The sequence below is a fragment of the Mesorhizobium sp. M5C.F.Cr.IN.023.01.1.1 genome, from assembly GCF_003997585.1.
Taxonomy (GTDB): domain Bacteria; phylum Pseudomonadota; class Alphaproteobacteria; order Rhizobiales; family Rhizobiaceae; genus Mesorhizobium; species Mesorhizobium wenxiniae.
In genome coordinates this window covers 1-43,896 of the sequence record NZ_RZSU01000054.1, presented here as the reverse complement: position 1 = coordinate 43,896, position 43,896 = coordinate 1, and the positions used below count along the sequence as shown (strand labels likewise).

General features: G+C 61.7%; 41 protein-coding genes, 1 tRNA gene and 2 pseudogenes. 12 read left to right on the top strand and 32 right to left on the bottom strand.

Going from position 1 to position 43,896, the window contains the following annotated elements:
• Together EOA78_RS37150 and EOA78_RS21055 are read left to right on the top strand one after the other, a co-directional pair.
• Positions 1-143 (top strand): annotated as a pseudogene (locus tag EOA78_RS37150) (ATP-dependent DNA ligase); the annotation flags it as partial.
• A 101-nt stretch (positions 144-244) separates the two neighbouring features.
• On the top strand, positions 245-1,414 hold the full coding sequence (locus EOA78_RS21055) for a hypothetical protein (protein ID WP_127316802.1): 1,170 nt from the start codon (positions 245-247) through the stop codon (positions 1,412-1,414).
• A 636-nt stretch (positions 1,415-2,050) separates the two neighbouring features.
• On the opposite strand, the gene EOA78_RS21050 is transcribed toward EOA78_RS21055, so the two are convergent.
• Positions 2,051-2,127 (bottom strand) — tRNA-Met (locus tag EOA78_RS21050).
• A 344-nt stretch (positions 2,128-2,471) separates the two neighbouring features.
• Between EOA78_RS21050 and EOA78_RS21045 the strand changes: the two genes are divergently transcribed.
• Positions 2,472-3,437 carry a Gfo/Idh/MocA family oxidoreductase gene (locus tag EOA78_RS21045; protein WP_127316801.1) on the top strand — a complete coding sequence of 322 codons (966 nt, stop codon included), beginning with the start codon at positions 2,472-2,474 and terminating at the stop codon, positions 3,435-3,437.
• 57 nt (positions 3,438-3,494) lie between these two features.
• Here EOA78_RS21045 and mnmA read toward each other — a convergent pair whose 3' ends face one another.
• The gene (gene mnmA / locus EOA78_RS21040) at positions 3,495-4,685 is read right to left on the bottom strand and encodes a tRNA 2-thiouridine(34) synthase MnmA (RefSeq protein ID WP_127316800.1); all 1,191 of its coding nucleotides are present in this window, start codon (positions 4,683-4,685) and stop codon (positions 3,495-3,497) included.
• 272 nt (positions 4,686-4,957) lie between these two features.
• On the opposite strand from mnmA, the gene EOA78_RS21035 reads away from it, so the two are divergent.
• The gene (locus tag EOA78_RS21035) at positions 4,958-5,233 is read left to right on the top strand and encodes a DUF1153 domain-containing protein (RefSeq protein ID WP_006203587.1); all 276 of its coding nucleotides are present in this window, start codon (positions 4,958-4,960) and stop codon (positions 5,231-5,233) included.
• Between the two features lie 464 nt (positions 5,234-5,697).
• Here EOA78_RS21035 and EOA78_RS21030 read toward each other — a convergent pair whose 3' ends face one another.
• The gene (locus tag EOA78_RS21030) at positions 5,698-6,075 is read right to left on the bottom strand and encodes a flagellar export protein FliJ (RefSeq protein ID WP_029349790.1); all 378 of its coding nucleotides are present in this window, start codon (positions 6,073-6,075) and stop codon (positions 5,698-5,700) included.
• A gap of 450 nt (positions 6,076-6,525) precedes the next feature.
• Here EOA78_RS21030 and ctrA point away from each other — a divergent pair, with 450 nt between their 5' ends.
• On the top strand, positions 6,526-7,221 hold the full coding sequence (gene ctrA / locus EOA78_RS21025; RefSeq protein WP_006203583.1) for a cell cycle two-component system response regulator CtrA: 696 nt from the start codon (positions 6,526-6,528) through the stop codon (positions 7,219-7,221).
• 116 nt (positions 7,222-7,337) lie between these two features.
• On the opposite strand, the gene EOA78_RS21020 is transcribed toward ctrA, so the two are convergent.
• Positions 7,338-7,706, bottom strand: a complete 369-nt coding sequence (locus EOA78_RS21020; RefSeq protein ID WP_127316799.1) for a response regulator — start codon at positions 7,704-7,706, stop codon at positions 7,338-7,340.
• Between the two features lie 244 nt (positions 7,707-7,950).
• Positions 7,951-8,580 carry a histidine phosphotransferase family protein gene (locus tag EOA78_RS21015; RefSeq protein WP_127316798.1) on the bottom strand — a complete coding sequence of 210 codons (630 nt, stop codon included), beginning with the start codon at positions 8,578-8,580 and terminating at the stop codon, positions 7,951-7,953.
• A gap of 400 nt (positions 8,581-8,980) precedes the next feature.
• On the opposite strand from EOA78_RS21015, the gene EOA78_RS21010 reads away from it, so the two are divergent.
• Both EOA78_RS21010 and EOA78_RS21005 read left to right on the top strand, forming a co-directional pair.
• Complete coding sequence (locus EOA78_RS21010) at positions 8,981-9,520, top strand: EipA family protein (protein WP_051694969.1); 540 nt, start codon at positions 8,981-8,983, stop codon at positions 9,518-9,520.
• A gap of 139 nt (positions 9,521-9,659) precedes the next feature.
• Positions 9,660-10,829, top strand: coding sequence for a hypothetical protein (locus EOA78_RS21005; RefSeq protein WP_127316796.1), 1,170 nt, complete (start codon positions 9,660-9,662; stop codon positions 10,827-10,829).
• Between the two features lie 29 nt (positions 10,830-10,858).
• On the opposite strand, the pseudogene EOA78_RS21000 reads toward EOA78_RS21005, so the two are convergent.
• The 6 genes and pseudogenes from EOA78_RS21000 to EOA78_RS20975 all read right to left on the bottom strand — a co-directional run bounded on the left by EOA78_RS21000 (position 10,859) and on the right by EOA78_RS20975 (position 15,885).
• Positions 10,859-11,661: pseudogene (locus EOA78_RS21000) on the bottom strand (RNA methyltransferase).
• Between the two features lie 241 nt (positions 11,662-11,902).
• Complete coding sequence (locus EOA78_RS20995; RefSeq protein ID WP_065011891.1) at positions 11,903-12,241, bottom strand: metalloregulator ArsR/SmtB family transcription factor; 339 nt, start codon at positions 12,239-12,241, stop codon at positions 11,903-11,905.
• A 173-nt stretch (positions 12,242-12,414) separates the two neighbouring features.
• Positions 12,415-13,176: a HugZ family protein gene (locus EOA78_RS20990; RefSeq protein ID WP_127316795.1), complete on the bottom strand. Its 762-nt coding sequence runs from the start codon at positions 13,174-13,176 to the stop codon at positions 12,415-12,417.
• A gap of 39 nt (positions 13,177-13,215) precedes the next feature.
• Entirely contained in the window at positions 13,216-14,388 is a 1,173-nt protein-coding gene (locus EOA78_RS20985; RefSeq protein ID WP_127316794.1) for a CaiB/BaiF CoA-transferase family protein, read from the bottom strand.
• Between the two features lie 6 nt (positions 14,389-14,394).
• Positions 14,395-15,156 (bottom strand): 3-hydroxyacyl-CoA dehydrogenase, encoded by a 762-nt coding sequence (locus EOA78_RS20980; protein WP_127316793.1) that lies wholly within the window; start codon positions 15,154-15,156, stop codon positions 14,395-14,397.
• Positions 15,157-15,348: 192 nt separating this feature from the next.
• On the bottom strand, positions 15,349-15,885 hold the full coding sequence (locus tag EOA78_RS20975) for an N-acetyltransferase (RefSeq protein WP_127316792.1): 537 nt from the start codon (positions 15,883-15,885) through the stop codon (positions 15,349-15,351).
• A gap of 282 nt (positions 15,886-16,167) precedes the next feature.
• Between EOA78_RS20975 and EOA78_RS20970 the strand changes: the two genes are divergently transcribed.
• Complete coding sequence (locus tag EOA78_RS20970) at positions 16,168-17,157, top strand: glutathione S-transferase family protein (protein WP_127316791.1); 990 nt, start codon at positions 16,168-16,170, stop codon at positions 17,155-17,157.
• Position 17,158: 1 nt separating this feature from the next.
• On the opposite strand, the gene EOA78_RS20965 is transcribed toward EOA78_RS20970, so the two are convergent.
• Positions 17,159-17,659, bottom strand: coding sequence for an NUDIX domain-containing protein (locus EOA78_RS20965; RefSeq protein WP_127316790.1), 501 nt, complete (start codon positions 17,657-17,659; stop codon positions 17,159-17,161).
• Between the two features lie 53 nt (positions 17,660-17,712).
• Between EOA78_RS20965 and EOA78_RS20960 the strand changes: the two genes are divergently transcribed.
• A complete protein-coding gene (locus EOA78_RS20960) occupies positions 17,713-18,627 on the top strand; it encodes a metallophosphoesterase (protein ID WP_127316789.1) in 915 nt (304 codons plus the stop codon).
• Between the two features lie 110 nt (positions 18,628-18,737).
• Here EOA78_RS20960 and EOA78_RS20955 read toward each other — a convergent pair whose 3' ends face one another.
• The 8 genes from EOA78_RS20955 to EOA78_RS20915 all read right to left on the bottom strand — a co-directional run bounded on the left by EOA78_RS20955 (position 18,738) and on the right by EOA78_RS20915 (position 27,403).
• Positions 18,738-19,361 (bottom strand): hypothetical protein, encoded by a 624-nt coding sequence (locus EOA78_RS20955; protein ID WP_127316788.1) that lies wholly within the window; start codon positions 19,359-19,361, stop codon positions 18,738-18,740.
• A 120-nt stretch (positions 19,362-19,481) separates the two neighbouring features.
• The gene (locus EOA78_RS20950) at positions 19,482-20,306 is read right to left on the bottom strand and encodes an alpha/beta fold hydrolase (RefSeq protein WP_127316787.1); all 825 of its coding nucleotides are present in this window, start codon (positions 20,304-20,306) and stop codon (positions 19,482-19,484) included.
• Between the two features lie 118 nt (positions 20,307-20,424).
• Positions 20,425-22,203 carry a hypothetical protein gene (locus EOA78_RS20945; protein ID WP_127316786.1) on the bottom strand — a complete coding sequence of 593 codons (1,779 nt, stop codon included), beginning with the start codon at positions 22,201-22,203 and terminating at the stop codon, positions 20,425-20,427.
• Positions 22,204-22,400: 197 nt separating this feature from the next.
• Positions 22,401-24,158, bottom strand: coding sequence for a 2-isopropylmalate synthase (gene leuA / locus EOA78_RS20940; protein ID WP_127316785.1), 1,758 nt, complete (start codon positions 24,156-24,158; stop codon positions 22,401-22,403).
• A 440-nt stretch (positions 24,159-24,598) separates the two neighbouring features.
• Positions 24,599-25,687, bottom strand: coding sequence for an AbrB family transcriptional regulator (locus EOA78_RS20930; protein ID WP_065011902.1), 1,089 nt, complete (start codon positions 25,685-25,687; stop codon positions 24,599-24,601).
• Between the two features lie 59 nt (positions 25,688-25,746).
• Complete coding sequence (locus EOA78_RS20925; RefSeq protein ID WP_095519231.1) at positions 25,747-26,055, bottom strand: putative quinol monooxygenase; 309 nt, start codon at positions 26,053-26,055, stop codon at positions 25,747-25,749.
• Between the two features lie 46 nt (positions 26,056-26,101).
• Positions 26,102-26,902 (bottom strand): SDR family oxidoreductase, encoded by an 801-nt coding sequence (locus tag EOA78_RS20920; protein ID WP_127316784.1) that lies wholly within the window; start codon positions 26,900-26,902, stop codon positions 26,102-26,104.
• 69 nt (positions 26,903-26,971) lie between these two features.
• Positions 26,972-27,403 carry a DsrE family protein gene (locus tag EOA78_RS20915; protein ID WP_127316803.1) on the bottom strand — a complete coding sequence of 144 codons (432 nt, stop codon included), beginning with the start codon at positions 27,401-27,403 and terminating at the stop codon, positions 26,972-26,974.
• 98 nt (positions 27,404-27,501) lie between these two features.
• On the opposite strand from EOA78_RS20915, the gene EOA78_RS20910 reads away from it, so the two are divergent.
• A complete protein-coding gene (locus tag EOA78_RS20910) occupies positions 27,502-28,581 on the top strand; it encodes a hypothetical protein (RefSeq protein ID WP_127316783.1) in 1,080 nt (359 codons plus the stop codon).
• A gap of 27 nt (positions 28,582-28,608) precedes the next feature.
• On the opposite strand, the gene EOA78_RS20905 is transcribed toward EOA78_RS20910, so the two are convergent.
• From EOA78_RS20905 to EOA78_RS20885, 5 genes are all read right to left on the bottom strand, one after another.
• Positions 28,609-29,538, bottom strand: coding sequence for a cation diffusion facilitator family transporter (locus EOA78_RS20905; RefSeq protein WP_127316782.1), 930 nt, complete (start codon positions 29,536-29,538; stop codon positions 28,609-28,611).
• Between the two features lie 28 nt (positions 29,539-29,566).
• Positions 29,567-31,756, bottom strand: coding sequence for an anthranilate synthase (locus EOA78_RS20900; protein WP_127316781.1), 2,190 nt, complete (start codon positions 31,754-31,756; stop codon positions 29,567-29,569).
• A 260-nt stretch (positions 31,757-32,016) separates the two neighbouring features.
• Positions 32,017-33,105, bottom strand: coding sequence for a succinylglutamate desuccinylase/aspartoacylase family protein (locus EOA78_RS20895; RefSeq protein WP_127316780.1), 1,089 nt, complete (start codon positions 33,103-33,105; stop codon positions 32,017-32,019).
• Between the two features lie 150 nt (positions 33,106-33,255).
• Positions 33,256-34,632: an FAD-containing oxidoreductase gene (locus EOA78_RS20890; RefSeq protein ID WP_127316779.1), complete on the bottom strand. Its 1,377-nt coding sequence runs from the start codon at positions 34,630-34,632 to the stop codon at positions 33,256-33,258.
• Positions 34,629-35,090 (bottom strand): DUF4126 domain-containing protein, encoded by a 462-nt coding sequence (locus EOA78_RS20885; RefSeq protein ID WP_127316778.1) that lies wholly within the window; start codon positions 35,088-35,090, stop codon positions 34,629-34,631. Before EOA78_RS20885 ends, EOA78_RS20890 begins: the two co-directional genes overlap by 4 nt.
• A gap of 163 nt (positions 35,091-35,253) precedes the next feature.
• On the opposite strand from EOA78_RS20885, the gene EOA78_RS20880 reads away from it, so the two are divergent.
• On the top strand, positions 35,254-35,811 hold the full coding sequence (locus EOA78_RS20880; protein WP_127316777.1) for a sugar O-acetyltransferase: 558 nt from the start codon (positions 35,254-35,256) through the stop codon (positions 35,809-35,811).
• 47 nt (positions 35,812-35,858) lie between these two features.
• Here the strand turns inward: EOA78_RS20880 and EOA78_RS20875 are convergent, their stop codons facing one another.
• From EOA78_RS20875 to EOA78_RS20865, 3 genes are all read right to left on the bottom strand, one after another.
• The gene (locus EOA78_RS20875) at positions 35,859-36,368 is read right to left on the bottom strand and encodes an RES domain-containing protein (protein ID WP_127316776.1); all 510 of its coding nucleotides are present in this window, start codon (positions 36,366-36,368) and stop codon (positions 35,859-35,861) included.
• Positions 36,365-36,850 (bottom strand): antitoxin Xre/MbcA/ParS toxin-binding domain-containing protein, encoded by a 486-nt coding sequence (locus EOA78_RS20870; protein ID WP_127316775.1) that lies wholly within the window; start codon positions 36,848-36,850, stop codon positions 36,365-36,367. Before EOA78_RS20870 ends, EOA78_RS20875 begins: the two co-directional genes overlap by 4 nt.
• Positions 36,851-36,974: 124 nt before the next feature.
• Positions 36,975-37,949 carry a helix-turn-helix domain-containing protein gene (locus EOA78_RS20865; RefSeq protein WP_127316774.1) on the bottom strand — a complete coding sequence of 325 codons (975 nt, stop codon included), beginning with the start codon at positions 37,947-37,949 and terminating at the stop codon, positions 36,975-36,977.
• A gap of 130 nt (positions 37,950-38,079) precedes the next feature.
• On the opposite strand from EOA78_RS20865, the gene EOA78_RS20860 reads away from it, so the two are divergent.
• A complete protein-coding gene (locus EOA78_RS20860) occupies positions 38,080-38,727 on the top strand; it encodes a cysteine hydrolase family protein (protein WP_127316773.1) in 648 nt (215 codons plus the stop codon).
• A gap of 70 nt (positions 38,728-38,797) precedes the next feature.
• On the opposite strand, the gene EOA78_RS20855 is transcribed toward EOA78_RS20860, so the two are convergent.
• The 4 genes from EOA78_RS20855 to EOA78_RS20840 form a co-directional block, all read right to left on the bottom strand.
• Positions 38,798-40,477 carry a formate--tetrahydrofolate ligase gene (locus tag EOA78_RS20855; protein WP_127316772.1) on the bottom strand — a complete coding sequence of 560 codons (1,680 nt, stop codon included), beginning with the start codon at positions 40,475-40,477 and terminating at the stop codon, positions 38,798-38,800.
• A gap of 316 nt (positions 40,478-40,793) precedes the next feature.
• Complete coding sequence (locus EOA78_RS20850; protein WP_164783858.1) at positions 40,794-41,189, bottom strand: ester cyclase; 396 nt, start codon at positions 41,187-41,189, stop codon at positions 40,794-40,796.
• 156 nt (positions 41,190-41,345) lie between these two features.
• Complete coding sequence (locus EOA78_RS20845) at positions 41,346-42,488, bottom strand: DUF2333 family protein (RefSeq protein ID WP_127316770.1); 1,143 nt, start codon at positions 42,486-42,488, stop codon at positions 41,346-41,348.
• A 34-nt stretch (positions 42,489-42,522) separates the two neighbouring features.
• Positions 42,523-43,827 (bottom strand): DUF6638 family protein, encoded by a 1,305-nt coding sequence (locus tag EOA78_RS20840; protein ID WP_127316769.1) that lies wholly within the window; start codon positions 43,825-43,827, stop codon positions 42,523-42,525.
• Positions 43,828-43,896: the final 69 nt, after the last annotated feature.

Here is a 43,896-nt window from a genome sequence, read left to right as displayed (position 1 = left end):
AGCACGCCGGGCCGCCGCCTAAGGGGATGAAGCGTCCGGCGACGCAGTGGGTCAAGCCGGGGCTGATAGGCCGCGTCAAGCACCTGCGCGGCGAGGAGGACCTCCGGCATGCCTCGCTGCAGGATTTTCGCGAGGAGAAGTGAATACCGTGGGCTCGTCGTGTGATAATTGCCCGACGGTCAGAAACGTTGCTCGGCACGATGCTGCCGAAGTGATGTTTTTCCGTTCTTGAAGGGAGTTCTACATGACCTTGGTTGTTCTTTATGGGACAGAAGAGCGTCTCATATGTGGAGCCGACACTAGGCTAACTTCGGATTCGCAAACCATCAGCGAGCGTGGTGGGAAGTTGGCGGTTGTACCGGTTCGTTGGGGGATCACCGGACCCGGACTTGAAGAGAGCAGTGTTTCCTTCTTTTCCCTCGGATTCGCTTTCGCTGGATCCACACTGCTTGCAAACAGTACCCACGCAATAGCCACCACCTGCTCTCAAATTCTTCATACGGGACGACCAAATGCGGCCCCCAGCTCCGATCTGATTGCTCAGATCTACGCGCGTGCTGGTGAGGACGTGACAAAGGACGTTAACTCCCGGCTTCATCCAGAAAGCTCGCTTTCTTTTGAGGGCTTTTTGTTCGGTTACTGTCCTGTCAAGCAGACTTTCCGGAACCACACCATAAGTCCAGTTATAAGGGACGGGGTATTCTCGATGGCGGTTGAAAGCTTCGATGTGAAAGACGGTGACCTATTTGCTATCGGCAGTGGAGTCGGTGAGTTTGTTCGTCTCTCTGAAAGGCGCGATGCGGCGGGAAATAGACCACCTCCACTCAACATCCTGCAGGAGATCATGAGGTCCGGCAGCGTTAGCAGCGTCGGTGGATACCCGCAGATTGCATTTGCTGACAAAATGGGAGTTCAGCTTCAGCCGGTTCTCCAGCAAAATCCCGATGATCCAGATCAGGCGATTTTGGCTATCAACGGCTTCGATGTTTCGAAGATCAGCAGTGATGAAGGCTTCTCATTTGGTTTGACAGCTGTAGGCATGGGTACCGAGGCCATTCACGCAAGAAAAGCTCTTCGTGCGAAAGGCATCGATCCGGACGCAGGCCCAGTTCATCAATTCACTCAGAATCTTGCTTCCTTCGAGGCATGGGTAGAGATGGTCCATTTCAAGAAAGCGCCCGCCCGCCTCGATGGGTCTTTTACCTTGGCACCGCAGCTGCCCAAGGGCGGCGCGTGGTACTTTGTGGCTCCATGCAAGTGTGGTCGAAGAGTACCGTACGTGTTGGACCCATCTAAGGGGAAAATGGGGAACCCGTTCATCGGCGACGGCAGGATCAATACTATATGCATGAGTTGCGGCGAAAAGGCCCGCGCGGGAGCTGCCGAGCTCTTCTCATTTCAGTGGACTTATTGACCCCGGCATGGCGCGCGCGATGGCGAGTTGCATCTCGACCTTGGCGTTTTCCTTTTGGGTCATGTTATCGGCGGCGATTAGGCGCCGAAGCGAGCGCATGACCTCTCCGCGCGTCCAGCCAGCCTTCCGCAAAGCGACAGACGCCGATCAATCTGGGATCGCGCCCTGTCTTCCGGATGAAATGCCCCCTCGTTCATTCGCGCACATTATGATGTGTGCGTCTTGGACGGAAGCCAGCCAGATAAGTGTAGTGATCTTATAAACGGTATAATGCGTTCGCCGAGGTGCAGAGTTAGACCTCTGCTCTGCACCTTACCGACATTCGCAGAACTGGCCATCACGGCAAATCGCGCTAAGCAGAACTCGTGGCGATAGACTAGGTTTTGGTTCGCTCCCCAGCCGAATGGCACAGCGAACCTTTTTTCAAGTCGCGCGACACTAAAGCATTGATATTGCTGGCGGCACAACCTGGGGATTTTCGCGCTACTCCCCAGCTCCAGAGAATGTGGGGCATTCAGAGAGCGATTGGGGTGAGACGGCTTCTGCCGCACTCCCAAGCTTTTGACCGCGCACCGCGCAAATGCTGGGCTCCTAAAAGGCTAGAAGCGCAGCAGAGAATTGTTTGGACTTTGAGGGTGGTAGCGGGAGAGGGACTTGAACCCCCGACCCCAGGATTATGATTCCCGTGCTCTAACCAACTGAGCTACCCCGCCAGGGCGGCGAAAGGTCCGAAATCCGCCTTAAATCAGAAGGCATGTCGAAGCGTTCGCCAAGGTCGGGCGGATATAAGGTTGGGACGCCAAGCCTGTCAAGCATCGATGCAGCCGGCATGCCGCCACTTGTATCGCATCGTGCTTTTCCGAAATCGGAATCGATCTTCCGTAACGATGCGAAGGTTCACTGTCTTGAGACGTGTACCTTACGCGTTCGAGCGGACGCAGGTCGCTCTAATGGCGAAAAGCTTTGCCGGGCAGATAATTGGGCGCAGAAATGCCGGGGTTGAGTTCGGCGGGGCGCGCCGCTATGTCTCGGCCACGAAATTCTAGAGTTGGAATTGATGAAACCGCGCATTGCAGTCCTCGGTTGCGGATACTGGGGCAGCAACCACATCCGCACCCTCAAGGCGCTCGGCGCGCTGCACGCGGTCTCGGACGTCAATCCTGCCCGCGCCGAAGGCTTCGCCAGTGAGCAGGATTGCCTGGCGATCGAGCCGGAGGCGCTCTTTGTCCGCAGCGACGTCGATGCCATCGTCATGGCGCTGCCGCCGCAGTTCCACGCCGATATGGCGGTGCGCGCCGTCCAGGGCGGCAAGGACGTGCTGGTGGAAAAGCCGATCGCGCTGACGGTGGCGGATGCCGAGCGCTCCGTGAAGGCGGCGGCCGACAATGGCCGTGTCTTCATGGTCGGCCATGTGCTGCGCTTTCATCCAGCCTTCGAGACGTTGAAGGCGCTGATCGACAATGGCGAGCTCGGCGAGGTCCGCTATATCCATTCGCACCGCCTCGGGCTCGGCAAGTTCCATACCGAAAACGATGCGCTGTGGGACCTTGCGCCGCACGATCTGTCGATGATCCTGGCCATCACCGGCACGGAACCGATCGAGGTGCGTGGCGAGGGGGCAGCGCTCCTCGACAATCTGAGCGATTTCGCGCATTTGCACATGCGCTTTCCCAATGGTCTGCGCAGCCATCTCTTCGCGTCGCGGCTCAACCCTTACCGCGAACGGCGGCTGACCGTGGTCGGCACCAAAGCGATGGCGGTGTTCGACGATGTCGAGCCGTGGGAGCGCAAGCTCGCCGTTTACCGCCACGCGGTGTGGCAAGACAGCGGCCAATGGGCCTTCACCACCAACGAGCCGTCCTATGTGGCGGTGGGCGAGGGCATGCCGCTGACGCGAGAGCTCGAGCATTTCGTCCAGTGCATCGAGACGCGGGCAGAACCGCGCACCAGCGGCGAGGAAGCCATCAGGGTGCTGCGTATCCTGACCGCTGGCACGGTTATCCACACCGGATCGTCTTCCTGAGAGAAAAATGCGGCTGTATCAGAGCCTGATCTATCCCGATAAAATCGGGATCATCGTCTATTCGGCGGGAATCTGCGCCGGGCGGGCTGCCAGCCGCGTCAGCATCGCCTCGGCCTCGGCGCCACGCTCGGAACGCTCGATGAAGCCGCCGCCGAACACGCGGGCTTCGTTGCCGTCGTCGGAATAGAGCACGCAGGCCTGGCCGGGCGCGATGCCGGACTCGCCGTCGACCAGTTCAACCGAAGTGATCCCGGCGTTGTGATGCAGCACGGCCGGGCGCGGCGGGCGTGTCGAGCGGACCTTGGCGAAAAGCTCCAGCCCAGCCGCCGGGATATCTGACAGTGCAGCGTCGCCCAGCCAGTTCATGTCGCGCAAATAGATCTTGTGCGTCTCCAGCGCCTCGCGCGGGCCAACGACGACGCGGGCCCGGTCGGCGTCGAGATGGACGACGTAGAGCGGCTCGCCCGAGGCGATGCCGATGCCGCGGCGCTGACCGATCGTGTAGCGCAAAATGCCTTCATGGCGACCGAGCACGCGGCCGTCGATATGGACGATGTCGCCCGGATTGGCAGCAGCCGGCTTCAGCTTGGCGATGATGTCGGAATATTTGCCCTGCGGGACGAAGCAGATGTCCTGGCTATCCTGCTTGGCGGCGACCGTTAGCCCCATTTCCTCGGCGATCGCGCGAACCTGCGGCTTCGACAGGCCGCCGAGCGGAAAACGCAGATAGTCGATCTGCGCCTGCGTGGTGGCGAACAGGAAATAGCTCTGGTCGCGGTCCGCGTCGACCGGCCGGTACAGTGCGCGATGGGCGCCGTTGGCGTCGGAGCGGATGTAATGGCCGGTGGCCAGCGCGTCGGCACCGAGCTCCTTGGCGGTCGCCAGAAGGTCGGCGAATTTCACCGTCTGGTTGCAGGAAACGCAAGGGATCGGCGTTTCGCCGGCCACATAGCTCTCGGCGAAGGGGTCGATCACCGCCTTACGGAAGCGCTCCTCGTAATTGAGCACATAATGCGGAATGCCGAGCGTCTCGGAGACGCGGCGGGCATCGTCGATATCCTGGCCGGCGCAGCATGAGCCGGCCCGGTGCGTTGCCGCGCCGTGGTCGTAGAGCTGCAGCGTGACGCCGACGACGTCATAGCCTTCATGCTTCAAAAGGCCGGCAACGACCGACGAATCGACGCCGCCCGACATGGCAACAACGATGCGGGTATCTTCGGGGCGTCCGGGAAGGTCGAGGCTGTTCATGGTTCTTTCGTTCTGCACGGCGCCTTGGATGACGGCGCTTGAATGCCAATGGCCGGAATATAGGTCAAGCTTTCCGGGTGCGCCAGCTTCGCGAGCCGGCGGATTTTTCGAATGGATACGGCGCTTGCGGGCAGATGCCTCAAATGCCGACGAAAAGACTAACGCGCCGTTCATGATCCTTACCTACCTATTAGGGTTCGCTTAGGCAATTTTTAAAGCTGTGGCGGTAATGTGGTGGGGATTGGGTCTTTGAGTTTTTAGTAGAGAGTACGATGACCGATCTTGTTAGACCGCGCGTCAAATATGTTATCGGGCCTGACGGCAGCCCCCTTACGATTGCCGATCTGCCGCCGACGAACACACGTCGCTGGGTTATCCGGCGCAAGGCCGAAGTTGTGGCGGCGGTGCGCGGCGGGCTTCTGAGCCTCGAAGAGGCATGCCAGCGCTATAAGCTGACCACCGAGGAATTCCTGTCCTGGCAAGCGTCGATAGACGAATATGGCCTTGCCGGGCTGCGCACGACGCGCATCCAGCAATATCGGCATTAGGGCTGGTTCAAGGAACTCAAAAAGGCGCGACAATCCGCGCCGTTTTCGCTTTGCCGCAACGGTTCTCTCTGCTTCAGACCGTCAGCACCGTGTTGCCGATCGGCTTGGCGGCGGGAAAGGCTTGGATAGCTCCCGCATCTTCGAGCGGGTCTTTGCCACATTAGGCGGCAAGCTCTTTCGCATCGACCTAGCCAAGTTCCACAAGGCCTGCGCGGTCGGGCCCGCTGGACATCCGCTCGACGCGCCGAACTCGGCCAGAACCCGATGGGCTGCTCAATCAGAAGGTCCTGGTCGGAACCGCATACGCCCGACATTAGGGATGCCCGGATGCGGCCGGTCGCGGAATATGAAGGGGATTTGGTAGCATAGGCCTTAAACTGGCGGCTGCTCGACCAATGAGCGGCGACGTTCCAGATGAGCAACGCCCTGATCGCTGGGTGTTGGCTGGCCTTAAAGCCTTGTTTTCAGCCGATCATGGCGCTGCGGCCGCCGGTCTCGGCATCGCGAATCTTGGTGTCGCGTGATTCGAGCATTTCCGCTTTGGAAAGCTCCGCTTCGGCTTCGCCGAGCAGTGATTCGGCAACGCTTCGTTGCTGGGCGAGATCGCTTTGCGAATTTCTGAGATTGTCGCGGCGCAGGCGCGCTGCCTTGGCGAAGGTCGGATAGGCAAAATGGTTGATGTCGGTAATGCCGGCTTTCTTTTCTTCGGCCGTGATCTGAAGCTCCAGTTCGACAGCCATGCGCTCGAATTCGGCGATCATCATGTCGAGTTGCAGCAATTGCCGCCGCTTCTCGTTCACCTGAAACTGCTTCAGCCGAACGAGGTTTTCACGTGACTTCATGATTCGGTACTCCTGGAAACGCACACCTGCACATATCGTCCAATCCACCTGGCAAACTCAGGCTTCACCCATCTCCACCGACTTTACCGGAACTATGGGAAACAAATTCCTAAAGTTTTTTGCCGGCGGTAACCATTCGTTTACGGGCATTGTTAATCATACGGCTCAGGACTTAAGGCCGGGTAAAAATTCCGGCTCTCGATGCGGAAGCACGGCCAGCGAGTCTCTGGAGTCACTTAGTCGGAGTCATTAATGTTTTGCATTAGCGTTTTCGTTCTGTGATTCACTATTAGATTCAACAAGGTGTAGAAAGGGGTTAAAAAATCTGATACCGTCAGCGGCACGGAATTAGGTTTTGTTAACCATTCGATGGCAGCCTCTGCTCAGGCAATCACTGCTCCGGTCCTGGACGGGTCGTGAAATGGTCCGGCAGCAGAAAAGGGGAATGAAATGCGTGTTCTGCTGATAGAAGATGACAGTGCGACCGCACAAAGCATCGAGCTGATGCTGAAATCGGAAAGTTTCAACGTCTATACGACCGATCTTGGCGAAGAAGGTGTCGATCTAGGCAAGCTCTACGACTACGACATCATCCTTCTCGATCTCAATCTGCCCGACATGTCGGGTTACGAGGTCTTGAGAACACTTCGCCTTTCCAAGGTGAAGACCCCGATCCTTATCCTCTCCGGCATGGCCGGCATCGAGGACAAGGTACGTGGCCTCGGCTTCGGCGCGGACGACTATATGACCAAGCCGTTCCACAAGGACGAACTGGTCGCCCGCATCCACGCTATCGTGCGGCGTTCCAAGGGCCATGCCCAGTCGGTCATCACCACCGGCGACCTGGTGGTCAATCTCGACGCCAAGACCGTTGAGGTCGGTGGCCAGCGCGTGCATCTGACCGGCAAGGAATACCAGATGCTGGAGCTGCTCTCGCTGCGCAAGGGCACTACGCTCACGAAGGAAATGTTCCTCAACCACCTTTACGGCGGCATGGACGAACCGGAACTGAAGATCATCGACGTCTTCATCTGCAAGCTGCGCAAGAAGCTCGACGCCGCTTCCGGCGGCCAGAACTACATCGAGACGGTTTGGGGTCGCGGCTATGTGCTGCGCGAGCCGGAAGATATCCGCGTCAGCGCCTGAGCTGACGACGCCGATCCGATTGATTTTCCGACAAAATCCGGCTTCGGCCGGACTTTGCGTTATAGCGCAGAGATTAGAGCGCCGATTTTCAGGGCCATGCGCCAGGGGTCGGCGAATCAGGCTGCAATTCTCAGGGTGCGGAAGCACTCGAGAAGTTGCGGCCGATTGAACGGCTTCAGCAGATAGCCTTGAGCGCCGGCGCGCTTTGCCCGCATGATCGAAGCGACGTCGACCTCAACCAGCGAAATGAGGATCTGGGGCCGTATCGGACCCTCCATTGTGCGTACGCGGCGGATGACGTCCTCTGCCTGCATGTCCGGCAAAGCGCCGTCGACAACGATGATATCCGGCATGTCAGCGGTGCACATCTCGACCGCGTCAAAACCGCGCGCAGCTTCGATGACCAGCATGTCGGAACCACCCAGGATGCGCTTTGCGACCTTCCTGATGACGCTCGAATCGTCGATGAACATGCAGCGTTTCATTTCCGGGCCCTCTGTTCCATGCGGCAATCCGGCAGCGTCGCGGTACTGAAAGGCACGGTAGGATCAATCCGGTAAAGAAGCTGAAAAGCCAATAGATAAAATTTTTGCAAGACCAGCTTTTACGGAAACTTCTTGACGATGCGTCGGTCGAACTAGCCTGGAAGGTTCATTTCATTCGACCGTGAAGGCGTAGTAAACATTGTCTAAAAATACTTATCTGTTCTTGTCACTCACCTTAGTAACTTTAAGCGGCCGATAGCACGATTTCTTCTGCGGTAGCGTGTATCGATATCGTCATGTTCGCCTCGCGCGCCAGAAGCAGCGTGTAGTAGGGCTGCACCGAATGCGCGTCGATCGGTTCCTCAGGCTTGTTGCCGGAATGGAGTTCCAGGAATTTGGGCGGCACGCGCAGCATCGGACCGCTCGCGGCGAGCGCAAAGCGTGGTTCTGTGTCGAGGTTTTCAAGCGTAACCGTAAGCTTACCGCCTCGCGGAATGGCGGCGTTGGCGACGAGAATGAGGTTGAGCAGCAGCTTCACCTTGTTCTTGGGCAGCAGCGCACGGGTTCCGTTCCAGACCAGTTCCGGCTTTTCGTTCTTCAAAAAGGCGATCGCAACGGCCTCGGCGTCCCCCGTGTCGATCATCATGCCGGCAGAACCGGCTGCGCCGAAGGCGATGCGGGCGAATTGCAGGCGGGCCGAAGCGTTTCTGGCGCTCTGGCGAATCAATTTCATGGCATCTTCGTCGGCGCCGCCTTCGTCGAGCAGCTCAAGCCCGTTGTTTATGGCGCCGACCGGCGAAATGATGTCGTGGCAGACCCGGCTGCACAAAAGCGCTGCGAGATCGGGGGCGGAAAGGGTGAAAAGCTCGGCCATCGGCGAAAGTCCCTGCAAAATTTCACTAAAAATGGCCGGGCGATCGATGATCACGCCTGTCCACACGAATCACGCTCTCTCCCAAGGCCTACTGAATACACAGCGCCTGAGCGTGCAGCAACAAATCCGGAATTGCCGTTATCGAAAATGGTGTGTTCACGCAGGGTGCGGATACTGCGGGGCGACGCGAAACCAGCTCGAAACCAGCCTTCTAACCGCCATCTTCATGTGAAAGCTTAATGGTTGAAAAAGGATTACGGCATAGTTTGCCCATAACAGTCATCCTTAACGGCCGCCAAAGAGCCGCACGGATGCGAGGCGTCGGCGAAAGTGCTCCCTGACGGAGATTGGAAGCATGTTTTCCCGATACTACGACCGGAGTTCTTTCCGTGTCCTCTCAATGGCGATCGCTCTCATGGGCCTTGTCGTCGTCTTTTCAACCTCGCCTTCGCGGGCCCAGGAATACACCGCTCAGGAGATCGTCGATTCCGGTCATAAATTCTTCGGCGCGACGTCGGGCGGTCTCGCCACCGTCGTCGAGAAGATTTTCGCCTCCTACGGCCTGCCTAATGGCTATTTGCTTGGCGAGGAGGGCTCGGGCGCGCTGATCGGTGGCCTGACCTATGGCGAAGGCACGCTCTACACCAAGAATGCCGGCGATCACAAAGTGTTCTGGCAGGGCCCGTCGCTCGGCTGGGATTTTGGCGGCGAGGGCTCGCGGGTGATGATGCTGGTCTACAATCTCGACGACGTGAACAGCCTCTACAATCGTTTCGGCGGCGTTGCCGGCTCCGCCTATCTCGTGGCTGGCGTCGGCTTCAACGTGATGAAGAACAACAATGTGCTGCTGGTGCCGATCCGGACCGGCGTAGGCGCCCGGCTTGGCGTCAATCTCGGTTATCTCAAGCTTACCCAGCGTGCCACCTGGAATCCGTTCTGAGCAGGCGGTTGCCTCGTCATCCCGATTGGTTCCAGGGTCGACGACTTGAACATTGCTGCGGCAGACCCTTGCCGCAGCACTGGAATTCCGTCATGCGAACGTGGCACAGTCCCTAACGGTCCCATAACGGATAGTCACCTTGGTTCAGTCGGTCCTGTTCTTTGTCCTCGGCTTTCTCTGCGCCGGTTTTGTGGCGCTGATGATTGCCCCGGCCATCTGGCGGCGGGCCGTGATGCTGACGCGCAAACGCGTCGAGGGCTCGATGCCGCTGACGCTGGCCGAGATTCAGGCGGAGAAGGATCGCATCCGCGCCGAGTTCGCGATGTCGACACGCCGGCTTGAAATGAGCGTCAAGTCGTTGCGCGAGAAAGCGGCCGAACAGCTTGTCGAGATCAGCCGCGGCCGCGAGGCACTGAAGGAGCTGGCGCTCGAGCGGAAGGACAAGAACCAGGCCCTTTCCGAACTCGAGGCCAAGGGCGAAGACCTTCGACAGCGCGAAGACCAGCTGCAGCTTTTGTCGGATCGGCTTGCTCAAACCGAACATGCCCTGGAAAAGCGTGTGCTCGAGCTGAAAAAACTGGAGCATATGTATGACGACGCCAGCTTTTCTTCCAGCAGCCGTCAGATCGAGCTTGTGGCGCGCGAGTCCGAACTGCAAAAGCTGGCCGACGACATTTCGGTGCTGCGTGGCCAGCGCAAGGAGGCGGACAGGCGCCAACAGGAGAGCGCGGCCGAGAGCAAGGCCGCACGAGACGCGTTGAAGGCCGAGAAGAAAAGGACCGGCGAACTGGACAAGAAGGTCGAGCGCCTGCTCGCCACGCTTGCCGATCGCGAGGACAAGCTTGACCGCCGCGAAAAGGAAATCGCGCGGCTTCGCCAAAAGTCGAAAAGCGAAAGCGTGGAAAACGCCTCGGCGGTGCGTCTCGTCGGCGTGCAAGGTAGTCAGGGCGATGCGGCCGTCAAGGGCGATGACGACATCCAAAAAACCATCGCCAAGCTCGACAGCGACCGAGAGCGGTTGGAGGCGAGGCTGACGGAACTGGCCCGCGAGAACAAGAAACTGAAAACGGAGCTTGCCGCCTTCGGGGCATCCAAATCCGAAGACGGCGACGATGCGCGCCGCGCCAGCGCTGCATTGCGTGAGCAGATGAGCGACCTGGCGGCGCAAGTCGTCGCCCTGACGGCGAAGCTCGACGGGCCGGAGTCGCCGATCGCAAAGGTTCTTGCGGCACCCGACCAACCGGGAAGCGGCGAACGCAGCCTTGCCGATCGCGTGCGGGCGCTGCAGAAGGCCGAATCGACGCATTGAACCCAGGCAGTGATGCTGTCTTCTGCGGCTCAGGTCCTGCTTGCCGAAAAATGATGTAAGGCGATGCTGACGCGGCGGCGACATTCAGGCTGTCGAAGCCTTCTGCCATATCGATCCGCACCGTCCGCAGGCGGGCGAGCAGGCTTTCGGGCAGGCCTTCGCCTTCGGTGCCGAGATAGAGCGCCAGCCGTTCAGTCCTTTTCGCATTGCGGATGCCGGTTCGCCCGCGCGGCGACAAAGCGAACTGGCCGAAGCCCAGCTGGTCGAGCACTGTGGTGAAGCCGGTGGTCTCAGTGAAGGAGGCGAAGGGAACTTTCAGCGCGGCGCCGACCGAAACGCGGATCGCCTTGCGGTACAGAGGATCGCAGCATGTCGAGTCTAGAAACACGGCATCGGCGCGGAAGGCGGCGGCGTTGCGAAAGATCGAGCCCATATTGTCATGGTTGGCGATGCCGACCAGCACGACGATCAACGCCCGGGCGGGCAGGGTATCCAGCAAGGCCTCTGCAGGCTGCGCCGCGCCTTTGCGGCCAATCGCCAATATGCCGCGATGCATGTGAAAGCCGGCAATCCTGTCCATGACCTCGCTGGCCGCCACGTAGACCGGAAGGTCCACGGGTGCTTTGCGCAGGGTTCCGTCGAGGCCTGCCAGCCGATTTTCGAGTACCAGCACCGATTCGGCCGCAAAGCGTTTGGCCCCGAGCAGCATTTCGAGCACCACCTTTCCTTCAGCGACGAAACGGCCCTGCCGGCCGGCAAGATCGCGCTCGCGGATGTCGAGATAAGCGGCGACGCGCGGGTCTTGCGGGTCGTCGATACGAATGGGGCGCATGCTTGCCTCAGCTGACTCGCATCGGCCCGATCGTGGTGGGCTTTCCGACAGCACGACGCGTGGATCCAAAGTGTTAGAGCGTACTTTCTGCGTCCAACTGGACGCAAGTCGCTCTTAGAATCGTTAGCGAGGTAAGGGTGCCCGGGCCAGTTCTTGCATTTACGGATGTCGTTATCCCAAAACCGCTTCGCACCCTCGGTCAAGCCCAAGGGCAGGCTTTTGGGCGACATGCATTGGCCGGTTACGTCCCGGAGCGACGCGGGCGGTATGCCATCTGCGATAGCTCACCCTCGCCGAAAATTCCGTCCAGCGTGTTGAGAAGTTCGCGCACGGCATCGGATTTACAGGAATAGTAGATCATCTGCCGGTCGCGACGGGTCTCGACGAGATCGAGCGCCCGCAGTTTGGCCAGATGCTGTGACAGGGCGGATTGGCTGAGCAGAACCTTCTCGGCAATAGCGCCGACCGACATTTCACCGTCGGCCAGATAGTTCATGATCAACAGCCGTTTCTCGTTGCCCATCAGCGTCAGAAACGCAGCCGCTGATTCGGCATTGGCGATTAGCTTTTTCGAGACCATCGATCCCCCATGCCTTCCTGCTCATCCGGCGCTATGGGGGCAATAGCGTCTGATTCCATAGGCTCACTCGCGAATGTGCGCTGGCGATTCAACGCTACCGGGAAAGCGTAGAACATCTCGCTCAAACCTCAAGACTTGCTTTCGACCCGACACGATTAACTGTCGGACTGTGTTTAATCCGCCACTCTGCCGGTTTTTGCCATGTCGACCAGAACATGCCTGAGCTCACGCGCCGTCCTCAATGGCTCGGGAAAGAACACCCGGCAGACATCGTCGCCCAGCGCCAGGTCCATGCCGTCGGCGTCGAAGCCGGTGACGACCCAGCCGTCGCCCACCGCCTTGGCGAAGTGGCGCGCGTAGACGGCAATTGCGTCGCTATGGTCCGCATTCATGTGGTCGAGGGCGGATTGTTCTCCAGCGGCAAGCTCTTCGACGATCGGCGCGGTTGTGACCAGATCGGCGCGCTCGAGCAAGTGGGCCTTGCCAAAGCCGCCGTTGAGACTGGCGCGCTCCGGCTCGAGGCGGAAGATCGAGAAGTCGCCAAGACCGGCATAGAGCTTCGCCTTGGGGTTGCGGTTGAGATAGCGCCGGTCGGCGCGGGCGTGCTCGCCGGATCCACGCTCAAGCCGTGCTGCCCGACAGACGAGCGTCAACCGCGGGTGCGCCAGCGGGTCGCCCTTGCCGGGCTCGCCGACAAGCAGCGAACAGCGAGGATCGGCAAGGATCGCGCCGGTATGGGCGGACAGCATCGATACAAGGATCAGCGGCGCGCCGTCGAGATCGGTGGCGACGCCAACCCTGCTGGCCAGCGGCGAACCGGTCCCGGGTTCGATTACCGCCAGCGCTCCGAAACGGGCACTGCGGATCAGCGTTTTTGCCAGCCTGATCGCTTCGGCATCGGTCTCGCGGATCACGTCCTTCTTTCGGTCGGCCAAAATCCACACCGTCTTAAGCTGATTTTTATTCTCTGGTTATCAACCTATCACACCGGATTTGACAAGGGCCTCAGTTTCGATTTCGGGAAGGCCGAAGCGTGCCAGCACGGTCGCCGCCTGACAATCGTGATCGGCCGGCATAGCGGCAAGCGTCGGCCGGGAGCGCGAAAAACGCGGCGCCGGGGCGGGGCGCTCAAGCGCACCCGACGCCACAAAGGCGTTGCGAGCGCGATTGTGGGGATGATCCCTGGCTTCCCGCAGCGACAGAACCGGTGCAACACAAGCATCGGTCGCAGCAAAGAGACGGTCCCAGTCGTCCCGTGTCTTCTGCCCGACTCGATCGACAATGGCGGCGCGCATCTGCGGCCACAATGTCCTGTCGTATTGGCCGCGTACAAAACGTTCGTCGAGCGGCAGCAGTCTTGCGAATTCGGCGAAGAACCGGGGTTCAAGGCAGCCGACGGCGACGTGGCGTGCGTCCGCCGTCTCATAGGTATCGTAGAAGGGCGCGCCGGAATCGAGCAGGTTTGCGCCGCGCATGTCACTCCACAGGCCCGCTGCCATCAAGGCGTGCACAGGTGTCATGAGCATCGAGGCGCCCTCGGTCATCGCGGCGTCGATCACCTGGCCCCTGCCGGAGCGCGAACGCTCAAACAGGGCGGCCAGTGCGCCGGCAACCAGCATCACGGCGCCGCCGCCATAGTCGGCGACGAGGTTGAGCGGTGGGACTGGCCGGCCTCCTTCCTGGCCGATGGCATGCAGCACACCCGAATAGGCGAGGTAGGTGATGTCGTGGCCGGCACGATCCGATAGCGGTCCGTCCTGGCCGAATCCGGTCGTGCGGCCGTAGATCAGCGCCGAGTTGCGTGCCAGTACCGCGTCCGGCCCAAGACCTAGCCGCTCCATGACATCGGGACGAAACCCTTCGATCAGCATGTCGGCCCTTTCGGCAAGGCGCAGCACCAGTTCGGCGCCTTCCCAGCGCTTCAGGTCAATCCGCAGGATGGAGCGGCCGTGACGGTCGATGTCGTATTCATCCGGTAGCGTCAGAAACGGCCGGGTCGACCCAGCCCGCTCGATGCGCAGCACCTCGGCTCCCATCTCCGACAGCATCAGGCCGGCTAGCGGCACCGGTCCAATCCCGGCCATCTCGATCACCGTCAGGCCGGCGAGCGGGCCGGTCTTCGCCTGCGGGGCGACTTCGGCACTCATGGTCGGCTACTTCGGCGCCATGCGAATGGCGCCATCGAGGCGGATGGTCTCGCCGTTGAGCATCTGGTTTTCGACGATGTGCAGCACAAGCGCTGCATATTCGGAAGGCTCGCCTAGACGGGACGGGAAGGGTACCGCAGCGCCAAGCGAATCCTGCACCTCTTGCGGCATGCCGGCCATCATCGGCGTCTTGAAGATGCCGGGCGCGATGGTGCAGACGCGAATGCCCGACCGGGCAAGGTCGCGCGCCACCGGCAGCGTCATGCCGACGACGCCGCCCTTGGAGGCTGAGTAGGCCGCCTGGCCGATTTGACCGTCATAGGCTGCGACCGATGCCGTGTTGACGATGACGCCGCGCTCGCCGCCCTCCAGCGGCTCAAGCTTCGCGGCCCGGTCGGCGACGAGGCGGATCATGTTGAAGGTGCCGATCAAATTGACCTCGATCACCTTGCGGTACTGATCGAGCGGGTGCGGGCCGTCCTTGCCGATCGTCTTCATGCCGATGGCGATGCCGGCGCAATTGACCAGGATACGGGGTTCGCCGAACTTTTTTACCACTTCCGCCACTGAAGCAGCACCGCCGTCGGCGCTGCTTACGTCGCATTGGATGGCGATGCCGCCGATATCGGCCGCAATCTTCGCCGCACGCTCGATGCCGAGGTCGAGGATGGCAACGTCCGCGCCCTTCGCGGCCAGTGCACGTGCCGTCGCTTCGCCGAGGCCGGAGCCGCCGCCGGTGACGATCGCAATCTGGCCGTTCGGGTTCATGTCGGCGTCCTCCACCTAAAGCGCTCGCGTTATCTAAAGCGCGTCGCGTTGAAACGAATTCAATCGACGCGCTTCAAATCTCTGTTTTTATGCATATCGTTACCCCAAAAACCGCTGCGCACTTTTGGGCGACATGCACCATCGGCCACATGCTACGAAGCCCGACAGGACGGCGCAACAGCATCCGGACCGTCACGCCATCGCGGCGACGTTCGCGGCAATCCTTGCCTGATCGGCGTGGCAAACCTCCCCCACCAGCCTTGCCACCGCGCCCGGCACTATCTCGTGCGACAAAAGCCGGTCGAGATCGACCGGGCGCGGCATGGAGATTTGCCCACGCGGGATTCTCTTGAAGCCGAGCGGGCCGTAATAGGGCTCGTCGCCGACAAGCATCACGGCCGGCGTGCCGGCCTTGGCTGCGGCCTCCAGCGCGATTGCCACCAGCCGGCGGCCGATACCGAGATTCTTGAAGGCCGGCCGCACGGCAAGCGGTCCGAGCATCAGCGCGCGACCGGCACCGGCCGCGATGCGCGTCATGCGCACCGAGGCGACAACGATATCGCCATCGACGGCCACGAAGGACAGGGCGCGTTCGTGCGGGCCGCCCTCACGGATCTTGTAGGCGCCCAGCACGAAACGGCCCGGCCCGAAGGCTTCATCGTTTATGGCTTCGATTTCGGGGTCATGCGCCGGATTTTCCGGCAGGTATTTCACGTCGGCAAGGCTCATGGTCTTTGCGTTCCGGTATACGGGAAAAGGTTTGCTGCAAACGGCAGCGTTCGCCAGTCAGCGCTTCATCAAGCGCGGGCGCCCTTTCGTCGTCGGTCGAACCGGATCAAAGCGAAGTCGAACATGCGGATTTTCCGCTAGCACCAATCTTCAGCCACTGCAATCGGGCGTTTGCTTGCCGCCTTCGGTTGCCGCCCTGGCGATTGACGAACTGTTCAACGCCTGGCGATTTCCGCATCTTCGGTTTGTGCCTACATCCCTACGAAGACGAAAGGACATCGCATGGGATTGCTGGTGGGCGGCAAATGGCAGGACAGCGGGTACGACACCAAGCGCAGCGACGGCGAGTTCGTGCGGGCGCAGTCGCAATGGCGCGACTGGGTCACGGTTGACGGTACGCCGGCCGCAGGCCGCAAGCGCGGCTTCAAGGCCGAGCCGGGCCGCTACCATCTCTATGTCTCGCTTGCCTGTCCCTGGGCGCACCGGACGCTGATCTTTCGAGCACTGAAGAAACTCGAGGACGTGATTTCCGTCTCGGTCGTCCATCATTTCATGGGCGCCCACGGCTGGACCTTCCTGGCCGAGGACGGCGCCACCGGCGACACGCTCTACGGTTTCGATTTCCTGCATCAGATCTACACCAAGGCCGATCACGCCTATTCCGGCCGCGTGACGGTCCCGGTTCTGTGGGACAGGCGAGAACAAACAATCGTCTCCAATGAGTCCTCCGAGATCATCCGGATGCTCAATTCAGTCTTCGATAAATGGGGCGATGCCAGCCTCGATTTCTATCCGAAAGCACTGCGCGGCGAAATCGACGCGGTCAATGCGCTGGTCTATCCCTCAGTCAACGACGGCGTCTATCGCGCCGGCTTCGCCACCAAGCAAACGGCCTATGAAAAAGCTTTTGGCGAACTGTTCTCGGCGCTCGATCAACTCGAGGATCGTCTATCTCGCCAGCGTTATCTCGTCGGTGACCGCATCACCGAGGCCGATTGGCGGCTGTTCACCACGCTGATCCGCTTCGATCCGGTCTACGTCGGCCATTTCAAGTGCAACCTGCGCCGCATCGCCGACTATCCGAACCTGTCGAACTATCTGCGCGACCTCTATCAGGTTCCGGGCGTCGCAGGCACGGTGAGCCTGCACCACATCAAGGCGCACTATTATGGCAGCCACGAAACGATCAACCCGACGCACATCGTGCCGGTCGGACCGGAACTGGACTACGCGGCGCCGCATGATCGCAAACGGTTCAGGAAGGCGGCGTGACCTACCAGTAGGGCGACGCCGCTGCGCCGCCGAAAATCTCGGCAATCCGTCGCAGTGTGGCCGGCGTCGTTGCTTCCGGCAGGCGGTCGAGCGGAAAAAAACCGGCTGCGGCGATCTCGCGGTCCGGCACCTTCGGCGCCGTCTGGTTGAACTGCTCGACCAAGTAGAGGCCGACATGGTCGCGGCGGCTGGCCCGACGGTTGAAATGCATCGATTTCAGCACCGGCGGCGCGGTCAATGCAATATTGCCCTCCTCGGAGAGCTCGCGCGCCAGCGCTTCGATCATCGTCTCGCCCAACTCGACGCCACCGCCGGGAAGCTGCCAGCCCGGTACATAGGTGTGGCGAATGAGGAAGACGGAATTGGACGAGCGGTCGTGGATCAAGCCGCGTACCCCGAGCGTCATCGGCCGCCGCAGCACGAAATACAGATGAAACAGCCTTGCCCTGAGACCCGGCCAGCCGGCCTGGCGGAAAACTTGCTCCAGATCGGGCTGCGTCATCACCCACGAAACCGAGGGTGGAAAGCAGTGCGCGCGTCGCTTATGAAGAGAGGATGTTCAGGCTCGCGCATATTTCCGATATCCATCTGGGACCGCTTCCCGGTGTAACCTATCGCGATCTCGCCTCCAAGCGCGTGGTCGGTTACGTCAATTGGCAGCGCAACCGCCGCCGCCACATGCGCGATGCCGTCATCGACACGATCCTCGCCGATATCAAGGCGAGCGCACCGGATCACCTTGCTGTCACCGGCGATCTGGTCAATCTGGCGCTCGATGGCGAGATCGAGATGGGCAAGCACTGGCTGGAGACGCTGGGTCCTCCCGATGATGTGTCGGTCGTTCCAGGAAACCACGACGCCTATGTGCCTGGCGCCTTCGACAAGGCCTGCCGGTCATGGACGGCTTGGATGACCGGCGACGGCGTCAATACGCCTATCGACCGCGACGCTTTTCCGTATCTGCGCGTGCGTCGCAACGTCGCGCTGATCGGTGTGACGACGGCGCGGGCCACGGCTCCGTTCATGGCCAACGGCTTCTTTCTGGAAGACCAGGCGGAAAGGCTGCGCGAAGTGCTCGATGCTACGGCCAAGCGCGGACTGTTCCGGGTGATCATGATCCACCACCCGCCAGTGCGCGGCGCCGTTTCGCAGCCCAAGCGGCTGTTCGGCATTGCCCGCTTCCACAAGGTCGTTCAGCGGCACGGGGCCGAGCTTGTGCTGCACGGCCATTCGCATGAGCCGACGCTGTTCTCCATCAATGGGCGCGGCGCCAAAATTCCAGTGGTCGGCGTCGCCGCCGCAGGGCAGGCGCCAGGCGGCAGGCGTCCGGCGGCGCAATATAATCTGTTGGAGATCGATGGCGAAAAGGACAATTGGCGGATCAGGCTGACGCGACGTGGCCTGACCGGGCCGGCCATCCCGCCTTCCGATCTGGAGATTCTGGAGCTTGGCGCGGACGCTATGGCCTAGAGCCTATTCCATGCCGATGGAATCGGGATGGACTCGATCTTCTTGTTTGACCATGATTTATCCCGAAAACCGGAATTCCAGTGTTCGCTACGCGGACCTTCGGTTCAGGATCATGGTCTAAAGCTCAGTCCCATCGCAACAAGGCGGTCCCAGAACAACACGATCGATACAGCCAGCCCGACCAGGGCGCCGGCGGCGATCAAGCCAAGACCGGAGAGAAAGGCCGACCAACCCTTGCCGCGCGGCACGGATCGCAGTGGCGGCTCGGCTTCCGGGACCAAGGCACGTTTCAGGCCGGCGACGGCCTGCTCGATCCCGCCTTCCATCATTCGCTGGCGTTCGACGACGCGCTCCGCGACGTAGCGCGTCACCTGATCGGCAACCGGTTTCATTTCGGTTGATTCGGCGAGCACCACCCGGCCGATGCGTGTGTCCTTGAGGAAGCGATAGGTGCGGCGGTCGCGCCCCATGGCGACATGGCTGACGGCGTCGATCCATAGGCGCGGCTGCAGCCCGGACGAGACGGCGAAGTCGAAATTGTCCATGTCGGCGGGCACGTCGGCGAAGATGGGCGCGAGTTCGGCGGCAAGCAAATCGAGCCGCATGCGATGCGCCTCGCGCATATCGACTACGACGTCGTCGCGATCGGCGAAGGCGTTTTTCACGTCACGTATGGCGTCGGACAGTTTTCGCGACTGATCGATCTGGGTGATGTTCTCGCCTGCATCCTTCATCGGCGTTGCCTCGCGGGTTTGGTTAACACCGAATTAACACAGCCGTTGGCAAAATGCACTTGCGAGATCGATAAGCCTTTAAGCGGCTTACCAGACAAAACCCAGCCCGAACCCGCGCCATCAGTCTTTGGCAGGCAGGGATCGATTCGCCGCGGCGGCGGATTTTGGACGAAGCGGCCTGCTGCGGCGTTTCATGTTGCGGCGGACGATCTCGGCGATCAGGCCGGGCGCTTCCTCGACCAGCATATGGCCGGCCTCCAACACGTGGTGCAGGTGGAAATGCGCCGGCAGACCATCGGCCTGTGTGAAGGGCAGCACAGCGTCATCTATCCCCCAAACCACCATCACCGGCATATCAAGTGTTTCGAGCCGTTCGCGCGGGATGACGCCCTGCCGATCACCCCTGGTCATAGAGGCCGCGATCTCGACAAGTTTCTGCAACTGGCCGGGACGCGCACGCATTTCGCCAAGCATATCCACGATGCGGTCCGAGGGCAGGCTTTGCGGTCCGGACATGGCGGCGAGGCAGGCGCGAATTTCACTCTTGCCGGCAGCGGCCGCGTAACGGCGCAACAGCGGCCCGTCGATCTCAGTCCCAAAACCGCCCGGCGCCAGAAGCGTCAGCGAGGCTATCCTTTCGGGCTCGGCCAATGCCATCAGCACTGCCGCCGCCCCGCCCATCGAATGGCCGACGAGATGCACCCTCCTAATTCTGCGTGCGGCGAGGTCTGCAAGAACGGCTCGAGCGGCCGCCTTGGCCGGACCGCCACCCGGGAAGTCGAGGGATAGCCCATGGCCCGGAAGATCATAGGCCAGCGTCCGTGAACCAAGTGCCAGTGTCGAAATCACCTCCTGCCAGTCGCCGTGACAACCGCCGAAGCCATGCAGGAAGACAACCGTCTTCGGGCCGGCGCCCCGTTCGGCAGCGTAAAGGGATGAAATCATGAATTTATGGTTTTATTGAAAAATCAAACAGGACGCGAGATTCCAGATTGTGGCTCGACTGCGCCTTGTCCAAGCCGATGGCCAGTAAATTTCCGCGATCAGCCGTGCGTTAGAAGCGCTAGCTGGCATTGCCGAGCCCGGCGGCACGCAAGGCCTCGACCAGCCGGTCGATCAGATCGGCGGGGTATCTCCGCTCGACAAAGGTTGCGCGCGGATCTGCAGTGAATTTCGGAAATTTGACAGTCATCTCGTCCGCGAGTTCGTTCGCCAGTTGATTGCGGCCGGTTGCCTTCGCGCCGATCAGCCGCGCAGCCAGATAGTGCGATTTGGTCGGCGTCGCTTGCAACGCATCACTGGCAAGCGCGGCCTTATTCATATCGCCCGCCATGAACTGCCCGACGAAAAGCCCGTAGTCCCACCAGGTCGGATGGGCGCTGGAAGTTTCGGCGGCGTGAGCTAGGATCGGTGTACCCTCCCTATACCTGCCGGCAAAAATCAGCCCATAGGCGTAAGCTGCCGCCATGCTGAGGTCGTAAGGGTTGAGTTCGTAGGCCTTGTGCATCCAGCGGATCGATTCCTCCGAATTGCCGAGGCGGGAATTGAGATAGCCATAGGCACGGTGGGCATAGGGACTGGTCGGCCCCATCTGCACGGCGCGACGGGCAAGCGACATCGCCTGTTCGATCGTTGCGCCGGCCGGATAGGCGTAGTGATCTGTGGCCGCCTCGAGATGCAGGGTCGCAAGCTCCGAATAGACGAGTGACGATTTCGCATCCCGGTTGATCAGGTTTTCGAGACAGCGATAGGCAGCCTCATGGGTTTTGGCGCCCTGGTCGAGATAGTACTTGTCGTTGAGCAGCAGACATTCCGTCAGGCCGGTCTGAAGGCCGCTCTGTTCGATGTAGTTGTAGATCGTGCCAGAGGCGGGAACGGCCGAACTCAAAATGCCGGCGACACTATCCTCGACGGTGGAGGGTGTGCTGTCGGCGGCAGTCAAGTTGCGTGACAGCAGGACCCGTCCGGTCGCCACGCTTTGAAGCTCCAGAGTGACATCGCCCGCCGTTGGTCCCGGCAAGACATCGAATACGAAGCTGATTGCATCGGTGACCGGATCGGGCGGGCCGTCGGCGTCCCGACCGATGAAGTTGACCGTATCGAAGCCGCTGAGGCCGGCGCGCAGCGATGCCGCGACGCGGGCAGCCTCGGCGCTGTTGGTTTTCACCGCAATGTAGACGAGCGGAAGGGTTTCAATCGGAGCCCATGGCGCAATGCTGCCGGTTGCCACCGCGTTTTCGATCGTCGGCGCGGCATCGCTTCCCGCCAGCAATGCGCCGCTTCCTTGGCGAAGGATCAGCACGCCCAGCATGGCGATGACCAGAGCGATCGCCAACCAGAAGAACTGGAGATGGCGCAGCAGCGACGGCGCCGGCTCGCGAACGACAGGGGACATCAACGATACGGCAGGTGCGGCCATGCGGGGTTCTTCGAGCGACCCCGACAAGGTGGCAGCCGCCTCGGTGTGTTCCTTCGGCGCCGGCTCGGCCGGCAGGCGGATCGCGTTGAGTTCATAGGATGGAACATAGCCGCCACGCGGAATGGCGATGCGGATCGGCTCGGCAACGCCCTCATTGGCGAAGTAATGCTGCAGAAGCTCGCGCAGCCTGCCCGCCTGCACCCGGACCACGGCGTCGGTCGACGGATCGAAATCGCCGTCCTTGCCGAAAACATCCATCGCGATGGAAAAGCCCTTGAGCTTGTCGGCTTCGCCTGCCTGCTCGCGCTCAACCAGATAGCGAAGCAGCTTACGCGCTCGTTCGGATCTCCCGAACGTTTCGCTGGCTAGCAATCGCTCCAACGTCTCGCGCACTGCGGGGGCGGCAGGCGTGGCATGCTGCAAGTGTCGATCCTTTCGAAGTCGGCACAGGTTGAGACGCAATCATATAGAGCCTGCACTGCCATACAAGCATGCATCCATTATGCGATCGCGTACCCCACCGGATAATTTCCCGGTGGTTAATGGCGCGAAAGGCCAGAGCAAGAAGATACCATGTGGGTTCATCTTGCTCCAGCGCTGTTAGCTTTCGACGGCTTTGTCTAGTCGACCTTTCGGCCGACAATGCGATTGGCGGCGGAAACCACGGCTTCCAGCGAAGCGGCCACGATGTTGGTGTTGATGCCGGCGCCGAACAGCTTGCCGCCGGGATGCTCCATCTCGACATAGGAGATGGCCGAGGCATTCGAGCCGCGCTGCAGGGAGTGCTCCGAATAGTCGAGCACCGACATCGGCACGCCGACATGGCGCGACAACGCGTCGACAAAGCCGTCGATCGGGCCGGTTCCGGAGCCGGATATCGTCACCTCCTTGCCCCTGTCGAGGATGACCGCCTCCACCGCACGGCGGCCCTTGGTCTCAATGTCCGGATAGGTATGGTGGTCGAGGAACTTCAGCCGCGCGCCGGGCTGATCGACATAGGTGTCGAGAAAGCGCTCGTAGATGCGCTTGGCCGGCACCTCCTTGCCTTCGGCGTCGGTGATCGCCTGAATCGCTTGACTGAACTCGATCTGCAGGTTGCGTGGCAGGTTGAGGCCGTAGTCCGCCTGCAGCACGTAGGCGATGCCGCCCTTGCCGGACTGCGAGTTGATGCGGATGATCGCCTCGTAATTGCGCCCGACATCGGCGGGATCGATCGGCAGATAAGGCACTTCCCAGTACGGCGTGTTGGCCTTGCGCAACGCCTTCATGCCCTTGTTGATGGCATCCTGGTGCGAGCCGGAAAAGGCCGTATAGACGAGCTCGCCGACATAGGGATGGCGCTCGGGGATCTTCAACTGGTTCGAATATTCATAGACGTCCTTCATCCGATTGATGTCGGAGCAGTCGAGCTCGGGATCGACGCCTTGCGTGTACATGTTGAGCGCCAGCGTGACGATGTCGACATTGCCGGTGCGCTCGCCATTGCCGAACAGCGTGCCTTCGACGCGGTCCGCGCCCGCCATCAGACCGAGTTCGGTGGTGGCAACGCCGGTGCCGCGGTCGTTGTGCGGATGCAACGAAATGAGCAGGTTCTCGCGGCTGTCGAGATTGCGGCACATCCATTCGATGCGATCGGCATAGATGTTGGGTGTCGACATCTCGACCGTGGACGGCAGGTTGATGATCAGCTTGTTTTCCGCCGTCGGCTTCACGATTTCGGTGACGGCGTTGCAGATTTCCAGCGCCACTTCGAGCTCGGTGCCGGTAAAGCTCTCCGGCGAATATTCAAAACGATAACCGCCGCCGGCCTTCGCCGCCATGTCGGTGATCATCTTGGCCGCATCGGTGGCGATCCGCCTGATGCCGGCAACGTCCTTCTCGAAGACGACGCGGCGCTGCAATTCGCTGGTCGAATTATAGAAATGCACGATCGGGTTGGTGGCGCCCTGCAGCGCCTCGAAGGTGCGGGTGATCAGTTCCGGCCGGCACTGCACCAGTACCTGCAGCGAGACATCGGCTGAGACTTTGCCCTCTTCGATACACCAGCGGGCGAAATCGAAATCGGTCTGCGAGGCCGACGGGAAGCCGATCTCGATCTCTTTGAAGCCCATGTCGAGGAGCAGGGCGAACATGCGCGCCTTGCGCTCGTGGCCCATCGGGTCGATCAGCGCCTGGTTGCCGTCGCGCAGGTCGACCGAGCACCAGATCGGCGCCTTGTCGATGACCTTCGAAGGCCAAATGCGGTCGGTGAGACCGACCGTCGGGTAAGGTTGGTATTTCCGGGCTGCCTCCGGCATGCCCCGGGCTGCCTCCGGCATGCCCCGGGCATCCTTGGCCATCTCCCCGCTGTCTGCGCGGACCTCTTCTCGTGCGTTCATTGTCGTCTCTCCCGGCGGCTCGCGGGATCCGCCTTCAGGCGGATTTGGTGCCGAGCGGCGCCTTTACCAGATGTTCATTCGCTTGATGTGACTTGCCAATTTTGAGACTGGCCAAGGAGCATGCGCGTGAGCGGCGGATCGACCGCCGGGCGCTCCTTCAGCGAACCCGGCGATCGCCGATAAGGCCGAGAAGCAGCAGAGCGGAAGCAAGCGCGCGCACGGTCTCGCCAGCAAAGCCGGTCTGACGGGAAGCGACGGAGGTGGCGCGGTTGATCATGGCGGTTTTCATACAGGAGCAGCCAAAGAGAGGCAAGTGGGGCGGAACGACTGGCGTTTCCTATACCTTCCGGACGCATTCCTGAGCGACTAGGCTGGTCCTTCAGCGGCCGCGAGACGGTCCATTTATGTGACAGCGCTACAGGTCTTTCTGCAGCCGCAGACTACTCCCTCAGACTTCGCGCCACCAGCCGTGCCACGCTCGGTCCGACCAGCAGCACGACGAGGAAGCGGGCCGATTGCAGCGCCATGACGAAAGAGATGTCGACGTGCTGTGCGGCGGCGGCGATGATGGCGACGCTGTCCATGCCGCCGGGGCTGGTCGCCAGATAGGCGGTCAGCGGATCGATGCCGAGCACATGACTGATCATGAAGCCGAGACCGCCGCAGAAGGCGATGAGGATGATGATCGAACCGACGATCTGCGGCAGCGCCCGCGTCGCGTGCTGCAGAATTGCCCTGGTGAAATTCAGGCCGATGGTCCAGCCGATCATCGTATAGCCGAGGGCAAGCAGCCAAGGCGGCAACTGCATCGGCACGCCTAGTCCGAGATGCACAGCAGTGCCGAAAATGAAGGTGCCGAGGAAGAACGGTGACGGCAGCCTGAGCAGCTTTCCGATGAGGCTGCCGACGAGCGCCACGCCAAGTGTCCCGGCAAAGGCTGTTGGATCGATCGGCGGGAACCAGATGACGGCCGGGACCTCGATGCCTGATGTGTCGACCCACATCTTTGCAACAAGTGCGGCAGTCACCGAGACGAAGATGACGCGCAGATATTGCATGAAGGCGACGAGGCGCTGGTCGGCGCCGAAGGCGCCTGCCATCAGCACCATGGCGGTGGCCGCGCCCGGCGATGAGCCCCAGACGGCAGTGGTGCCGGGCAGGATACGCCAGCGGCTGATCAGCCAGCCAAGCAGGCTGGACGCCGCAACGGTCGCCACCACGGTGCCGAGGAACAGCGGCCATTCCTTGTAGAAGACCGGAAAGATGTCAGGGGAGATCGAAGCGGCGACAAGGCAGCCAACGATCGCCTGGGCGGCGCCGAACAAAGGGCGCGGCACGCGCACCGTGGCGCCGTTTGTGCCGGCCAGGATCGCCGCCAGCATCGGTCCGATCAGCAGCGCTGCCGGCAAGGCGCCGAATTCAAGCGCGCCGGCAAACAGGATCGAGAAGATCAGCAGTGCCAGCCACTGCCAGACTTTGGGCACACGCGCCATGCGTTCGACGGTCGGCTGGTCTGGCAGGGAATCCATTTTTTCGGTCTTAGCCCCGAAGCGGGGAGATGCGAACCCCCGCGGCGGTGAAAAATGCGTCAGCCGGTTTTGACAGCCGGCAGGCCGAAGCCGCCTACGGGCCGGGTCTCGACCTGGAATTCGAAGCCGGCGATGATCGGCCGCGCCTTCGCAATCGCCGCCTGGACTTCCGGCAATTGCAGCGAAGCCTTGTGGCTTGCCTGGTCGGTCCACACCTCGGTCACCCAGATCGCGTCGGCATCGGCCGGATCGGTGGCGATGATGTAGCTCAGGCAGCCAGGCATGGCGCCGGTGCTGGCAAGCAGGACATCCATCATTGCGTCGCGCTGGCCGCGCGTCGCCCGCATCTTGCCGATCAGACCGTACATTGCCGTTTTCTCCGTTGGCTTCCGCGGCAAGTATGCAGGTCGCCGCTCACGGCATCAACTGGCCACCATTCACCTCGATCACCTGGCCGGTGATGTAACCGCTCAACAGAGCGGACGAGAGGAACAGATAGGCGCCGACGCAGTCCTCGGGCGTGCCGGCGCGGCCCTGAGGAATGGTGGCCACCATGCCCTTCATCTGCTCCTCGGTGGAATAGCGCTCGTGGAAAGGCGTCGCGATGGTGCCCGGCGCCACCGCGTTGACGCGGATGTTGAAGCCGATCAGTTCCTTGGCCATGCCGCGGGTCACATTGGAGACGAAGGCCTTGGCCGAGCCATAAAGGCCGGCGCCGCCGCCGGCGCCATTGCGCGCCGCGATCGACGAGGTGTTGACGATGAAGCCGCCCTGGCGCTTCAGCCATGGCATCGCTTTGCGCGAGGCAGTCAGCACGGAGCGGGCATTGAGGTCCATCACCGCGTCGTAATGCGCCTCGGTCTGCTCGGCATAGGGTACGCGCCCAAGCATGCCGCCGGCATTGTTGACCAGGCCATCGAGCCGGCCGAAGTGTTGCGCGCTGTCCTCGACGACACGCTCGACATCGGCGGAGATCGAGAAATCGCCCTGGATCAGGAATATCTCGCCGCCTCCGTTGCGGATGGTCCCGGCCAGGTTTTCGGCAGCCGCGCGACTGGAATTGTAATGCAGCGCGACGCGGCATTTCTGCGCGGCGTAGGCCAGTGCAAGTGCCGCCCCGATGCCGGTCGAAGCGCCGGTGACCAGCACTGCCTTGCCGGCGAGATCGGGGATGACCAGGGTGGGGGTGACAAGGGTGGTTGTGGTTGCTGGCACGTCTATTCCTCCGGGACTCTCCCACCCTTCGTAGGGCCTCGCCGCCCTCATGTTCAAGTCAGTAGAGGTTCAGGGCCGCAAATAGGCGTAGCCCTGGCGCTGCAATTCGGCGAGCTTGACGACGCCGCCGGTCTCGGCGGCATGGAAGCCATCGAGCAAATCGGTGAGCGCAATATCCATGCCGTGCATGGTGTTGGCGCAAGCATGCGGGGTCTCGCGGACCAGGCCGGAAAAACGGCTGGAAATGGCAGCTGACGCGCTCTTCGAGTTGAAAGCGGCGAGTGCCGGGCCATGCACGACCAGCACGATCTCGACCTTGCCGCCAGTGCCCTCATAATGGTTCTTGATATTGCCCAAAATGAACCCGACCTTGTCGAGGTCGCTGAGGTGATAGGCGACCTTCTGCCTTTCCTCTTCCACGGCCGCTGCCTTGACCGGGCGCAGCCCGAAAAAACCGGCGGCTCCGGCAAGGCTTAAGCGGAAAATATCGCGGCGTCGCATCATGTCGTTCTCCAGAATGCCGTCCTCGCAAATTGCGTGGCTTCGGCCTCGATCCTAGCATAAGTTGAAGTCACGTCCTGTCGGGCGAGGAGGGGCAGATGACATCGAATACCATTGTGGGCGCCGGACTTGGTGTCGCCTTGCTTGCCGCTGTTACCGGCACCGCCCTTGCCGACGATACGCCTAAGCTCACCGAACTCAGCCCGGACGGCAAGGATGCCTGTTTCGGGCGTATCTATGATGCCGCGCATCTCAAGGTACGTCCGAACCAGAAGGTGGGACGGATTTTCTTCTACTACGGCAGCGATCCGGTCAGCCATCCGAACGAGGAGCCGAGCAGCGGTCCGTCCGCCTACAACGGCTTCATGGCGACGACGGTGCGCGGCGCCAAGAAACCCGAGTGGGTTGGCGGTTGGTGCGGCAAGGATGATCCGCAGTCGAGCGAGATTCATTGCGGCATGGAATGCGACCGCACCATGGCCTTACTGAACGTAGATGAAAAAGGCCGGTTGATCGTCTCCGGCGTGCATCGCGACCTTTATCTCGATGCCGGCGCCGAGGATGAACTGGGTGAAAAGGAATACGCCAAGCAGGCACTCGGCACAGAAGACGACGGCTTTCGGCTCGACCGTATGCCGGCGCAGACCTGCAAGGCCGAATTCGCGCGCATCGATCCGGTCGATCCGGCGCTGGGAGCACCGCTGCGTGAGCGGCTCAAACCGGACCAGCCGTTCTGCTACGGGCGCGACTACGATGCCGCGCACCTCGGCTCGCATCCCGATCAGCTTACCCACACCATCAGGGTTTTCCGGGGCCCGATCGAGCTGGCCTCCTTCGCCAAGGACGGCGATCCGGCAAGCTGGCCTAGCGGCGCCGACATAGCTGTTTCCGTCACCACGCGCCGGAATGCCGCCGAGGTCACGCAGAGCTACAGTTGTGACGGCGAAGCGGACCAGTGGCGCTGTGTCGCGAGCGGAAAGACGAGCGACTTTTCCTGCGACATCGCAGCCAAGGAGATTTATCTGCGCCGCGGCGCCAACGGCACGATGATGCTGGCCAACCCCAACAGCAGCCTGCCGATCATCGACCTATGCTCGAAGACGGCCGAAGGCGAGACCGCATCCGACGACAAGGTCTACCGGCTGGAGCCGATGCCGCAATCCGCCTGCACGCCTTGAGAAGTTTTGAGGGCCTACAGAACCGCCTCACGCGAACGGCACTGCCGTCGTGCCCTTGGGCAGCTTTGCCTCGTCGTCGGGCTCGACATGAATGGTGACGCGCACCGAGGGGATCTCGGCCTTCAGCGCATCCTCGATCCGGTCGCAAATGACGTGGCTGGCGCCCACCGACATGTCGGCATCGACGACCAGGTGGAACTCGATGAAGGTGGCGCGGCCGGCAATGCGCGTCTTGAGATCGTGGACTTCCATTGCGCCCTTGCAATTGGCCGAAATGACGTCGCGGATGTGCATGTGCTCCTGCGTGTCGACGGCGCGATCCATCAGCCCGTCCATCGAAGAGCCGATGACGTGCCAGCCCTGCCACAGGATGTTCAGCGCAACGATAACGGCAAGAGCGGGATCAAGGACTTGCCAGCCGGTGAGCACGGCGCCGACCAGACCAATGAACACGCCGACCGAGGTCGCCACGTCGGTCATGATGTGCCTGCCGTCGGCGACCAGTGCCGGCGACTTCTCGGCACGGCCGGCACGGATCAGCGTCAAGGCCCAGAAGGCGTTGATCACCGTCGCGACGCCGTTGATGGCAAGGCCGGCCCAGGGCTGTTCGAGCGGAACGGGATGCTGCAAGGACCACCACACTTCGTTGAGGATCAGAAGGGCTGCCAGCACGATCAGCACGCCTTCCAGAACAGCCGAGAAATACTCGGCCTTGTGATGACCGAAAGGATGATCCAGGTCGGCCGGCTTGTAGCTGACCTGGATCGCCCAATAGGCGGCGGCCGAGGCAATGACGTTGACGATCGATTCCAGTGCGTCCGAATACAGCGCCACGGAACCGGTGACGTGCCAGGCCGCCAGCTTCAGGCCGAGCACGACGAAAGCGACGATGATCGACCAGAACGCGAGGCTGGCGACCTTGCGCCTGGCGGCGGTTTTCGGATCGATTGCGGACATTGATTGCTTCCGGCCGCCGAAACCGGAGCTAAGCCGCCTTTTCCTTGGCCTTGCGCGGCAGATGCGCAACGATGTTTTCGATGATGCGCATGCCGGCATTGTGGCCGAGCGTCATGATCGATTCCGGGTGGAACTGCACCGCAGCGATCGGCTCCTTGCTGTGCTCGAAGGCCATGATAACGCCTTCTTCCGTCTCGGCCGTGACGACGAAACCATCGGGCAACCGCACCGGATCGGCGAAGATCGAGTGATAGCGGCCGACCGTCACCTCCTTGGGCAGGCCGGAAAAGATGATGCCCGGCTTCGACACGCGGATGCGTGACGGTTTGCCATGCATTGGCACGTGCAACTGCCGCAGCTCTCCGCCATAGGCCTCGGCCAGCGCCTGCAGGCCGAGGCAGACGCCGAAGATCGGCAGGTCGCGCGCGCGGGCCCGTTTGATGGTGGCGGCGCAGTCGAAGTCCTTCGGTGTGCCGGGACCGGGCGACAGCACGACCAGATTTGGCTTTAGCCGGTCGAAGACCTCGTCCGGCACAGGTGTGCGCACGGTCGAGACATTGGCGCCGGTCTGGCGAAAATAGTTGGCCAGCGTGTGGACGAAGGAGTCCTCGTGGTCGACCAGCAGGATGTTGACGCCGTCGCCGACGCGCGCGGTGGCGCGTTCGGTGTCGGCGGCATTGCCTGACTTGGCGTCGCGGATGGCGGAGATCATGGCGGATGCCTTCAGTTCGGTTTCGGCTTCTTCTTCCTCGGGAATGCTGTCGAAGAGCAGCGTGGCGCCGGCGCGCACCTCGGCGATGCCGTCCTTGATGCGGATGGTGCGAAGCGTCATGCCGGTATTCATGTCACCGTTGAAATTGACCATGCCGATCGCCCCGCCATACCAGGCGCGCGGGCTCTTCTCGTTCTGCTCGATGAAGCGCATAGCCCATAATTTCGGCGCGCCGGTGACGGTGACCGCCCAGGCATGCGACAAGAACGCGTCGAAGGCGTCCATGCCTTCGCGCAGCCGCCCCTCTATGTGATCGACGGTGTGGATCAGCCGCGAATACATCTCGATCTGACGGCGGCCGATGACGCGCACGGAGCCCGGGTCGCAGACCCTCGACTTGTCGTTGCGATCGACGTCCGAGCACATGGTCAGCTCGGATTCGTCCTTCTTCGAATTGAGCAGCTTCAGGATCTGCTCCGAGTCGGAAATGGCGTCGCCGCCGCGCTTGATCGTGCCCGAGATCGGGCAGGTCTCGACGCGGCGGCCGTTGACGCGCACGAACATTTCGGGAGAGGCGCCGATCAGATATTCGCCTTCGCCGAGATTGATGAAGAAGGAATAGGGCGAGGGGTTAATGGTCTTCAGTTTGCGGGAAATGTCGGAGGGCGGCGTCTCGCAGCGCTCGTAGAACATCTGGCCCGGCACCACCTCGAATAGGTCGCCGCGTTTGAAGCTTTCCATCGCCTTGCGCACCAGATTGGCATATTCGCCGGGCTCATGGTCGCCGCGAGGCGGAATGCGGTCGGCGGTCTTGAACGGCTCGACGATTTCGTTGCGGGGCAATCCCTCCGTCGAAAACTCGTCGGTGGAATAGTCGTAGCGGTCGGTCCAGGCCTTGGTCGAATAGTGGTCGACGACCAGGATCTCGTCTGGCAGGAACAGCACAAGGTCGCGCTGGCTTTGCTGGCGCTCAAGCTTGTAGTCGACCGGATCAAACTGGAAGGCGAGGTCGTAGCCGAAGGCGCCGTAGAGGCCGAGATTGGCGTCTTCCTCCGTCTTGAACAGAGCGGTGATGGCGCGCAACACGGTGAAGACGGAGGGAACGCGGCTGCGTTCTTCTTCAGTGAAGACACGGCCGGGCTTGGCCACGTCGAGGCGGATCAGTCTTTTCGACGTCTCGGCGATCGTCACGTCGTCGAGGCCGCCGAGCGCTTTGCCGATCACCGGTAGAAGCATCTCGCCACGGCTGTTCAGCGCCTCGATGCGCATGGCGCGGCCGCGCGCCGAGATTACCAGCGGCGGGTCGATGATGGCGGTGTCCCAGCGCGTATAGCGGCCGGGATATTCGTAATTCGAGGAAAACACGGCGCCGCGGCGTGAATTCAGCCCGTCGATATAGCCGTCGATCGCGCCTTCGTAAGGCCGGTCATGGCGCTCGCGGGTAATCGTCACGCCACCCGCCGTGACGAAGCGCTCCGCCCCGTTCTCCAGAATTTTCGTCGTCATTGCCGTCTCCATCAGCGTCTTGGCTATATCAGCGTCTTGGGGCGACGGACCCGGGCATGGCTTGAAAAAACAAATGGCCGCCCGGACATTCCGTTGCGGCCACCTTCTATTTTCACGCGCACGCGTTCGAACAGGCCGCTGTCAGCGAGCCCACCACCAAACGGTCTTGATCGAGCGCATGTTCATGGCGATTCCAATAGCGGCGATTGAACGGCCACGCAACTGGATTCAATGAAGCGCTTGGCGAAAGGCATAGGCCCTCAGTCCTCCAGCGTCCCCGTCCTGGCATCGGCGCTCTTCCTGTCGCCGACCAGCTTCAGCAGATCTTCGCCGGCACGGATAATGCGGCGGGAGCGCCGTGTCAGGATGATGCCTGCCTGCGGCGCGAACACCTGCGTGCGGCCGCCAGGTTCACCCGGCGCATGGACGATGGTGGCGAGCAGTGCGCCTTTAGCCACACGGTCGCCGGGCTTCACCTCGTAAAGGACCGCGCCCGCTCGGGGCGCCGGCATCATGTCGATGTTTTCGAGCGGTGCGACAATGCCGGTGAAAGACTTAGGCCCGGCAAAGCTGCCGGACGTGGGCAGCGTCTGATCCAGGATCACGCCGCGCGCCACCAGCAGCCGATAGAGCCCATCGGCATCGGAGCCGGCCAGAGCGCCATCGACATCAAGTCTGCCGCGATACTCGACCGTGGTGGCGACGCGGCGGTCTAACCGCGCCACCTCTGCAGGGACGTTCAGATACGGTATGATCGAGGCGCCTTCGAAGGTGCCGTCGGTGTCCTCATTCCATAGGATCACCGCATCGACGCCCATGGTCACCGCACAATCCGCCATCGCCGGCCACAGGCTGGCGTTGACATAGAGGTAGGCGAGGCCCTCGTCGTCGCAGTGCAGATCGAGCACGATGTCGTGGCCGATCGACAGTTGCAGCAACCGGGCCTTAAGCCGCTGATCGGCCGTGCCAAGCGTGGTGTCCGACAACAGCATCATGTCCGGCGCGGCCAGCAGCGGAAAGCCGCGGTTGAAGTTGGTGCGCGTGCCCAAGTGAAAACGGCCCTGGTGCTCGCCGAAATGATACTGGGCGCGGCCGATGGGATTGGCTTGGGGCACGACGGTGATATTGCCTTTGATGCGGCCTTCCGCTTCGGCTTTTCCGAGCATCGGCATCAGCGCGTCGATGGCGACGACACCCGGCAGTTCGCCGGCATGCAGAGCCGCCTGCAGATAGGCTGAGGGTGCTGACTTGTCACTGCCGTCAAAGCGGAACCCTTCGAAGCGGAACACTGGGAATTCGTAGGAAACGCCCTCGCTGTCGCCGGCGATGCGCTCGACCGATTTCTGCATGATATTCCTCCAGGAAAGAGGCCGAACACATGCCCTTTCGCCGATACGCTGTCGATTGGTCCAGCTTTTCGCGCTATAGGCGCAAGACTCTACTCGGCCGGCTCCCGAAGGGGCGCGGTGGACACTACTGGTTCCAAACGCCTGCCCGGCCTATGCCAGCGGCTTCAATTCCCCGGCAATGGTGGGCAGAAGTTCCGAGACGTTGGGGTGGATGTGCATGGCGCGCGCGAGCGTGCTGACCGGCGCCTTGGCGTACATCAGATCGAGCACGCAGTGTATCGCCTCGTCGCCGCCGGGGCCGAGCACCGAACAGCCGAGGATTTCCTTGGTGTCGGCGTCGACCAGGATCCTCATAAAACCTTGCGTCTCGCCTTTCTCGACGGCGCGGCCGACGCGGGTCATCGGCCGCTGGCCGACCAGCGCGCGACGCCCGGACTTTCTTACCGCTGTCTCCGTCATGCCGCAGCGGCCGAGCGGCGGATCGGTATAGAGCGCATAGGCCTCTATGCGGTCGCTCACCTTGCGCGGATCGTTGTCGAGCAGATTGGCGGCGACGATCTCGTAGTCATTGTAGGAGGTGTGGGTGAAGGCGCCCTTGCCGTTGCAGTCGCCCATCGCCCAGATGCCGGGCACGCTGGTACGCAGCTGATCGTCGACGACGATAAAGCCGCGTTTGTCGACCTCGACGCCGGCCTTGTCGAGTCCGAGATCGTCGGTGTTGGGCGTCCGGCCGACTGCCAGCAGCACATGCGAGCCGATCGCCGGCGCCTTGCCAGCGGAGAAGCACACGGCAATGTCGCTGCCCTTTCTGGCGAAGCTGATGTCGTCGGCGCCGAGATGGACCGTGATGTCTTCGTTTTCGAAGATCGACAGGATGGCGGCCGAGACGTCCTCGTCCTCGCGGCCGATCAGCCGCGGGTTCTTTTCAATCACGGTGACCTGCGAACCGAAACGGCGGAACATCTGCGCGAACTCGAGCGAGACGTAGCTGCCGCCGACGACGACGAGATGGCGCGGCAGCACGTCGAGATTCATCATCGATGAATTGGTCAGGTACGAAATGTCGTCGACGCCTGGCAGGTCGGGCACCGAGGCCCGGCCGCCGGTGTTGAGGAATATTTTTTCGGCGGTCAGAAGATCATCGCCGACGCGCACGGTATTGGCGGATACGAAGCGCGCATGGCCGCGATAAAGCGTGCATTTGTCCATGCCGGCAATCCAGCTCTCGAGATTGTCGCGGGCGTCGTTAGACACCTTGTCCTTACGCGCCTTGATCACCTTGTAGTCGACGCCGACCGGACCGGAGAGTGTCACGCCGTAGTCGGCGGCGCGGCGGGCGAGATGCGCGGCATAGGCGCTGGCCACCATGGCCTTGGTCGGCATGCAGCCGGTGTTGACGCAGGTGCCGCCGACCAGCTTTCGCTCGATCAGCGCCACGCTCATGCCGGCCGCCGTCAGCCGGCCGGCGAGCGGCGGGCCGGCCTGCCCGGCGCCGATGATGATGGCGTCGAATCTCTTTGCCGTCATGCCACCGCCGCCACGATCAGCAGGCCACCGATGATCGCCACCGCGTCCTCGATAAGGGCGGCTGGCAGGTCCTTGCCGAAGGCGATCGCCAGGCGTTTGCGCAGCTCGGCGCCGCCCAGTGTGCCGATCACCGCGCCGATGGCGCCGGCGATCAGGCCGCCGATGGTAGCGCCGCCAGTCGCGCCGATCACTGCGCCGGTGAAGGCGCCCATGACGATGCGTGCGCCGAACTGCTGTGGGACCTTGCGGCTCGGCGTCGACGGCAACTGGTCGGTGACGAGCTCGACGACGGCCAAGATGGTGAAGATGCCGACGGTGATCCAATGGCCCATGAAACCAGCCCAGGTGCCGGCGACCGGCAGCCAGCCGAGGCAGGCGCCCCAGGCGACGGCGGCGGGCGCAGTCATGGCGCGAAGGCCGGCAACGACGCCGATCAGAAGTGCAAGGATGTACAGCATGATTGATCCCCCCTCGATCACACGGCCTGGGATGGCCCAGCCGGGGCAGGCTAGCATAGGATCGGCATTTGACCAGAGGCCTGCGTATCTCTGCGTTACCCGATTTATGGACTGTGCTTTGACACCACGTTGAAACAGCAGGGTAAGACAGGAGGGCATTGCCTTGAACGGAAGCGAGCGCATAAAAATGGCCGCGGGCGAGTGGTATACTTGCCTCGACTCAGAGCTGGAGGCGCTGCGCATCCTCGCTCGCGACGCGGTGTTCGAACACAACAGCTTGTCGCCCCGGCAACGTGGCGACGTCGGACCTGCCTTGAAGTCGCTGCTCGGCGCTGCGGGCGAGCGCGCCCGGATCGAAGCGCCGTTCCACTGCGCCTACGGCTTCAACATCTTTCTCGGCGACGGCGTCTTCCTCAATGCCGGCTGCATCATCCTCGATACGGCGCCAGTCCGCATCGGCAAGGGAACGCTACTCGGCCCCAACGTGCAGATCTACTGCGCCGAGCATCACAATGAGGCAGCGGGGCGACAGGCCGGGCTGGAGATCGCCAAGCCGGTCGAGATCGGCGACAATGCCTGGATCGGCGGCAGTGCGGTCATCCTCGCTGGGATCAGCATCGGCGCCGGCGCTATTGTCGGAGCGGGTGCTGTGGTGACGCGCGATGTGCCGCCAAACACCACGGTTGTGGGCAACCCGGCGCGGCCGGTCATGCGCGGCTGAGCATCCTTTGCTCCAGCTGGATCAGCGAAGCGGCGAGATAAGCACGATCATTTGGCAGGAGGTGGATGCAATCGCGTATCGAGCGCAAAGGCCTCCTGGTATTTCATTTCATAGGCACCCTTCGCCACGCTCGCGTCGAAGATCAGATTCCAGCTATACTGGGACACCGCGCTCGGAATCACCACGAAGCGATGTCGTTTGAGAAGATCATCGCCGAAGGCCTGCTGCCCAGAGCTCGGGATGCCCGGACGCAGCCAGTTAGCGTTCGGAACGGCGGCGGGGTCGACGACATGCACATCCGTGACATCGCTGATTATCGCGGCCGTCATCACATGCGCGATCGTGTCGAGCGCCCTAAAACCCTTATGGACTGCAACTTCGAGAATCGCAGTCGAAGGATCGATTGAGCAGTAGACTGCGCGCACGCCCCTGCTGTTCCATCGTCCGCCGACCCTGTATGCGCCCTCGCCAGTGTCCCATGTAGGCGCGAACGCAGCCTGATCGAGACGCCAGCCAATGAGGTCGGAGCCGCCAAGCGCCGCCGGCAGCGGCGTCATGCATAAACGCCATATTCAAGTCGCTCGAGATAGTCTTCTACAAGCTCGACACCAGCCGGGGTTGCCAGAAGATCGATTGGACGGCGCTGGTCGAGCCCGATCGCCGGGCGCTCCAGCCATTGCTCCGCTTCCGCCTGTGAACCGAACACGTCGGTCGCTTTCGACAGGATCTCCGCGAATTTCCAGGTTCGTCCGCTCTGGTCCTGGCTGAGAGGCTTGGAAGGGGCATCCTTCCGGCGCTGGTAGGTGCGCAAGCTCATGCCGACGGCCTTCTCGAGCGAATCAGTCTTCTGGATGAACATGAGCTGCCCAATGAGATGATCCAGCGCCGAACCTGGCAGGCCGTGCACAAGCAGCTCATGGGCGTCCAATGCGCTCCGGAGGTGCCGCGATAGGATGCGGGTGCCGCCGAGCAATCTGGCCACCTTCTGCAGTTCATTGTTTTTTGCTGCTGGGGCAGCATTATCCGACGCCATCGCCATGGCTCGCCGCTCGCGTCATCTGTCGCTTTGATATATGACAGATGACGCTAAGCCTTTCAAGGACGGTAGGATCGAGCGCAGGGGAATGATGGCAGCGCCGACATCGACATGAGTTGGCGCTATTTTACCACGTGCCCCCCTGAGCGTTCTTCGAGAATTCGCGCCGGTACTGCACCGGTGACGTTCTGAGCCGCGCCGCGAAGTGCTGGCGCAGCGACGTGGCGCTACCGAACCCGGCCTCGAAGGCAACCGTGTCCATCGATTTTTCCGTTGCTTCCAGCAGCCGCTGCGCCAGTGCGACGCGCTGATCGATCAGCCAGTCGCCGAAACTGGTGCCGATCGTCTTCTGGAAGCGGCGCGTGAACGTCCGGCGGGTGAGACCGGCGGCGTCGGCGACGCTGTCCAGACTGTGCAGATCGCCCAGCGTTTTGCGCACCGTGTCGAGGGCCTGTGTGAAGCGATCCGCGTTGCCGGTCCTGGCGATGGGGCGTTCTATGAACTGCGCCTGCCCACCTTGCCGATGGGGAGAAAGCACGATCTGCCGGGCAAGTCGAAGAGCCGCCTCGGCGCCGTAGCGGGCTCGCACGATGTGGAGACAGCAGTCAAGCCCGGCGGCGACGCCGGCAGATGTCATGACATCGCCATTGTCGATGTAGAGCACCTCCGGATCGACGATCATGTCGGGATAAAGCGCCTGCAGCTGCTCGGTATAGGCCCAGTGCGTCGCGGCTCGCCGCCCCGAAAGCAGTCCGGTCGCCGCAACAGCGAAGGTGCCGAGGCACAGTCCGACAATCAATGCGCCGTTGCGGTGCGCTCGCAGCAGCGCCTCTACCAGAAACGCAGGTGGGGGATTTTCGAGATCTCGCCAGCTTGGGACGATGACGATGTCCGCGCCATCGAGGCTGCCAAGCCCTTGCGGCGCAGTCACGGTCAATCCAGCTACGGTATGGATAGGCCCGCTTTCGATCGCACAGATGCGGAAGTCGAAGCGCGGCAGGCCGAGCGCGGCGCGGTCTTCGCCGAATACAAGGCACGGCACGGAAAGGTGGAACGGACTGATGCCATCGAAGGCGATGGCGGCAACGATCGGATCGGCCATGCTGAGCACCAATAAGGGTTGGATCCGATTTGTCCCAATTCTTTTGAATAATGTCAATTGGGACACTTTTTGCAATCCGGCAGCAGGCCTATCGTCGACCAATCAAAGCCAAACGGGAAAGGAAAACTCAGTGTCTGAACCAATCAAAGGCAAGGCGCCACGCCGCGCCCTCATCGTCGTCGACATCCAGAACGACTATGATGGCGGCAACCTCGCCATCCAATATCCGCCGTTTCGCGACAGCGTCGTCAACGCAGCACGAGCGATGGACGCCGCCGCCGAGGCAGGCGTCAAGGTCGTGGTCATCAAGCAGCTGGCGCCTGAAACGTCGCCGATTTTCGCCAAAGGCAGCCACGGCGCCGAATTGCATCCTGAGATATCAAGGCGAAGCCGCGATCATTACGTCGAAAAGACCTTGCCGAGCGCCTTCACCGGTACGGACCTCGAGGACTGGTTGCGCGCCAACGCCATCGATACGATAACCGTCGTTGGCTACATGACGCATAATTGCGATCTCTCGACCGTTATCCACGCAGTCCATATGGGTTTTGCGGTGGAATTCCTGTCCGACGCCACCGGCTCGGTGCCCTATGCCAACAGCGCCGGCTATGCTTCGGCCGAGGACATCCACCGCGTGGTGACTATTATCCTGCAGTCGCGCTTCGCTGCCGTTCTCAGGACCGCCGAATGGATCGACTGTCTGAAGACCGGCACGCTGCCCGAACGCGACACGATCCACGCTTCCAACCAGCGCGCGCTGGCACGGAACGCCGCTTAAAAGTCTGTCGTCGGATAAGCAAAAGGCGCCGCAGCGATGCGGCGCCTTTATCATTCCGGCCTTCAAAATCTCAGAACAGACCTTCGATCTGGCCCATTTCGTTCAGGAAGATCTTCTCCGAGGACGGCGCCTTGGGCAAGCCGGGCATGGTCATGACCTCGCCGCAGATGACGACGATGAAGCCGGCGCCGGCAGACAGCCTGACCTCGCGCACCGGCACGGTGTGGCCGGTCGGCGCGCCGCGCAGGTTCGGGTCGGTCGAGAACGAGTACTGCGTCTTGGCCATGCAGACCGGCAGGTGTCCGTAGCCGGCGTGCTCCCAGGCGTGGAGCTGGTCGCGCACCGACTTGTCGGCGATCGCTTCGGAACCGCGATAGATGCGCTGTACGATGGTGTTGATCTTCTCGAACAGCGGCATCGCGTCGGGATAGAGCGGCGCAAACTGCGAGGAGCCGGATTCGGCCAGCGCCACCACCTTGTTGGCGAGTTCCTCGATGCCGGCCGAGCCGTGGGCCCAGTGCTTGCACAGGATCGCCTCTTCGCCCATCGAGGCGACGTAGTCCTTCATCGCCCTGATTTCAGCGTCGGTGTCGGAGTAGAAATGGTTGATGGCGACCACGGCCGGCACGCCGAACTGCCTGATATTCTCGATGTGACGGCCGAGATTGGCGCAGCCCTTCTTGACCGCCTCGACGTTTTCCTTGCCGAGGTCTTCCTTCTTGACGCCGCCGTTCATCTTCATGGCTCGCACGGTGGCGACGATAACCGTGGCCGCCGGCTTCAGGCCGGCCTTGCGGCACTTGATGTCGAAGAACTTTTCCGCACCGAGATCGGCGCCAAAACCGGCTTCGGTGACGACATAATCGGCGAGCTTCAGCGCCGTCGTGGTGGCGACGACCGAGTTGCAGCCATGCGCGATGTTGGCGAAGGGGCCGCCATGGACGAAGGCCGGGTTGTTCTCCAGCGTCTGCACGAGGTTGGGCTGCATGGCGTCCTTGAGCAACACGGCCATGGCGCCGTCGGCCTTGAGGTCGCGGGCGTAGACGGCCGACTTGTCTCGGCGATAGGCGACGATGATGTCGCCGAGGCGCTTTTCCAGGTCCTTCAGGTCGGTGGCAAGGCACAGGATCGCCATCACTTCCGAGGCGACGGTGATGTCGAAGCCGCCCTCGCGCGGAAAGCCGTTGGCGACGCCGCCGAGCGAGCAGATCATCTCGCGCAGTGCGCGGTCGTTCATGTCCATGACGCGGCGCCAGACGACGCGGCGGATGTCGATGCCGAGCTCGTTGCCCCAGTAGATATGGTTGTCGATCAGCGCCGAAAGCAGATTATGCGCCGTGGTGATGGCATGGAAATCGCCGGTGAAGTGGAGGTTCATATCCTCCATCGGCACGACCTGCGCATAGCCGCCGCCGGCAGCACCGCCCTTGACGCCGAAATTCGGCCCGAGCGAGGCCTCTCGGATACAGACGATGGCCTTCTTGCCAATGCGGTTGAGACCGTCACCGAGGCCCACCGTCGTCGTCGTCTTGCCTTCGCCGGCCGGCGTTGGGTTGATGGCGGTAACGAGGATCAACCTGCCGTCCTTGTTTGTCTTCACCGACTTGATGAACTCGGCCGAGATCTTCGCCTTGTCGTGGCCGTAAGGCAAAAGGTGCTCGCTTGGAATGCCGATCTTCTGGCCGATGGCCTGGATCTGCTTCTTGTCGGCGGCGCGCGCGATCTCGATGTCGGACTTCACTTCTGCCATGGCGGCTTTCCTCTGGATTGGACGGTGGAGGGGACGGGTTTGATCAGTGTGGTCGCAAGCCTGTTCGAAACAGCCTGGCACTTCAGGCGAGGGCACGTTCTAACCCTGTCGCTGCCGTGGCGTCAACTTGCATGCAACTATGTTTCCTCTAGAGAAAGACAGCTCTCTGTTTCCCGGTCGACCTGTCCCGGATCTTCGCGCCCGGTTGTCGCGCCGTATAAAAGCCAGAGCACGCGCCGTCCTGCCGTCTTAAAACAGCCGCGGAATGCACGGAATGCGACAGGTTCGAGCCCCGGTCGGCGCTCCAACGGTTGCGTTAGAATGCGCCGATCTGGTGCATGAGCCCCAAGCCGTCAAGCTGGCCGAAATGTTCGACTATGATGCCGTTCTCAACGCGATCGATGTGAATCACACCAACCGACACGCATTTTCCGCTCGGTTCGACACCATGGAAGACGCCGGTGTGCGTGCCCTGAAAGCGGCCGCGCGTGACCACCTTGTCGGCATCGCTGACATAATCGTCAATGACGTGATGTCCGTCCGGGAAACCGACAAAGAACTCGGTCAGCGATTTGCGCCAGTCATCGAAGCCGATCGGGTTGGCGCTGCCGAGATGAACGGCCAGATCTGGAGAGACCAGACTGGCCAGTTTGTCCCAGTCTTGCGTGTCGACCGTGGCGTAGAAATTTCGAGCAACTTCCCGGATATCCATCTCGTGTCCTCGCTGGCCGCCCAGCGGTTGAACGACGACGAGGCAGTCAGGTTCCGCTCTCCGCGACATGCGGCCGAGCTATTGCCTCGACAAGTGCCGATTTCGACCAGGGACAGCGGTGATTTCAGGCCAGGACGTCTTTCACCATTCGGCCCTTCACCGATCCAGAACGGACCTGACCTCGACGAGGTTCGATCGCACCCTAAGCACATAGAAACCCATCGTGGTGAGGTGGGTGGGCATGATCCAGCCATCCTCGCGGCCGTTCGAGATTATCAAAGGCTGGATGGCGAGCGCCGCCTTGAGCTGGCCTTCCACGCTGTTCCAAAGTGGTGTGAGGCCGCGATTGTCGAGGATCTGCTGGAAGTCGTGATGCGCCGCCGTCAGGATGCCGTAATAGCCGTAGAGCTGGCCGTAGGCGAACCAGAAGCGGTCGTCAGCCCGCGTGTCGAACCAGCCGCTGTTGAAATTCTGCGAACGGTCGCGGATCAGGTCCGACGTCGAGCCTATGTCACTCGCGATCCGGTCGACGAACTGCAACAGATTGTCGGCGCGCGCGTTGAAGACAACCTCGCATTTCATGAGCCGGTCGTTGAAGGCACGAAGGCTGCTCGCCGCCGTGCGATAGAAACTTGGCGTCGGGGTTTTCGGACCAAAGGGCCTGAGGCCGAAATACCAGGTTTCCTCGTCGAAGGTGATCGCGCCGCGCGCATCCTGCAGGTTCTGATCTATCTGGCTGGTGCCGCGGACGCGGCCCAGCGTGTCGACAAGCTCGACAGCGGTGCGCCGGATGGCCTGATTGATCCCGCGCTGGAAGGAGGCCTTGTTGTCGAGAAACGGCGTGCGGTCCCAGTCCATGCCGAAGAACCCGAGCTTGTAGAGTATCATCGACGAGATCCAGGCGTTCTCGTTGACGTTGAAATCGATGAGATCGGCCGCGACCTGGACAATGGCCGAGTTGGTGCAGGTCTTGACCTCTCCCTCGACACCGGCGGTTTCTCCGGTGGCGGAAGGAGCGGGCTGCGCCGGGGCGGTTCCGGCCGGCTGCGTGAAATTATATGCCTCCGCATACGCGGGATTGAAATTGCTCCAGACCTGCGTGTTCCAGATGAAGTAGCCGTAGAGGCCGATCAGCATGAGCAGCGCGAGGCCGAGCACCGCCTTCAGGATCCAGCCGCGCTGCGTATACCAGTGTCCGGCCCACATGAACGGCCACAGGATCACGCCGACGGCGAAGCCGATGCCGCGGCCGATCCACTGGAAAATCCGTGTGAAGAAATTCACGATCGGATCAAGCATGGCGATGTCACCCCCTCGTCAGTCAGCCGGTCATTCAATCGGTAAGGCCGTAGAGGCGTGTGCGAAACGCCACCTTGTCTTTCAGATATGTGGTTTTCAGAACGTCCACAACATGTGATCTCCAGGCGTCGCTGAAGCCGTCATAGTCCCTGTAGAATCCCGGTTTGTTGAAGACGTAGCGAGAGACGAAGTCCTGCGGCACGAAATCCGAGATCAGCTGGTTGGTCAGCCAGGCGTCGGGATAGCCGGGCTTGGCCCGGATCACCAGGAAGCGCTGCTGCGGGAACACGTCTTCGATTTTTAGATAGCCAAGGTGAGCGATCTCGCGCTTGGCGGCGTTGAGGAAGGGAAAATTGCCGTCCCTGGTGATCAGGTCGGCATGGCCGTGGATCCAGGTCTGCAGCCAGACCTTGTCGACGCCGGTCAGATTACGGTCGGGCTCGACGTCGCGGATCAGCGCGCGCACCACCATTTCGGCGCGATGTTCGAGATAGCCTGACGTTTCGATCCATGAGGCGCGCGGCAGTTCGATGCGGCCGGTTGCGGCAAGAAACTTGAACACCCGGTCGGCATCATTGATCGAGAGGTAGCTCACTTGCCACGGTCGCGAGCGACGGAAGCCTGGGGCTGCCGGGTCGCTGATCACCGTCGTCATGTCCGGGTCGATGAACACATAGAGCCCGCCGAAATGGCTGGTCCAATAGGCGCTGTGACGAAAGATCACCTGATCCGGCACCAGCGCGTTCTCGCGGATGTCGCCGCAGATCTTGGCCAGCTCCACCATGCGGGTGAGCATGGCGTTGTCGCGCCAGGCGTCCGGCTCCTGCTTCAGCTGGTCGACGAGCTTGCCGAGTTCGGCGGCCTTGCCGAGCACGTCTTCCGCCGACAGCACCTTGAACTCGACCTGGTTGATCGACAGCAGATCCTCGATGTCGTCGACCTTGGGGACCGAATCCTCGATCTCGCCGTAGATGACATCCTTGATGGTCAGCGCGTCGATGGCGCGCTGGTTCGTCGACATGAACTCGAACATCAGTTGCGAGGTGTTGGAAAAGGCAGTGTGGACCACCGGCAGGTCGATCTGCGACGGCGTCAGGATGATGAAACGGCGGTTGATCTCGTTGGGATCTAGGTAGTTGTAGTCGCCGCATTCCTCGGCCACCTGCGGCGAGAAGCCGGTGCGGTCGATCTCGAAACTCTTCAGCTTCGTCGGCTTCAGGCCGAAGGCGACCAAAGCCTTGTTGTAGCGCTGGATGAGATGCGGCTCGTCGATGGTCAGCAGCCGACCATAGATCAGCTCGTTCTCGCGCAGCAGATCGGATTTCCTGGCGGGGCTCATGCTTCCTTCTCCCCGTTCACGGGGAGAAGGAAGGGACGCCGAGCTCAAGCATTCCACAGGCCCTTCTTC

Bases quoted from the DNA above. Each gene is read 5' to 3' on its own strand.
- EOA78_RS21055 (WP_127316802.1), top strand. From the start codon at position 245: ATGACCTTGGTTGTTCTTTATGGGACAGAAGAGCGTCTCATATGTGGA.
- EOA78_RS21045 (WP_127316801.1), top strand. From the start codon at position 2,472: ATGAAACCGCGCATTGCAGTCCTCGGTTGCGGATACTGGGGCAGCAAC.
- mnmA (WP_127316800.1), bottom strand. From the start codon at position 4,685: ATGAACAGCCTCGACCTTCCCGGACGCCCCGAAGATACCCGCATCGTT.
- EOA78_RS21035 (WP_006203587.1), top strand. From the start codon at position 4,958: ATGACCGATCTTGTTAGACCGCGCGTCAAATATGTTATCGGGCCTGAC.
- EOA78_RS21030 (WP_029349790.1), bottom strand. From the start codon at position 6,075: ATGAAGTCACGTGAAAACCTCGTTCGGCTGAAGCAGTTTCAGGTGAAC.
- ctrA (WP_006203583.1), top strand. From the start codon at position 6,526: ATGCGTGTTCTGCTGATAGAAGATGACAGTGCGACCGCACAAAGCATC.
- EOA78_RS21020 (WP_127316799.1), bottom strand. From the start codon at position 7,706: ATGAAACGCTGCATGTTCATCGACGATTCGAGCGTCATCAGGAAGGTC.
- EOA78_RS21015 (WP_127316798.1), bottom strand. From the start codon at position 8,580: ATGGCCGAGCTTTTCACCCTTTCCGCCCCCGATCTCGCAGCGCTTTTG.
- EOA78_RS21010 (WP_051694969.1), top strand. From the start codon at position 8,981: ATGGCGATCGCTCTCATGGGCCTTGTCGTCGTCTTTTCAACCTCGCCT.
- EOA78_RS20995 (WP_065011891.1), bottom strand. From the start codon at position 12,241: ATGGTCTCGAAAAAGCTAATCGCCAATGCCGAATCAGCGGCTGCGTTT.
- EOA78_RS20985 (WP_127316794.1), bottom strand. From the start codon at position 14,388: ATGAGTGCCGAAGTCGCCCCGCAGGCGAAGACCGGCCCGCTCGCCGGC.
- EOA78_RS20980 (WP_127316793.1), bottom strand. From the start codon at position 15,156: ATGAACCCGAACGGCCAGATTGCGATCGTCACCGGCGGCGGCTCCGGC.
- EOA78_RS20975 (WP_127316792.1), bottom strand. From the start codon at position 15,885: ATGAGCCTTGCCGACGTGAAATACCTGCCGGAAAATCCGGCGCATGAC.
- EOA78_RS20970 (WP_127316791.1), top strand. From the start codon at position 16,168: ATGGGATTGCTGGTGGGCGGCAAATGGCAGGACAGCGGGTACGACACC.
- EOA78_RS20965 (WP_127316790.1), bottom strand. From the start codon at position 17,659: ATGACGCAGCCCGATCTGGAGCAAGTTTTCCGCCAGGCCGGCTGGCCG.
- EOA78_RS20960 (WP_127316789.1), top strand. From the start codon at position 17,713: ATGTTCAGGCTCGCGCATATTTCCGATATCCATCTGGGACCGCTTCCC.
- EOA78_RS20955 (WP_127316788.1), bottom strand. From the start codon at position 19,361: ATGAAGGATGCAGGCGAGAACATCACCCAGATCGATCAGTCGCGAAAA.
- EOA78_RS20950 (WP_127316787.1), bottom strand. From the start codon at position 20,306: ATGATTTCATCCCTTTACGCTGCCGAACGGGGCGCCGGCCCGAAGACG.
- leuA (WP_127316785.1), bottom strand. From the start codon at position 24,158: ATGAACGCACGAGAAGAGGTCCGCGCAGACAGCGGGGAGATGGCCAAG.
- EOA78_RS20930 (WP_065011902.1), bottom strand. From the start codon at position 25,687: ATGGATTCCCTGCCAGACCAGCCGACCGTCGAACGCATGGCGCGTGTG.
- EOA78_RS20925 (WP_095519231.1), bottom strand. From the start codon at position 26,055: ATGTACGGTCTGATCGGCAAGATGCGGGCGACGCGCGGCCAGCGCGAC.
- EOA78_RS20915 (WP_127316803.1), bottom strand. From the start codon at position 27,403: ATGCGACGCCGCGATATTTTCCGCTTAAGCCTTGCCGGAGCCGCCGGT.
- EOA78_RS20910 (WP_127316783.1), top strand. From the start codon at position 27,502: ATGACATCGAATACCATTGTGGGCGCCGGACTTGGTGTCGCCTTGCTT.
- EOA78_RS20905 (WP_127316782.1), bottom strand. From the start codon at position 29,538: ATGTCCGCAATCGATCCGAAAACCGCCGCCAGGCGCAAGGTCGCCAGC.
- EOA78_RS20900 (WP_127316781.1), bottom strand. From the start codon at position 31,756: ATGACGACGAAAATTCTGGAGAACGGGGCGGAGCGCTTCGTCACGGCG.
- EOA78_RS20895 (WP_127316780.1), bottom strand. From the start codon at position 33,105: ATGCAGAAATCGGTCGAGCGCATCGCCGGCGACAGCGAGGGCGTTTCC.
- EOA78_RS20890 (WP_127316779.1), bottom strand. From the start codon at position 34,632: ATGACGGCAAAGAGATTCGACGCCATCATCATCGGCGCCGGGCAGGCC.
- EOA78_RS20885 (WP_127316778.1), bottom strand. From the start codon at position 35,090: ATGCTGTACATCCTTGCACTTCTGATCGGCGTCGTTGCCGGCCTTCGC.
- EOA78_RS20875 (WP_127316776.1), bottom strand. From the start codon at position 36,368: ATGACGCCGCTGCCGGCGGCGCTTGGCGGCTCCGACCTCATTGGCTGG.
- EOA78_RS20870 (WP_127316775.1), bottom strand. From the start codon at position 36,850: ATGGCGATGGCGTCGGATAATGCTGCCCCAGCAGCAAAAAACAATGAA.
- EOA78_RS20865 (WP_127316774.1), bottom strand. From the start codon at position 37,949: ATGGCCGATCCGATCGTTGCCGCCATCGCCTTCGATGGCATCAGTCCG.
- EOA78_RS20855 (WP_127316772.1), bottom strand. From the start codon at position 40,477: ATGGCAGAAGTGAAGTCCGACATCGAGATCGCGCGCGCCGCCGACAAG.
- EOA78_RS20850 (WP_164783858.1), bottom strand. From the start codon at position 41,189: ATGGATATCCGGGAAGTTGCTCGAAATTTCTACGCCACGGTCGACACG.
- EOA78_RS20845 (WP_127316770.1), bottom strand. From the start codon at position 42,488: ATGCTTGATCCGATCGTGAATTTCTTCACACGGATTTTCCAGTGGATC.
- EOA78_RS20840 (WP_127316769.1), bottom strand. From the start codon at position 43,827: ATGAGCCCCGCCAGGAAATCCGATCTGCTGCGCGAGAACGAGCTGATC.